We start from the raw sequence: 57671 nt of genomic DNA on the forward strand, positions 1-57671 counted from the left end.
CGCCGGCAAGACCACGGCCGTCAAGATCCTCTCCACCCTGGTCTCCCCCGGCGCCGGCTCCGGCGACATCCGCGTCGCCGGCCACGACCTGGCCACCGACCCGCAGGCGGTACGCGCGGCGATCGGCGTCACCGGGCAGTTCTCCGCCGTCGACGGGCTGATCACCGGCGAGGAGAACATGCTCCTCATGGCGGACCTGCACCACCTCTCCCACGGCGAGGGCAAGCGCCTCGCCGCCGAGCTGCTGGAGCGCTTCGACCTCACCGACGCCGCCAGGAAACCCGCCTCCACCTACTCCGGCGGTATGAAGCGCCGCCTGGACATCGCCATGACACTGGTCGGCGGACCCCGGATCATCTTCCTCGACGAGCCGACCACCGGCCTCGACCCGCGCTCCCGCCACACCATGTGGGGCATCATCCGCGAACTCGTCAACGGCGGCGTCACCGTCTTCCTCACCACGCAGTACCTGGAAGAGGCGGACGAACTCGCCGACCGCATCGCGGTCCTCCACGACGGGAAGATCGCCGCCGAGGGCACCGCCGAGGAGCTCAAGCGCCTCGTCCCCGGCGGCCACGTCCGCCTGCGCTTCACCGACCCGGCCGCCTACCGCTCCGCCGCCCTCGCCCTGCACGGAGCCACCCGCGACGACGAGTCCCTCGCCCTGCAGATCCCCCACGGCGGCAGTCAGCGCGAGCTGCGCTCCCTCCTCGACTGGCTCGACGCGGCCGGCATCGAGGCCGACGAACTGACCGTGCACACCCCCGACCTCGACGACGTGTTCTTCGCCCTGACCGGCGGCACCCGCGTCCCCGACCAGCCGAAGGAATCCGGCCGATGAGCACCCTCTCCCTCGCCGTGCGCGACTCGTCCACGATGCTGCGCCGCAACCTCCTGCACGCACGGCGCTACCCGTCCCTGACGCTGAACCTGCTGCTCACACCGGTCATGCTGCTCCTGCTCTTCGTCTACGTCTTCGGCGACGTCATGAGCGCGGGCATCGGCGGCGGCGGCGGCGCGGACCGCGCCGCGTACATCGCGTACCTCGTCCCCGGCATCCTGCTGATGACCATCGGCGGCACCGTGGTGGGAACCGCCGTGTCCGTCTCCAACGACATGACCGAGGGCATCATCGCCCGCTTCCGCACCATGGCGATCCACCGCGGCTCCGTGCTCGTCGGACACGTCGTCGGCAGCGTGCTGCAAGCGCTCACGAGCGTGGTCCTCGTCGGTGCCGTCGCCGCGGCCATCGGCTTCCGGTCCACCGACGCCACCGCCCTGGAGTGGCTCGCGGCGTTCGGACTGCTCGCCGCCTTCGCCCTGGCACTCACCTGGATCGCGGTCGGCATGGGCCTGATCAGCCCGAACGCCGAGGCCGCCAGCAACAACGCCCTGCCGATGATCCTCCTGCCCCTCCTGTCCAGCGCCTTCGTCCCGGTCGACGCCATGCCGGGCTGGTTCCAGCCGGTCGCCCAGTACCAGCCGTTCACCCCGGCCATCGAAACCCTGCGCGGCCTGCTGCTCGGCAGCGAGATCGGCGACAACGGCTGGCTCGCCCTGGCCTGGTGCCTGGCCCTCACCGCGCTCGGCTACCGCTGGTCGACGTCGAAGTTCAACGCCGACCCGAAGTAACCCCGACCCGGCCCACCCCCGAGGCGGCGCACCCCGGCCCCAGGCCGGCGTCCGCCGCCCATCGGCGTTCTCGGCCCCACTGCCCTCACGCCAGGTCGGAGAGCAGCACGTCGAGTACCGTCTCCTCCTCCACGCGGACCCCCAGCTCCACGAGGGCGTCCTTGAGAGCCGGTTCCCAGGGAGACTCGGCCGGCTGTCCGGCGAGTGGCGGCAGGCCGTCAGGACCCGCCGTCACTGCGCAGCGGTAGTCGGCTGCCGTGTAGCGCCACGGCCGCCACGGAACGCGGCGCAGCAGAGCCGAGGCGATGCGCAGGCCGCCCCAGTCGAAGTCTCCGTGGTAGTGGAGCACAGACCCGCCTTCGTGCAGGTGGCGGAGGAGGACGAGAGCGGCGGCGGACGGCTGCCCCTGGAGACACACCAGGGGCGGGCAGTGCGGGCCGTACGCATCAGCGGCCGCGGCGAGTACCGCCGGGTTCTCACACACCCGAACGGCCGGGGCGGCCGGGGCGGGCGGCCTGCGGATCAGCTGGCGCAGGGTCAGCACGGACGGCTCGCCCGCGTCGGCCATCCAGTCCAGCGCGGGCGTGCCCCTCAGGTTCAGGGTGAGAACCGTCGAGGACAACTCGTCACGCAGGAGACCCGCCGACGCCCACGCCTCCCGACGCCATGCGGCACCCGTCCCGTCGGGAAATCCCGTCAGCGCCCGGATGCCCGACAGGGTGATCGTCGCCAACGGTGTGCCGTCGTCGAGGGCGTGGGCACTGCCCAGCCGCCGGGCCGCGAAGGCGGGGAGCGACACGGGCGGGTCGACGGGAAGGGAACCGAGGGCGACGGCGGCCTGGCCGAGGAGGGCACGCGCGGCGCCGGGAGTTCCGGCGAGGCGCCGGACGAGACCGTCGCCCCGGAGCCGGGCCACCCAGGCGGCGAGCGCCGGAACCGGGTCCGCGAGGGCGTCGACCGGCGCGTACGCCTCCTGCCAGGCCCGTTCCTCCGCGGCACGAGCCGGACCGAGGATGACGACCGGCCCGGTGAGGGCCACCACCGCCGGGGCCAGGCCGCCGGGGCTGATGCCGCTGCGGCGCAGGACGGCGTCCACCTCGTCGAGCCGGACGCTCAGGGAGCGCCCGCTGCCGGGAGAGCGGCCGAGGAACCGCTCGGCCGACGCCCTCTGGGACGCAGTGGGCGCGCTGAGTGACACCGGACCCGTGAGCGGCTGTTCACGCTCCAGGCGACGGCGCGCACGGTCGACCAGCCATGACAGGCCGGGGTCTCCCAGCAGGCGGTGCAGCCTGGCGTGGTCGACGGGTTCCGCGGCAGGCGTCAGTTCCACAGCGGCTCCGGTCCGGCCGCTACCGCCGCCGCGTCCACGAGATCCGGCGGTCGCACCGGGTCCTCGCGGCGGAGCCGCCGTGTGCCGTCCCATTCCCAGCGGGTGACGAGTACGGCCGCCACCTCGTCGATCCGTGACAGCTGGGCGATGGCGATGCCGGGGACTTGGGGATAGCAGGCCCATTCCCGCTCGCTGGTCATGACGACGTCCAGGTCGAAGGCCTGGAGGAGACCCAGGCACTTGGCCCGCGAGTCGTCGTCGACGCCCGCGAACGCCTCGTCGAGGGTGACCAGGCGGGGCGCGTACGGACTGCCCGCGCTCGCGTAGTGCGAGGAGGCCGCGGCGAACAGGGGCACGGACACGGCGAGGACCCGCTCGCCGCCCGAGGCCGGGCCGGTGGCCGGGACCCAGCGGCCGTGCTGGTGCCGCTCCACCCCGAATTCGTGCCAGGACCGGTAGTCGAGCGCGGCCGTGAGGTATTCGAGCCAGCTGCCGGAGGTGTCGTCGGTCTGCTGCCGGGCGATCTGGGCCTGCAGGAACTCGCCGACGACGGCCCGGTCCTGCGCCGTCCAGGCATCGGCGGACTGGCGCAGGCGCTCCCGTGCCTGGGCGAGTCCGGAAGGGGCCTTGCGGGAGGCCCGCCAGACGAGCCGCAGTTTCATGCCCGTGGAGGTGGGGCGGTCCTCCAGCTCGGCGTTCATGTCACGCACCTGACGCTCGGCGGCCCCGATGAGCTCCTGGAGGGTGCCCGCTACCTCGGTGATCAGGTGGGTTTCGAGGATTTCCCGTTCGTGGGCGGACAGGATGCGGGTCAGCTCACCGACTTCGGCGGTGAGCGCCTCGGCGAGTTCGGGGACGGCCCGTTCGCGGCCCTGGTAGACGATGTCGACGACCATGCCGTCCTCCACCATGCGGGCGGAGGCGCTGTGACCGTGCCGGGACAGGGTGTCCTGGAGGGTCTTGAGTTCCTCGCTCAGACGGCGCTGTACGCGTTCCCAGGCACCGTCCGAGTCATCGACCGACGACAGTCCCGCTTCGATGGCACGGGCGAGCGCGATGGCGGGGGTTGCCGCCCAGGGGCCGTCGCCGGCGCCGGGCACCTGGAGGTCCGGCAGGGCGACCGTGATCAGTCCGGTGGTGGTGAACCGTTGCAGCCCCGCGATGGCTTCCGCGCGGGTCCGCGCCGCTTCCGCGAGGTTCTCCCCGAGCCGCTCGATGTGGCCTTCGGCCTTGCTCGCCTCCCGGTCGGCCTCGGCATGGCGCTGCCGGGTGGCCTTCTCGTCGGCCTCGCAGGCGCGCAGGGCTTCGGCCGTTTCGGTGAGCCGCCGCTGGAGTTCGGCTACGGCCGCGCCGACCGTGGAGCGCAGAGTGGTGTGCCGCTCGTCCGCCGCTGCCGCCTCCCGCCCGGCCTCCTCCGCCCTCAGGGCGAGTTCGGCGGTCCGCTCGCCCGCCCGTACGGTCTCGGCGCGTTCCTCCTCGACCTGGCGGGCCGCCTCCGCGCGTTCGCGCAGGGCCGGCCAGAGGGCGGCCAGGGCCACGGCGAGGGAACCGTGCGCCCGGCGTACGGCGGCCAGGCCTTCCCGGTCGGCGGGCAGGCCCAGTTCGGCCGTCGTCCCGGCGAGGTCGGCGACGGCCCGCTCCGCTCGCCCGGCCGCCTCGGTGAGGTCGGCGGCGCGTTCCTCGCGCCGCAGCCGGGTCCTGCGCACCGCCTCGGCGGCGGCGGTCACCTGGGCGTGCGCCCGGGTGAGGGCGCTCTCGTCGGGTACCGCTGCCAGCTCACCGTCGAGAGTACGGCGACGCCCGGCCACCTCCTCCGCCTCCACCAGGGCGGCTTCCAACGCCTCCTGGACCAGGGCGAGTTCCGCGCTCAGGGCCGCGATACGGGCCCGCCGGGCCGCCTCCCGGGCGCCCTCGCCGACGTATTCGGCGGCGGGCTTGGCCCAGCGGCCGGTGAGCGCACCGACCCGGAACCGCCCGTCGGTCGCCGCCCAGGTGGCGGCTCCGCTGTCCCCTCCCGCACCGATGGCGGCGAGCAGCCGCACCACCGTGTCCTCGCCCACCGCCGAAGCCCGCACGTCGCCGCCGTCCACGGCCGGGCGCAGCAGCCCGCCGAGCGAGGGCCCGGCCACCGGCCCGGTGGCCGGAGAGAGGAGTACGTCGTGACCGTCCGCGGCCAGGACCGAGCCGTCGGGCAGGATCCAGGCGTCGAGCAGCCCGGACGCTTCCAGCGCCGCCTCCAGCCCGGCGCGCTCCCGGTCCGGGAGGCCGCCGACGAAGTCCACCAGCCGCCACAGCGGGGCGCCCGGAAGCTGCTCGCGCAGGCCCGGTGTGCGGGTGGGCGGGGGCTCGGGGGCGCGTCGGCCGCCTGCCTCCAGCGCGGTCAGCTCCGCGCGGACCCGGCCGGCGCGCTCCGTCAGCTCCGATGTCCGGCGTGCTGCTCCGGCAGCCTGGTCGGCCAGCCGTACCGAGGCCGCGCTGTGGGCGCGCGCCGCGTGTACACGGGCCGGGTAGGGCCCGTCGAGGTGCCGCGTCCATTCCTGGAGCTCGTCGAGCAGGCCGGCCGGGTCGGGACAGGCCAGTTCGGTCCAGGTGCGCGCGTGTTCCCGTACGTCGTCCAGCAGGGCCCGCCCGGCGCGGGCCGCGGCCTCCTCCGCCTGGCCGAGTGCCGCTGTCGTCTGGTCCAGGTCGGTGTCCGCCTCGTCGAGCCGGACGGAAGCCCGGCGCCGTCCCTCGACCGCGTGATCGGCCTCCGCCAAGAGGCCCTCCGCATGGGCGAGCACGCGCTGGCCGCGGTCCATCGACTCCTCGGCGGCGCGCCGCAGCTCGGGCTCGGGAAGCCGGTCGTCCGCGGGCAGCTCGATCCGTGCCGCCCTGGCCGCCTCCTGCGCCTGGTGGAGGGTCTCCTCGGCCCGCCGGCCGGCAGCGTGCAGCCGGTTCTCGGCCGCGCCGAGCCGCCCGAGCGCCCGGGTGTGCAGGCCTGCGGCCTGATCCCGGTCATCGCGGGCCCTGACCAGGGCGTGGGCGGTCCGCTCGACCGCTGTCGCCGCCTGTTCCAGCTCCCGGGCGTTGCGCATCTCGGGTCCCTCGCGCAGGGCGCTGTCCTGGGCCCGCAGGCGCGCTCGGGTCTCCTCCAGAGCGGCGATCCGCTGCTCGGCCTCCGCCCGCTCCCCCTCGGCCCGGGCCTGCTGGGCCTGCGCGTCGGCGAGGTCCCGCTGGAGGTGCTCGTAGCGGGAGTGCTCACCGCGCGGCAGGCGGGCGCGCCGGCGGGTGGCGATACGGGCGTAGCGCCGGTAGTGCTCCAGGAAGGCGGAGGCGGCCCGTTCGGCGGCGGACGCCGCGGCCAGTTCCTCCTTCTCCTCGTCCAGGGAGCGGAAGGCCTCGGCCACGTCGGCGATGACCGCCTGGTCCATCGGCGGCAGGGCCTCGGTGAGGGCGCGGGAGAGCGCGGCCTCGTTGGGGCGCTTGGACAGCTGGGGCTGGCGGAGCTGGATGAGCAGGTCGACCAGGGCTCCGTAACGCTGCTCGCCCAGTGAGAAGAGGGCCTCGTCGACGGCCCTGCGGTAGGTCTTGGCCTGGTCGTACACCATGCCGTGCCCGGCGACGGCCTCCGCGAGCCGGTCCCGGGACAGAGCGGTGCCCGTGGCGTCGAGCAGGCTGAGGGACCCCTCGGCGGATGCCTCCGGTCCGTGGTCGACACGCTGACGGGTGAGCGCGTACCAGTGCCGGGCGATGCCCCGCCCGCTGACGGCCTTGAGCCCGCACAGCAGCGTGCGGAAGTGGTGCTCACCGCCGGCCTCGTCGACCCTGCCGAACTCGATCCAGGTGTAGCCGAGCCGCTCGGAGTGCGGGTGCTCGCCGCCGAGGAGGAGGTTCCACTCCATCCTCTTGCCCGGGTCGCCGTCGGGTTCCACGCGGCGGGAGCCGAGGTCCCCGTCGAGGAGGAACGGCAGGGTCAGGGCGAGCACCTTGGACTTGCCGGTGCCGTTGTTCCCGCGCAGGAGCAGGCGCCCGTCCCGGAAGTGGAATTCCTCCACGTCGTAGTGGAAGAGGTCGACGAGTCCGATGCGCAGGGGCTGCCAGCGGGAGCGCAGCGGGTCGGGGAGGCGGGTCACGGCGTGCGGGCCTTTCGCTGCGCGGGCATGCGTGCGGTGCCCGGTTCGAGGAGTACGGTCGCGCCGACCGCGTACCGGGCCAGGGCGGGACGCGGCGCCACGCCGTGGGCGGTGCGGGAGACCAGGCCGAGGGCGGCGAGCCGGGCGACGGCCTGCTCGACGAGTTCGGCTTCCATGCCCGGCTCCCGCGCGGACTTGGCCCAGAACCCGCCGTGTTCGGCGGCGAGTTCCCGGACCCGGAGCGCCAGCCGGCCGACGGCGACCGGGCCTTCCGACGCGGCCAGGTACTCGGCCAGCAGCAGCGTGACGTGGCCGTGGGTTCCCTGCTCGGGCATCCGGACATCGGTGAGGTCGTCGTCCGGGTCCACCATGGCGATGCCCTCGGCCCGTACCTCGGGGACGAGCCCGGTCAGCTCCGTGATGCGGGAGGTGAGGAAGCCCCGCTGCCGGGTGAGGTACCCGAGTTCGGCATCGCTCAGATCGTCGTAATAGAGCACCGGATCGTCCAGCAGTCTGCGCGTCAGCGAGCGCCGCATCGCGCGGAAGCGCAGTTCGTCGCTGTCCAGGGCCGTCTCCGCGACGAGTTCGGCCAGCCGGTCCTCGAGGGTCTCGGCGTGCACGGTGGAGGGGCCGCGGCGGGCCGCGAGCAGGCCCGCCAGCACCCTGCGTTCCACGTCGTAGAGAACATCGCCGGCTCCGCTGACGTAGGCCTCCTCGTCACCGGCGACGCGCCGCAGGACTCCGAGGCCGAGCAGGAGCCGTACGACGGCGGCGAGGTCGAGGCGCTCGTCGCGGCGGTCCAGGGTGAACTGGATGCCCGCCCGGGCGAGGTGGGGGTCGGCGGCGTCGAGGACGACCTGGTCGGCGAGGCGGCCGAGGGCGATCTGCCCCTCGCCGCGTTCGAGGGCGGCCAGCGCCAGGCACAGCAGTACGTAGCGGCGGCGGGTGAAGGGGGCGGCGGCGCGGCTGGCCTCACGCGCGGGGTGGGTGGGGTCGGTGAGGACGCCGGGGATCTTGCGCAGACGGGCGGCCTCGGCGTCCGTGTGGAGGGCCCAGCCGGTGTTGCGGTCGAACCATTCGCGGAGCTCGGAGGCGTGCCGCCGGACGAGGCGGAACTCGTCGGCGTACCGGCCCCGGGCGAGCAGGAGGGGCTGCTTGAGCAGGGCGCGGGCCGCCTTGCGGAGGTCGGCGGCGTGCTGTCCGTCGAGCACCTCTGCGAGCGGAGTGCTCATCGGTCGCCGTCTCCATCCGTCAGGTCGAGGATTTCGATGAGGTGGTCGGGCCCGCGGAAGACGCCCTCAGGGGTCCGTATCTCCGCGGTTCCGCCGTCGGCGAGCGCGCTGAGCCGGATCTCCATGGAGCCGTCGTTGCTGGTCGCCACGGTGTGCCGCATGCCCGGCCGCCAGGTGGCCAGCGCGTCGCCCAGCAGCTGGAGGAAGAGCCCGAAGGACACGGGATCGAGTTCGCCGAGCCCCGAGAGCCGGGTGATCCCGCCGGTGACGAGCCGGGCGCGGGCCGCCGCGGTCTCAGCAGCCTGCTTGGCGGCCACCTCCGCGAGCCTGCGGCGCTGCTCCACCCGGTCCTCGACCTTGCGGGGCTTGCCACGCCGCTCGTAACTGCCCGTACGGCGCAGCTGGGGGCTGATCCGCAACGGCTCGGCCGCCGACCAGGGCGTCGTGGCGGGTACCGGACGGGCCGTACGGGCGGCCAGGGTCTCGGCGTCGACGGTGAGGTGCCGCGCGGGATAGAGCCCGAAGGCGGTGCGCCACAGACGGTGCCGGGAGTCGTCGTCGGGGGCCTCGGCGAACCAGCGGGCGAGGGTACGGAAGTCGGCGGACCGGTCGGAGCGCCCGGCCCTGCGCTCGTTCAGCGACCGTACGACGGCCAGGAGCTGCGGAATCGCGCCGAGGGCCCGCCCGCGCAGCAGCCGGGCCTGCGACTCCCGGCCCTCGCGGCTGATGAACCACGCGGCGAGCCCGGACCACCGCCCCGCCCACCGCTCGTACGCCTCCCGCTCCGCCCGCCCCGCCTCCTCCGGCGCCGCGTCGGCGGCCTCACGCCGTGCGGCAGCCCGCAGCAGCGGCGCGATGCCGCCGCCCTCTTCCAGTTCCAGGATGATCCGGGCGATGCGCCCGCCGAGGGTGATCAGATCCTGGATGAACCTCTCCAGGTACTGGATGAGCCGGTCCTTGTAGGCGAGGAACACCTCTTCCTCCACGTCGTGGAGGTCGATGGTCCGTTGCAGGGACCCCATGAAGGCGCGGGCGTTGTCGGCGAGAGCGGTGAACCGGCTCGCCAGCGTGTCAAGCGCCAGGTGGGTCTTGGCCTGATCCGGCTGTTCCTCGGCTGCCAGCACGAGCAGGGCCCGCAGCTGGGTGACGATGTCGTGCAGGGCGACGGCCTGCAGGGCGCCGCGCCGCCCGAGCGCTTCGTCGTACACGCCGAGGGCTTCCTCGGCGGCCTCTCCGGCGCGGGTGAGCTGGTAGATGAACCGCTTCCGGTAGAAGTCCTCGACGGCGGTGACCCGCGCGGTATCGGGATCGGCGCGCAGGTTCCCCCAGCCGACGAGACTGTCCAGCGCCTTCACCACGGCGTCCAGACCGGCGGGCCGCACCTCGCCCGGCAGGGCGGCGTGCACGTCCTCGGGCCGCAGGTGCACCGCGAACCGCTCCTTGGCCGTGACGAACACCCGCATCACATGACGGTAGAGAGCCGTGTTCTGGACGGTGAGATGGGCGAACGGCCCGTACCCGTCCGGTCGAGGCTCCGGGGTGCTGGTGGTGGCAGTCATCGCCGGCCATTCTCGCGCATCAGCCGTGATCGCAGACAGTGACGAAGGCACTCGGCTGAAAACGGACGCCGGACGGCTCGGAGCGATCACCGCCATGGCCCCTGAAACCTCTGCCGGACTCCGAGAGGGCGCAGGAAGCGGCTGGACTCTGCCGCGCGGCACGCCGCCGGAACTCGAGGGAGCCGGCAGCGGACAGCGCACGTGGGGGTACACCTAGGGGACCGGATGGCCGGAGCTGGCGGATTCAGGCCAATGACCTGCCATTTTCCGGAAAGCGGCACGTTCGTTGCCGGGGGACTTCGGTACGCTCGCCCGTCCGCGTGTCAGCCGCACGGGGAAGACGTAGGGGGACGAAGAACGTGAGCACCACCACTGGACCGGCCGCCGCCGGCCATCGCATCGCCATCGTCGACGAGGACCCGCTGCGCGCCCGGCGCGAAGCGCGCGAGCTGCTCGCCGCCCTCGCCGGTGCCGATCCGCGGGCCGCCCTCGATACCCCCCGCCCTCGGCCCGAGGACGAGTCCGACAAGGGCGGATCCGTCACCGACCTGGTCGGGCTGGTCTTCAGCGGGGGCTCCCTCGTCGCGGCGAGCATCCAGGTCTGGCTGGCCCGCGTACCCCAGCGGACCATCGTCATCACCCGGGCGGACGGGGCGACGCTGAGCGTGTCCGGCAAGGAGGCCCGGGCCGACAGCGAGCTGATCGAGAGGTTCCTCGCCAACGGTGCGTCAGATACCCGTGACGAGGACGCGGACGGTGGCGAGGCGGGGCCGGGCGCGCGGTGAGCGACAACGACCGGTACGCCATGCTCATCGGCGTATCCACGTACGACAACGAGCACTACCACGACCTGCCTCCCGTCCGGGCCGACCTGCACTACATGCGGGCGGTGCTGGAGAGCACCGAGATCGGCGTGTACAACGACTGCGCGATGGTCGCCGAGCCGACACGCGCCGAAATGCTGTACGCCGTCGAGCAGTTCCTGGAAGACCGGCAGTCCAGCGAGACGGCACTGCTCTACTTCAGCGGGCACGGCACGTTCTGCGAGGCGGACGGGCAGCTGTACTTCCTGACCCGGGACGCCGACCCGGCCGACCTGCCGGGCACCGCCGTACCGGCCGATTTCCTGGAGCGGATGCTCACGTCCTGTCGCGCCGCGTCCAAGCTGGTGCTCCTGGACTGCTGCTCCAGCGGGTCCGTCGTCCAGGGGTGGACGGCCAAGGGCGGCAGGGACACGGACACCGGCGATCGGCCCGCGCCCAGTACGCTGTTGCACCCGACCGGCGTGTACTTCATCACCGCCTCCGACGCTCTCCAGGCCGCGTCCGCCAAGGCGCCGGAAGGGTCTTCCCTCGGTACCTCCCGGTTCACCGGGGAGATCGTGGAAGGCCTGCGGAGCGGGCGGGTGAAGGAGGGCGGCTGGATCACCCCGGACGACCTCTTCGAGTACCTGACCGCGCAAATGGTGATCAAGGGCGTTCCCGAAGAACAGCGTCCGACCAAGTCCACGATCCGGGCAACCCGTTCACTGCCCTTCGCCCGCTCGGTCGCCCGTCCGGTCCGTCTTCCCGACGCGCCACGCGACGCGGACCGGGCGGCCGCCCGGTCCGAGGTCTCCCCCGCCCTCCTGAAGGCGCGGCAGCTGGTCGCCCAGGACGCCGGGGAGGGCGTCGACCCGCAGCGGCTCCTGCGGTACTACGCGCACTGCCTCGGCGCCCAGGCGGCGTCCGGCATGCTGCCCGACCGCGACAACGGCCGGGGTCGCGCGTACTTCCTGCTGGGTCAGGGCCCGGAGTCCATCCAGTCCGGGCTCGGGCACTCCCTCCCCGCCCCCGGACAGCTGCCCGAGCCGAAGGGCACGGCTGCGCAGGCCGACGGGGCCGGGCTCCAGGAGTACTGGTACGGGTATCCCGCGATCACCCTTCCCGAACGGGGCGGGGACGGCCGTCGGCGGGCGGCGGTGCGGATCGCGCCGTTGCTGGTCCAGCCGATGGAGCTGACCCCGGACGAGAACGGCCGCGGCCTGCTGCGTCCGAGTGGGGTCCCGTCCCTGCACACCGGCGTGATCACCGAGCTGCTGTCCGACGACGAGGCCGGCGAGCTGCTGGCCCGCTGGCAGCCCAGCTGGCAGGAGGGCAACGGCAGCCAGATGGTCAAAGCGGTACGGGAGCTCCGGACCGAGCTCGGCGTTCCGGAGCTGGAGCCCCTCGACCTGTCCTTGCTCAGCGAACGGTCCGTGATGGACTCGCTGCGGCCCGGCGCCCACAACGCCGCCGTGCTGCTCGCGCCTTCCGGCATGGAGCGGATCGCGACCGAGGGCCTGGTCGACAACCTGCTCGAGATGTCCACGCGTCCGGGACGGATGGCGGGTACCGCGCTGGAAGCCCTCCTGACCGGTGGCGGCGACCGTGGTGACGGGACGGGGCATGAGGGGCGGGACGTGACCGTGGTTTCCCCCGGCCCGTGCAACGAGAGTCAGGAGCAGGTGGTCTCCTCGGCGATGACCCGCCGGCTCACCGTCGCGACCGGACCGCCCGGTACCGGCAAGAGCGAGGTGGTCACGGCAGTGGTCGCGACCGCCGTCGCGGCCGGGCAGTCCGTACTGGTCGCGTCCACCAACAACGAGGCCGTCGACGTGGTGGCCGAGCGCTGCGACGAGATCTCACCCGGCCTGCTCATGCGCACCGGGAACGTGGAAGCCCGGGAACGGGAGGCCGAGAAGCTGGCCGGACTGCTGGCCCAGCCGCCAGCGGCTCCGGCCCGGGGTGCCGCGACCGTGGCCGGTGAACTGCGCAACCGTCACGCGCATGCGGCTGCGCTCCGGGCGGAGGCGGCAGGTCGGATCGGCGAGGAGGCGCGCCTGCTGGAGCTGGTCCGCGAGCGGGCTCGACGGGCGGACGGACTCGCGTTGCCCGTCCGGCTGCTGGAGGGCGCCTGGTCGACGGAGGACCCAGCTGCGCTCGGCCGCTGGGAGGAGCGCGCCCGGAGGGCCGCCGGAGCCGGACGGCTGACCTTCGGCAGATGGCGCCGCGGGCGGGCGCTCGCAGCCCTGGCGGGTTCGTCAGGCGGCGGCGCCGGGGCTTCGTGGCCGGCCTGGGCCTCTCAGCGCCCTGTCCCGCCCGAGCTGCTCCTCGGCCTCGCGGAGGCCGTGGCGGTGGAACGGGCCCTGCGGGAGCTCCTACCGGCACACGTGGCCTGGGACGAAGAGGCGCTGAAGCAGGCCCGGCTGAGCAGCGCCGCGGCGGCCGCCGCGGTCTCGGGGGAGCTGGCGCAGACCGTGGGGGCCGAGGGCATGATGCGCGGCCGGTCGTTGATGAACCAGCGGCTCCAGGCGCTGCGTCGGCGCTCAGGATTCCAGAAGAGCCAGCGCAATCTGATGGCACACCTGAAGGCGTGGGCCATCAGTACGCACTCGGTGCGCCAGCTCGAACTCGCCCCGAAGCTCTTCGACCTCGTGGTGATCGACGAGGCGAGCCAGTGCTCGATCCCCTCGGTACTACCGCTGCTCTTCCGGGCGAAGCGGGCCCTGATCATCGGCGACCCCATGCAGCTCGGGCACATTCCCGGGATCAGCCCGGAGCAGGAGCGGCAGGCCAGGGTGCGGGCCGGCCTGAACGCCGCACAGTTGGAGGACCACCGGCTGGCCTACCACGTGTACGCCTCGTACCACGCGGCGGCGCAGCACGGTGAGACGGCGCTGCTGCTCGACGAGCACTACCGGTGCCATCCGCAGATCGCGGACGTGGTCAACGGTTACTGCTACGCGGGCCAGTTGCAGGTCCTCACCGACGTCCGCAGGCAGGTCCCGCCGGTCGATCCGGCGGGGGCGGCCGATCCGCCGCCGGTGCTCGGCTGGGTGGACGTGCCGTACGGCGAGTCCGCGGCCGGCAGTGGCGGCCGGTCCTGGCGCAACCATGCCGAGGCGGACCAGGTGCGGCGGACGGTGGACGAGCTGCTGGCACGGCTGCCCGAAGACGCCACGGTCGGGGTGGTCACGCCCTTCCGGGCGCAGAAGGAGGCGCTGGCCAGGGTGTGGGCCGGTGACGACCGGGTCCGGGTCGGTACGGTGCACGCCTTCCAGGGCGGTCAGCGCGACGTCATGGTCCTGAGCCCGGTGGCCACGGACAATACGCCGCCGAAGACGACGCACTGGGTGGCGAGCCAGGTCAACCTCTGGAACGTCGCGGTCACCCGGGCCAAGTCACAGCTGATCACGGTGGGGAGCCATCGCTTCTGGCAGGGGCAGGCGGGGCTGCCCTCCCTGCTCGCGGAACGCTCGTCCGTGCTGCGCGCGGGGGCCCCCGCGGACCAGGACACGGTCGCCGGCCCCCCAGCGGCGACCGGATTCCGCGAGGAACTCGCCGACCGGCTCCAGGAGTACCTGGGTAGCCGTGGCATCACCGACCTGGAACGCGCGGCAGTGGTCGGCGGACACTCGGTGGACCTGCTGTTCACGGTGGACGGGGAGAACACGGCGGTGCTCATCGACACGGGCCCCCCGCCCGGGCAGGATCCCGCCCGCCATCTGCGGCTCGTCCAGGCGCGCGGTGACTTGCTCATAGGGCTGCCGTCCGGCGGCCGGGGGGCGAAACCCGCGCCCGTGGCCCGGACGGTGCGGCTGCCGGCCTGGCGGGTGCCGGCGGGGGAAGCGATGCTGGATCCGCTCTTCGCCTGACCGCTCCCGCACGGACGGGGGCCGCCAGACCGGGTCATGTACGCAGGCAGCGGACGACGTACGACATGTGCTGGACGTTTCCCACACGGAGCCAGACCGTCGCGTTGCCCGTCCCGGACGGACCCCGCCCGTCCCGGCAGTCCCGCAGCCAGCTCTCCCCCGCGCCGGCCGCCGCTCCCCGGAAGTCCGGCAGCTCGGTGAGCTGCCGGGCTGCCGCCCGGTTGACCGTGGTGCGATCCTCGCCGCGCGCGAGGACCTTGGCGAGAACGAACGACTCCTCGGTGGTGTAGCGGAGCGTTCCCCAGGGCGGGCCGCCACGACCGGCGGACGCCTCGCGGGCGAGGGCCCGGACGGGCTGGATGCCGTAGTCGGGGTTCGGCGCGCAGGCCGTGCTCCAGCTTCTCGGCGGTCACCTCGGGGAACGCGCCGCTGAGGACGGCGGCGGTGCGCCACGCGGCCAGCGGCATCAGGGCGTCGAGGGCGCGCAGGGCCTCCTTCGCGGCCTCAGCCCGGTCGGCGAGGACGGCGCCCAGGTCGAGCAGGAGGTCCATCTCGACGGCCGGATCCGCCTGTGCCAGAAGATCGCGTACGGCGATGGCGGCGGCGCCGTCCCACTCCCTGGGCACGGCAACCCGTATGCCGAGGCCGTTCCCGCTCGTCCGGGCCTGTGCCAGGGAAGCCACCTGGTGTGAGGCAGGGCGGTCGGGGCCGGTGACCGGACGCAACGGGCCCAGTCCACCCAGTTCCGCCAACACGTTGGCCAGTGCGGTGAGTTGTGCGGCGTCGGCGAACGGCGCGTCGAGCCAGGCAGGACGGTGGCGCTGCCTCCTGCTCACGGCGTGCGCGTCACGCCGTATCTGCACGCGGAGGGCGTCCGGCGGAAGGCCCGGTCGCGGAGGCAGGTTCCAGAGTGGCGTGACGCCCGACTGCACAGCCGGGTCCAAGTGCTGGTAGGCGGCCAGGGCGTGGGGTCTGGCCGCCAGGACGGGAACGTACAGCGGTCCGGACATGGCGGCTCCCCCTTGGCTCTGCCCGTGCCCTCTTCCCTCGCCCCAGGTTCTCCTGTTTCCGGAAACCCCGGAACAGTGCGGTTCAAGCCAATTGACCGAAAACTCTTGGACTGCTGGCCGCTCGGGCAGTCCGCCCCCAAGTCGGCCGTGCCCCTGAGCTGGTGTCGCTGATCGTCAGAGCATGGGCAAGAAAGGGCGAGGTGTGAAGCCGACCACGGCCGGCCCCCGCCCACCGCGCGGCACTCTGACACCGGACACCGGACACCGAACCGGACCGGGCCAGACGTGACCGACCGGCAGAACGAGCGTCATGCCAGCGTCGACCACCTAACGGTCCCCGGACACCGCATGCCCAGCGTCGTCGCGGCCCGCGTGAGACCACAGCTCAGACGGGTGTCGCAGACAAGTCCCACGCTTGACCGGTCGGGCCGGGAAAACAGGCCGAGCGAGCGATGAACACCACAGGACCCCAGGTCAGGAGCCCTTCACGACCGGCTCCAGGATCGCGACGCACTCCACGTGGTGCGTCATCGGCAACGCGTTGAGCGGCCTGTGCGGCTGTGGCGCGCTGCTTCTGCCGACGGAGGAGTGTTCGGGCCCGGGGGCCTCGACCTGTCGCCGGAGTTCCACACCGTCCGGCGCGACGGGACCGCTGACCCGCGCGTCACGGTCCTCGGGGTACCGGCCGAAAGGGCCGCTCGTTCCTGCTGTCCGCACTGCACATCCGCACGTGGACCACCACGTCATGCGGGACACCCTGGTGTGCTGCACGGTTCTGGCGGACGGTCGGGGGCGGGGACGGGGACGGGCCGTCCGAAGCGCGCTGGCGGGGCGGCGGCACCGCCGTCCGCACGGAACGGGCGCGCCCGTGGCTTCCGCCACGGGCGCGCCCGTTCCCGCTTCTCGGGGTGTGTGCGGGTGCCCCCCTCAGGCCCCGACCGCCTGCGGGCTGCGTTCCTGGTCCGAGCCGGGCACCGGCTCGGACGGGTCCGCGCCCAGGGCGACGATGCGGTTGTCGCCGTCCACGTGGACGACCTTCGGCTGCAGCTGCCGCGCCTCGGCGTCGTCGACCTGGGCGTAGCTGATGAGGATCACCAGGTCCCCGGGGTGGACCAGGTGGGCGGCGGCCCCGTTGATCCCGATCACTCCGGAGCCGCGCTCGCCCTCGATGACGTACGTCTCCAGGCGGGCGCCGTTGGTGATGTCGACGATGTGGACCAGCTCGCCCGGCAGCAGGTCGGCCGCTTCGAGCAGGTCCGCGTCGATGGTCACCGATCCCACGTAGTGCAGGTCGGCCTGGGTCACGGTGGCGCGGTGGATCTTGGACTTGAACATGGTGCGCAGCATCGGCACTCCTGGGTTTCTTGAGCTCCCTGCCTGAATCCGGGCAGGACAAGGGCAGTTTGCTGACTCTACGGGCCGTGGCGGCTCAGTCGCCGCTGTCGCGCGTGTAGAGGGTGCCCTCGCTCCACACCCGGTCGACCCGGCCCCAGGCGATGGCCGACGCGACATCGGGGAAGAAGCCGGTCCCGTTGAGGTTCGCGCTGGTGTTGCACAGCACCGGGACACCGCTCAGGCGGTGGTAGGCGGTCAGGATGGCGCGCAGGGTGGGGTCGTCGTCCGGGCCGACGGTCTGGAGGCGGGCGGTGTCGTCCAGGTGCAGGACCGCGGGGATCCGGTCCCGCCAGTCCGGGTGCACCACATGGTCGAAGAGCATGTGGGGATCCGGGGTGCCCGGGGAGAAGATCTCCGGCGCGTGCTCTTCGAGGCAGATCGGAGCGACGGGGCGGTAGCTCTCGCGCCCCTTGACCTCGTTCAGCACGTCCTTGGTGGACTCGTGCACGGGGGCGGCGAGGATGCTGCGGCCGCCGAGGGCTCGGGGGCCGAGTTCGGCGCGGCCGTTCAGGACCACCACCGGGGACCCGGTGGAGTGGAGGATTGCGGCGAGCTCCTCGGGGCTGCACGGGCTGGTCCGCCAGCCCTCGGGCGCCTGCGGCGCGGCGGCGAGGGCCGGCCCGAGGCGGGGGTTCCACCGGATCGGCTTGATGCCCGCGTTGCTGATCATGCCGAGGGCCGCCGCTCCGATGGCCGAGCCGGAGTCGTTGGGGAAGGGCGGAACCCACACGTCCCGGAAGAGGTCCATACGGCGCAGGGCGCTGTTCCACTTGATGTTGAGGGCGCAGCCTCCCACGAAGCACAGGTTCCAGGGGCCCTCGCCCTTCCAGGACAGCACCTTGGCGGCCAGGCGCTCGACCAGCACGTCTTCGAGGAACTGGTGCACGCTGGCGAGTACGTCCGCGTCCGGCACGTCACTCGGGATGCGATCGCGGACGTCGCGGAAGAAGGCGTGCACGTAGCGCAGGGACGGCTCGGAGTTGCTGCCGAATCCGCCGACTTCGGCGCGGAAGACGGCCGTGTTCTCGTTGTCGGCTTCGAAGTGCTCGTTCATGCACGTCCGCAGCACCTCGATCACCTCCGGCCGCGGGGTGCCGAGCGCGATGTAGGCCATCAGCTTGCCGGCGACCGACAGGTCGTCGACCGTGCTCGATTCGTCGGTTCGCCGGAACGGGCCGAAATGGTGGGCGGCGGTGGCGTACGTGTGCCCGATCAGCGGGAAGAGCTCACCGCCGTTCTCGACTCCCGACGCGGGATCGACCGAGTACAGGCGCGGGAAGAGCCCGCCGTCCCAGACGAGGACGAGCGACGCCTCGCCCCGCTCCGCGAAGGGGCTGGTGCAGTAGGCGCTTGAGATGTGCCCGGCGATGTGGACGTGGCTGGTGAAGGGCAGGGGCGCGCCCGCGAGGGGGAAGGTCGCGGACAGACCGGGCTTGAAGACGTCCGGCACCGCCTCGGTCTCGCGGTAGGGCGCCAGGTCCAGTTCGACGGGGGTTCCGTGGTCGAGCAGGCTGACGTGGCCGGCCTTGGCACCGTCCCAGCCGTCGATGACCCAGTGGTCCACGTCCTCGACCCGGTAGCCGAAGTCACCCAGCAAGCGGACTACCACTGACAGATCATCGATCTGGCTGTAGCGGGCCCCATTGTCCAACTTCTCCATCTCGACGCTGAAGATCAGCTCGTCGCCGTCGACGAGCGCGACGGCTCCGTCATGGGTCAGCTTCAGTCCGCAGACGATCACTTCTGTGTTCCTCCAGTTGCGTTGCCCCGCGCACACCGGCACGGGAGAGTCGTGGTCCCTGCCCAGGGGCTGCCCCGCCTCACGCGGGGCAGCCCTCGGGCACGCCCTCCGGCGCTTACGTCCAGCTGACGACAGTGCGCTCGTCGACGAACCCCATCAGGAACGACACGTTCGTCCGGTTCCCCGTGCAGGTGTCGACTGCGTGGACGTGGCGCCCGTTGAACACGTAGACATCGCCGCTGCGGACGTCGAGGTGCACGACGTCGAACCCTTCGAGGGTCTGCGCCGGGTAGGAGAACCCGGTGTGCTCGATGTCCAGGGCCCGTCGGCTGTCGTCGTCGGGGCGGATGTTCCAGACGACCAGGCGGCCGCCCTCTCCCTGCTCGACGCACATGTTGACCGCGCAGATCTCGTGGTCGGCGGCGCGCTGGATCTCGAACCCGGCCTGCCGCGGGTCCTTGCACTGCGCCTCGTCCTCATGGGGGTCGAGAGCGAAGCTGCCCTCCTTGTCCCAGGCGCGGATCAGCGCGGCGCAGGCCTGCTCGCCCTCGTGCTCGGCGATGCGGATGTCCGCACCCTGCTCGGCGAGCTTCTCCGCCATCGCCGACCTGAACGAGTGCCAGGGCGAGTCCGGCACGTCGAGTACGTCGAGCACGGCTTCCGCCGTCTTCGCGGAATCCTCGAGGTACTCGTCGGTCGACTTGTTCCAGTGGTAGGAACCGATGCAGTACGAGGGCTCCCCGTCGCGACGCAGCAGTCCTGGACTGTTCCAGAACCGGGCCACCGACTCCTTCCGCGCGTCCTCGGGTATCACGTTGCGGAAGATCACGCCCAGCCGGCGCCCCTGGAGGACGTCCATCACCAGATCGGCGTCGAATTCACTCCGCTCCTCGAAGCGGAAGAAGTCGGAGTCCATCCGGATGCCGGTGAGTTCAAAGTTTTCCTGCATGATGAGATCGCTCTCCTTACGGTTTCTGCGTCAGGCCCGCGGCCGGCGGCGCACGGCGAAGGTGTTGCCCACGACGTAACCGTCCAGGCCGTGCCCCTCGCCGTACTCGATCAGGTCGCTGGTCCGGTTGATGAAGCCGCGGCCGGAGTAGTTGAGCGAGGTGTTGCACAGGACGCTGTATCCGGTGATGTCGCGGAAGGCCGTCAGCAGGCGCGCCATCTCGGGGTTCTGCTCCGGCGTCACCGTCTGCGCGCGCGCCGTGCCGTCGACGTGGGTGACGGCCTTCAGGGCGTCCGAATTCACCTGGCTGAAGTAGAGCATGTGGGGGTCCGGGATCGAGCCGGTGAACCAGTTCGCGGCGTCGGACTCCAGGCAGATCGGAGCGATCGGCCGGAAGCCCTCCCGCTGCTTGATCCGGTTGAGGCGGGTGGTCGTCTCCTCGGTGAACGGCGCGGCCAGGATCGACCGGTTGCCGAGTGCGCGCGGGCCCATCTCCCATCGGCCCTGGGCCCAGCCGATGATGTTGCCGGCGGCCAGGAACGCGGCCACCTCGGCGAAGTCCAGCGGCTTGGTCTCGTAGTCCTCGGGGGCGAAGGCAGCGTCCTCGACGAACTCCTCACCGGCGTAGACGTCCCAGGACACTGCCGCCGAGCCCGTGTAGTGCAGCTGGGCGTCGATGGCCGTGCCGAGTGCCGAGCCGCTGTCGTTCGGGCACGGCGGTACGAACACCTCGGGGAAGAGGCCGCACTCGCGCCAGCGGCGGTTCCACTCGCAGTTGAGTGCGCAGCCGCCCGAGATCAGCAGCGGGTACCCCTCGGTGAGCTCCGCCTTCGCGTACTGGTAGAAGCGGTCGAAGATCGCGTCCGACATCTTCAGGGCCAGGTTGCGGTACTCCTGCGAGTCCACCCCGATGTTGTGGAAGGGGCTCCAGGTCAGCTCGTCCTTCCCCAGGGTCGTGATGATCTGGTCCTGTTCCAGAAGGAAGTCGATGAGCTTCTTCTCGTCCTTGGTCAGGGAGCCGGGCTGCGCGAAGCCCGTCAGCGCCATCTGCTTGCCCGCGTCCTGGAGCCGGAGCACGCCCTTGTTCGCCGTGAACTTCGGGTCGGCCAGCGCGAACAGGTAGGCGTACTTGTTCCCCGGGTCGGACAGCACGTGGCGGAGGTGGGTGACCTCGCCGCGCTCGTCGATCAGGTAGAACGATCCGATGTTGCCTTCCCACACCAGGCAGTAGAAGGGCTGTCCGGCAGGGAAGTGCGACAGTCCGAGCGCGGTCATGATGTGCGACCGCTCGTGCGTGGAGGAGAAGATCTTCACGTCCTGACCGAAGAACTTGCCCACCTCGTCGGTGACCGATCCCGGCCCCACGCCGAAGTAGCCCGTACGGGTCTGGGGCTCGTGGGAGAACGTTCCCTTCACCCAGCCGCCCACCGCCAGCGCATCGGGGATCCGTCCGAGCTTCTCCGTCGCCCGGAGGAGGACGTCGGCCGTCAGCCGGTCGTACCGGGGGAACGAGTCCTTCTCGGCCTCCAGGGAGAAGAGGAGACGGCCGTCCTCGATGGCAGCGACCGCGCCGTCATGCCCTTCCTTGAAACCCAGAATCAGCATTTCTTTCCACCTCCGAATGAGCCCACTGCGTCAGACTTGAGCAGGGCCGTGCGATCAACTTTCCCGTTGTGCGTCACGGGGAACGAATCCAAAATGACAAACCGGTACGGAACCATGAAGTCAGGCATTTTCTCCGCCGCATAGGCGCGCAGGTCGGCCTGCGCGACTTCGGCGCCCGGCTCAGAGCGGACCGTCAGATGAGCGACCAGCCGCCGGTCTTCCGGCCTTTCGTCCGTGGCCATGACCACGGCCTTCTTCACCGCCGGATGCCTCTCCAGAACGGATTCGACCTCCGCGAAATCAACACGAATGCCGCGGATTTTCACCTGTCCGTCCACCCGGCCGATGAATTCCAGCGGCCCGTCGGCGTGCCAGCGCACGAAGTCCCCGGTGCGGTACATGCGCCCGCCCGGCGCCCCGAACGGATCGGCCACGAACCGCTCGGCGGTCATCCCGGGCCTGTTGAGGTATCCGTGGGCCAGCCCGGCCCCCGAGGCGTACAGTTCGCCGACCTCTCCGTCGGCCACGGGGCGCAGCTGTTCGTCGAGGACGTGGATGTCCTTGCCGGCCAGGTTGCGGCCGATCGGCACCGAGGCCCGTGCCGCGCTCTGCGCGGTGACCGGGTGCGTGGTCACGAAGACCATGCACTCGACGGGCCCGTATCCGTTGACGAAAGACAGCTCCGGGAACTCGCTCACCACCCGGGCGGCGTGCTCGGGCGAAAGCGCCTCACCGCCGACCAGCAGGTCCGTCAGTCCTGCCAGCGCCTCCGGATACTCGTCCATGATCACATGGAAGAGGACGGTGGGGAGGTTCATCGTGGTGATGCCGTGGTCGGCCACGAGGCGTTCCATCAGCAGGGGGTTGGGCCGTCCCGGGTGGAACACACAGGTGCCGCCGGTCAGCAGGGGGCCCCAGAGCTCCAGGGCGAAGGCGTCCCAGGAGACCGGCGCGCACTGGAGCCAGACCGTGTCGGGGCCGAACCGCGTATAGCCCTGCCCCAGGACCGTGCCGGCCACCGCCCTGTGCGGGGCGGCGACACCCTTCGGCCGCCCGGTGGATCCGGAGGTGAAGATGACGCAGGCGATGTCCTCGGCTCCGGCACCCACGGCTCCCCGCGGCAAGGGCCGGCCGGCGTCCCCAGCCATGCGGACAAAGCCCGCCGAGGTGCCCAGCCGGTCCACGTCCGCCTGGCTGTCGGCGATCACGACGGCGGGCGCCACGTCCTCGGCCATGTCCCGCAGACGGTGCACGGGGAACTCGGGGTCCAGCATCGCGTATCCCGCGCCGGCCTTCAGCGTGGCGAGGATGGCAACGACCATCTGCGCCCCGCGCTCCAGGTGGATACCCACCAGGGAACCCCGCCGCACCCCCGCGTCCACGAGGAGCTGCGCCATCCGGTCGGCTCGCGCGTCAAGTTCGCCGTAGGTCAGTTCTTCACTGCCGGAAACCACCGCCAGCGCCCCGGGGGCGGCGGCGGCCCGCTCCTCGAAGGTCTCGTGCAGGCACCGTGTCGTCATGCCCGCCCCCGTTCGGCACGGAAATCAAAACGCTTGTTGTTGCGCAATTTCGCCTTCTCAGGTCTACCGGCTACCGGCTACCGGTAATCGTTCATGAGTTTCCGCCGGCCACAGGCGTCGCTGCGGCTGCGAGATCAGCGGATCCGCTCGATCTCTCCTCCGCCGCACGCCCCAGCACCGCATATCCAATCGCCGCCACCGTGCCCACCACTCCGCAAATGACCCAGACGGCATTTACCCCGAAGTGATCGATCACCAATCCGCCGGAAATCGGAGCAGTCAGCGCGGCACCAGAGAAGGCAAGCTGGTACATCCCCTGATATCGCCCACGCATCGCCACCGGCGCGAGCTGCGCGACGAGATTCATGATCACTGGTGCGAACGTTATCTCACCCAGGGTCCAAATGGCCACTGCCAAGAAATAGAAAGGCAGCGAACTTGCGCCCACTATGACTGCGAGCCCGTATCCGCAGAGCAGCGCCGAGGCCGTGAGGACCCGCCTCGGCCTCACGGACCCGACCGCCCTGGAGAGCACCACCTGAAGAAGAACGATCATGAACCCGTTCAGGCTGATGACCATTCCGTAGTCCGCGCTCGAAAAACCCTTCATACCCATGGTGATGGGCAGGGTGGTCGCAGCCTGCTGGAAGAGCAGGGCCATGAGGAACGTCATTCCCACGATCCCCATGAAGACCCAGTCCTTGCACACGGAAGCATATCCGGCAAGAAATCGGGAATCCTGTGGGCTGTCCGGAGTCCGTTTCGCACCCGTCTCCGGGACCTTCGCGTACACGACGATCGCGCAGACGAACGTGGCCGTGGCCTCGACCACGAAGAGGGGCAGGTAGCCATGTGCGGCCACCATTCCCACGATGGCCGCGGAAGCACCGAATCCCAGGTTCTGCGCCCAATAATTCAGCGAGAACGCCTTCTGCCGGTCGGATCCCTCCACCAGATCCGCGATCGTCGCCCCGATCGCCGGCCGCGCCGCCGCACCCGACACCCCCACCACGAAGGCCATGACGGCGATCAGTGGGGCGCTGCGGGCGAACCCCAGCACGAGGGTGGACATACTGGTCGCCAGCTGGGCGACCAATATGGTGCGCGTACGTCCGACCCGGTCGGTTAGAAATCCGCCGAGAATCGAAGCGACGACCGCCCCACCGCCGTAAAGCGACCCCACCAGACCCGCGAAGCTCGCAGAATAATGTAGACCATTCGTGAGGTAGAGCGCAAGAAAGATTCCGACGAATCCGCCGAGGCTATTGACGAGCGTCGCGGTCCACAGCCACCAGAACTCCCGCGGAAGACCGGAGAAGGACTCCTTGACGGACTTCAGTGTGCCGAACCCGTCTCCTCGGCCATCGCACGCACAAGGCTGGCCGGCCTCATGTCGGTCCACGTCTCGCCTATGAATTCGAGGCACTCCTCGCGCGGTGCCGGTCCCAGCGCAATCGACCAGCCGTCCGGTACCTGGGCGAACGAAGGCCAGAGCGAGTACTGACCCTCCTCGTTGACCAGCGCGCAGTACTGCCCATCCGGGTTTTCAAAAGGATTCGTCATGATGTTCTCCTGTGTATCGGGGAATCAGAGTCCGAGCTCGGCGAGTATGCGGGAGAGCTCATCGGCGATGACGGCCGCGGGACCGGGCTTCAGCACTTCGCTGTGCCCGCAGTGCACTTCGTGAAGGACGACATCAGACGCGCAGCGCTGCCACATCTCCACCTTCGAGGCCGCGGGGAGGCTGTTCGGGTCCGCGACGGCCGCGAAGAAGTGGAGTCGGCCCCGGTACTGCCCGGGCCGGTAGGTGACGGACCGCTCGATGCTGTTGGCGCACACGTCGACCAGGCGGTTGAGCGTCTGCTCGCTCAACCCGTGCATCGGGCCGTCGGCCCTGTACACGCCGGTGACCGTCTGCGCACGGCTCAGCGCGCCGGAGGCCGGATAGGGCTCACCGGGCCGGCCCTCGCGCCACAGGACGCGCAGCGACTCCTGCTCGATGGCCTCGGCCCGCTCGGGGTCCGGCTCCCCCTCGGGTGCGATCTGCAACGCGTCGAGCAGGCCGAGCAGGCCCACCGACTCGCCCTGCTGCTTCAGCTGCACCGCCATCTCGAACGCGACCAGCCCACCGAAGGAGCGGCCCAGGAGCAGATAGGGACCGTGCGGCTGGATGTCCCGAACGCGGCGCAGATACTGCGCGGCGATGTCTTCGACGCTCTCCGCCAGCTCGTTCCCTTCGGTGAGCGCGGGGTCCTGCAGGGTGTACACGGCTCGCCCTGACAGGTTCGGCAGCAGGTTGCCGAACGACCAGCCGAGGCCCATCGCCGGGGACACGCAGAAGACGGGGGTCCGTTCGCCCTGGGCGCGCAGGGGGAGCACCGTGTCCAGGTGACCGCTGCGCTGCTCTGCCGAAGCCGGCGAGTCCTGCCGCTCCCCCGATTCGATCAGCGCCGCCAGTCCGCCCGGCGTCGGGTGCTGGAACAGTTCACGGATGCCCCAGTCCACCCCGAGCTGCGAACGGGCCTGGGACATCAGCCGGATGGCCAGCAGTGAGTGTCCACCGCGGTCGAAGAAGTCGTCATCGGTTCCGACCGATTCCAGCCCGAGTACGTCCGCGAACAGCCGGCACAGCACCTCCTCCTGCGCGTTCCGCGGCGAACGCCCAGCCCGGTCGCGTTCCCGCGCGGGAAGCGGAAGAGCCTTGCGGTCCACCTTCCCGTTCGGCGTGAGCGGGAACGCGTCGAGCCCGACGACCACCGCCGGCACCATGTATTCCGGTACCGCCTGGCCGCAGTACTTGCGCAGCAGGCGACCGTCCACCGCGTGCGACTCACTGCTGGGGGTGACGTAGGCGACGATGCGCTTGTCCCCGGGCTGGTCCTCACGTACCACCACCACCGCACGTGCGACGGAGTCGTGGCCGGTCAGCACCGCCTCGATCTCACCCAGCTCGATCCGGAAACCTCGCACCTTGACCTGGTGGTCGATCCGGCCGACGTACTCCAGCTCCCCGTCGTGGCTCCAGCGCGCCAGGTCTCCCGAGCGGTACATGCGCGAGCCGGCCGGCCCGAACGGATCCGCGACGAACCGCTGGGCCGTGGCGTGCGAACCGTTCACGTAGCCACGTGCGACACCGGCACCCGCGATGTACAGCTCGCCCACCACCCCGACCGGCACGGGCTGCAGGGAGGAATCGAGTACGTAGACCCGCGCGTTCGCGATGGGCCGGCCGATCGGCGGCACCCGTGACCCGTCGGTCACCTGGCTGACCGTCGTCCAGATGGTCGTCTCGGTCGGGCCGTAGACGTTCAGGACGGACTCGGCGATGGCGCAGAGCTGCCGGCCGAGGAGATCGGACAGCGCTTCTCCGCCCACCAGTGCCCTGACGCCCTGCTTCCAGCGGACTCCGCTGTCCACGAGGGACTGCCACCACGGCGGGGTCCCCTGGACGAAAGTGACGCGATTGCGGTCGATGAGCGACGCCACGGCCTCCGGGTCCTTCGCGTCCTCCCTGGTCGCCATCACCATCGCGGCCCCCGCGAGCAACGGCAGGTACATCTCCAGGGCCGACGTGTCGAAGGAGACGCTGGAGATCGCGAGGAACCGGTCACCGGGCCGCAGCCCGAGCTTGCGCTGCATGGCGGTGAGAGAGCTGATGAGTGACCCGTTCGGGGTCAGGACACCCTTGGGCTTCCCGGTCGACCCGGAGGTGTAGATCGCGTAGACGGGGTTCAGCCGGCAGGCGATGTGCGCGTCGTGGTCCCGTACGGGGTTGCCCGAAGGGAGTTCCGCGAGCATCGCGGCGAAGGCGGGGGTGTCGATGTCGATCCTGGCGACCCCTGTCGTCGCGTCGGGAACGAAGGAGTCACCCGTGCCTGCGCTGCCCACGACCAGCTTCGGCTGTGCGTCGCGGAGGATGAAGTCGATGCGATCCGCCGGATAGTCCGTGTCGATCGGGAGATAGGCCCCTCCCGCCTTCAGGATTCCCAGGATGGCCACCACCATCTCGACGGAGCGCGGCACTGCCATCCCCACCAGCCGCTCAGGCCCGACGCCCTGTCCGATCAGGTAGTGGGCCAGCCGGTTCGCCCGTCCGTTCAACTCCCCGTAGGTGACCTCGAGGCCCTCGAACACCACCGCGACGGCGTTCGGGGTCCGGGCGGCCTGTTCCTCGAACAGCTCCGCCAGCGACCGGTCCGGAACCTCGCACGCCGAGTCGTTCGACTCCACCAGGAGCCGCCGCCGCTCCTCGGCCGACAGGACGTCGAGCTGCCCGATGGGCAGGTCCGGATCCTCGGCCACCGCCTCGAGGAAGCGCACCAGCCGCGCCGCGATCGCCTCGGCCGACTGCCGGTCGAACAGGTCCGTCGCGTAGCTGAGCATCCCCCTCATTTCGCCCCCGGCGTCGTTGAGGGAGAAGCTGAGGTCGAACTTCTCGGCCCCGAGACGCACCGGCATCTCGGTCACCTGGACCCCGGGGAGCTCCCAGGTGGCCTGGGAGTTGTTGTCGAACGCGAGCATGACCTGGAACAGCGGGTGGCGGGCCATGGAACGCTTCGGGTTGAGCGCTTCGACGAGTTTCTCGAAGGGGAGTTCCTGGTGTGCGTACGCGGCCAGGTCGACGTCCTTGGCGCGCCACAGGAGCTCACGGAAGCTCGGATCTCCCGAGGTGTCGGTGCGCAGCACCAGCGTGTTGACGAAGAAGCCGACGAGGTCGTCGAGCGCCTCGTCCGTGCGGCCCGCGACGGCCGAGCCGATGGGGATGTCCGTCCCCGCCCCGAGCCGGGTCAGGAGACCGGCGAGGGCGGCCTGCACCACCATGAACAGGGTGGAGTGTGTTTCCCGCGCCAGATCCGTCAGCCGGCCGTGCAGCTCCGGCCCGCACCGGAAGGTCACGGCATCGCCGCGGTGGCTCGCCACCGCGGGCCGCGGACGGACCGTGGGGAGCTCCAGGACATCCGGCACACCGTCGAGCGCCCGGGTCCAGTACGCGAGTTCCCGGGAGGAGACGCTCTCCGGGTCGTCGGTGTCACCCAGCACGTCCCGCTGCCACAGCGTGTAGTCCACGTACTGCGTCGCCAGCGGGTCCCACGCCGGCGCGCGACCGGCACACCGTGCGTCGTAGGCCGCCAGGAGATCCTTCGCGAGCGGCCCCATCGACCATCCGTCGCAGGCGATGTGGTGCATCACCAGGACGAGCACGCACTCATCGGGGCGCACGACGAAGAGGGAGGCGCGGAACGGGATGTCCGTTCCCAGGTCGAAGGGTTCCTGTACCGCCCGCCCTACCCGCTCCTCCAGCTCCGTCTCGGTGACGTGGTGGACGTCGAGTCCGATCCGGTCCGGGCCGGCGTCCAGGATCTGCTGGTACGGCTCCCCCGCCACCTCGGGGAAGACGGTCCGCAGCGCCTCGTGGCGGGAGACGACATCTGCGAGGGCGTCCCGCAGTGCGACCGTGTTCAATTCGCCCGACAGCCGGAAGGCTGCCGGAAGGTTGTACGCGGAGCTCGGCCCGTCCAGTCGGTCAAGGAACCACAGGCGGCGTTGCGCGAACGACAAGGGGTGCATATCTGTTCTCACTTCCGGGGCATACGGCGCAGTGCCGGTCGAGCCTTTTCCGCCACACTCACCTTCGCCGCGATGTCGGATACCCGAGGGGCGTCGAAGATGGCGGCGAGCGCGATCTCCACGCCGAGGACCGCGCGGATCCTGCTGGCCAGTCGGGTCGCCAGGAGCGAATGGCCTCCCAGCTCGAAGAAGCCGTCATCGATCCCGACCTGCTCCAGCCCGAGGACCTCGGCGAACAGGCCGCACAGGGTCTCCTCCAGGGAAGTCCGGGCGGACCGGTGCGAGATGGTCCGACGTGCTTCCGGAGCCGGAAGCGCCGTACGGTCCAGCTTCCCGTTCGACGTCAACGGGAACTCGTCCAGTACCACGACCGCCGACGGGACCATGTACTCGGGCAGGGCATCCTGCACGCGGCGGATCAGCGCCTCGGTGTTCACTACGTCCGGCCGGGAGGCCTTCGGCGCGTTGAAGAAGCCCCCGGAGCCGGAAGCCCGCTCTGCACCGGTGGGAACCACGTCACCGAAGTCGTCGGAGCCTTCGGGGACGAAGGTCGCGTCGAAGGAATAGGGGGATTCCCGTGACCAGGAGAGGGCAGCGCGATACCCGTGGCTCCTCGCGAGACCGCAGAGCCGCGCCGGATCGACCGCCTCGGTGGCCCACACGTCCGACACGCTCTCGTTCTCCAGCGCGAGCATCACGCGGAGATCGGCCTCCAGCCTGGCGTTCGGCATCCCCGTCAGGCGGAAGGCGTCCGGCCGGCCGCGTTCGAGGCGATCGGCCGCCTCCGCAAGACCCTGCACGTCCGTTCCCCAGGCGAGCACCGGGACCTCGTGCGGAGCCGGCTCGCGGCCGCCGGCCTTGCGGAGCGCGACGTCGTAGCGGTAGAGGGAGAGTTCGTTCTTCGCGTCCAGCTCCTTGAGCATGACGCGGTGTGAGGAGAGCTCGCCGGCTCCCGCGGTGAGCGCGGCGAAGAAGTCGGGGTCGACGAGAAGCTCCTGCTCCATCTCCGCGCTGCGCTTGGCCGCCGCGGCGTGCTCGGTGCTGCCCGGGCCCGACGTGATTCCCCTCATGGAGACCGCCGCATGGAAGGTCTCGAGGAGTTTCAGGTTCCGCACGTCACCGACGAACACGGTCCCGCCCGGAGCCAGGTGCTCCACGGCCTTGAGCAGCACCTGCTCCAGGTACGCGCCACTCGGGAAGTACTGGATCACCGAGTTGATGACGATGACGTCGAAGAATCCATGGGGGATGCCGTCGAAGTCGTCCGCGGGCCGGTTGAGCAGGCGCACCCGGTCGGAAAGGCCCTCCTCTGCGGCCACACGTCGGCCCAGGGTGCCGATGACCTCGGCTGAGAGGTCCGCACCCCAGTAGGACTCGCAGTGCGGAGCCACCTTCGACAGGATGAGGCCGCTGCCGACGCCGATCTCGAACACCCGCTTCGGGCCGAGCTTCAGGATGCGTCCGACGGCCTCGTCACGCCACTGCTCCATCTGCTCGGCCGGGATCCGCAGACCGTCGTAGCTGCTCGCCCATCCGGCGAAGTCGTCCCCGGCCGCCGCGTCGCTCCCGTAGTGCTGGTCCTGGATCGCCTTCCAGTCCGCGACCCGCAGGGCGTCGGAGAGCTCGTCCGTCCCTCCTTCGCCGGTCGCCGGGGTCACGTAGGCGACGATGCGCTTGTCGCCGGGCTGGTCCTCACGCACCACCACCACCGCACGCGCGACGGAGTCGTGGCCGGTCAGCACCGCCTCGATCTCACCCGGCTCGATCCGGAAACCCCGCACCTTGACTTGGTGGTCCGCCCGGCCGACGTACTCCAGCTCACCGTCACCGTTCCAGCGCACCAGGTCACCCGTGCGGTACATGCGCGACCCCGCCGGCCCGAACGGATCCGCCACGAACCGCTCTGCCGTCGTGCCCGGCCGCCCCAGGTAGCCACGTGCCAGTCCCGGACCCGCGATGTACAGCTCACCGGCCACGCCCGGAGGGACGGGCTGGAACCCGTCGTCCAGCACGTAGAGGCGCATGTTGAGATTCGGCCGGCCGATCGGCGGGACACCGCCACTGGCCGCCAGAGGCCCCGTCATGGTGGCGCAGACCGTGGACTCCGTCGGCCCATACGCGTTGATCATGGTTCGGCCGGGTGCCCAGATCCGGATCAGTTCCTCCGAGAGCGCCTCGCCCGCAACCATCAGCGTGCGCACGCCTGACAGGCTGCCGGGCGACAGGACACTCAGTACCGCGGGCGGCAGCTCCAGGTGGGTGATGCGGTGTTCGTCGACGAGTTGCTCCAGCTCGGCGCCGGGCAGGAGCTTCTCCGCGGCCGCCATGACGAGTGCCGCGCCGGCTCCGAGCGCCATGAGCACGTCCGGGACGTGCATGTCGAAGCTCGGTGAGGCGAACTGCAGCACACGGCTGTGGGCATTCGTGGTCCGCGCCGCCTGGATGTACTGGGCGGCGAGGCTCGCGACTCCCGAATGCGTCACGACCACGCCCTTCGGGCGGCCGGTCGAGCCCGAGGTGTAGATCACGTACGCCGGATGGGCCAACGAGGCCGGAGCCGGCCGCTCAGCATCCGTGACCGCCGAGTCCGCATACAACGCGAGCTCCTCCGCGGTCTCCGGAGCGTCCAGCACCAGGCGCTCGACGCCCTCGCCGAGCGTGCGCGCATCGACACCGCCGGCCGTGAGCAGCAGCGTGGGCCGGGCGTCCTGCAGCATGTAGGCGATCCGGTCCGGCGGATACTTCGTGTCGATCGGCAGGTAGGCGCCGCCGGCCCTCATGACTGCCAGCAGGGCGACCACCATCTCCGCCGAGCGCGGCAGCGCCAGGGCCACGATGCGCTCCGGTCCCACACCCCGAGCGATGAGGAGGCGGGCCATCCGGTTCACCCGGGCGTTCAGCTCCGCATAGCTGAGCTCCAGGTCCTCGAACACCAAAGCGACGGCGTCCGGGGTCCGGGCCACCTGCGCCTCGAACAGCTCCGGGAACGTCAGCGTCGGCACCTCGGCCGCCGTGTTGTCGTTCCACTCCGACAGGACCCGCCGCCGTTCCAGCGGCGACAGCACGTCAACCCTTCCCAGCGGCAGGTCCGGATCCGCGGCCACGGCCGCCAGGAGCCGCACCAGACGGGCCGCCATCGTCTCCGCCGACGCCCTGTCGAACAGGTCGGCCGAGTATTCGAGAGTTCCGCTGAAGCCGTTGGAGTATCCGGTTCCGTCAGCTGCGTCACGTATCGAGAACGCCAGGTCGAACTTCGAGATGCCCGAGCGGACGGGCTCCTCCGCGATGGTGATGCCCGCGATGTCCCAGGCGGCCCTGGCGTTGTTCTGGAACGCCAGCATGACCTGGAACAGCGGATTGCGGTCGAGGGAGCGCTCCGGGTTGAGGGCCTCCACCAGCCGGTCGAAGGGAAGTTCCTGGTGGTTGTACGCGGCCAGGTCGGTCTCGCGGACCCGCCGGAGCAGTTCACGGAAGGTCGGATCGCCGGACGTGTCGGTGCGCAGCACCAGCGTGTTGACGAAGAAGCCGACGAGTTCGTCGAGGGCCGAATCCGTTCGCCCCGCAATGGGCGACCCGATCGGGATGTCGGTGCCCGCTCCGAGGCGCGTGAGCAGCGCCGCGATGCCCGCCTGCACGACCATGAACAGCGTGCACTCGTGTTCCTGGGCAAGCCGCACCAGGTTCCGGTGCAGTTCGCCGTCGCAGCTGAACGCCACGATCCCGCCCTGGTGACTGGATGCCGCCGGCCGGGGCCGGTCCGTCGGGAGGGCCAGGACGTCCGGGAGGGCGTCGAGCTCCCGGGCCCAGTAGGCGAGCTGCTGCGCGTACACGCTGTCCGGGTCGTCCGCCTCTCCCAGCAGGTCGCGCTGCCAGAGCGTGTAGTCCGCGTACTGTGCCGGCAGCGGCGCCCACGAGGGGACGCCGCCCTTCCGCCGAGCCTGGTAGGCCAGCGACACATCGCGTGCCAGCGGTGCCATCGACCAGCCGTCGCAGGCGATGTGGTGCATCACCAGTACGAGGACGTGCGTCTGCGGGCCGACGGCGAACAGCGAGGCCCGGATGGGGAGTTCCGCCCCCAGATCGAACGTCCGCCGCACGGACCGGCGGAGCTCTCCGCTCAGCGCGGACTCGTCCACGGAGCGCACGTCGAACTCCAGCCGCACGTCCTCCGGTGCCAGAACCCGCTGGTACGGCTCACCGCCCGCCTCCGGGTAGACGGTCCGCAGCGCCTCGTGACGGCACACCACGTCCGTGAGCGCCTCCCGCAGCACCTCTGCGTCCAGGTCGCCGGTCAGGCGGAAGGCGACGTACTCGTTGTACGTGGCGTTGGGGCCCTCCAGGTTGCCCAGGAACCACAGCCGGCGCTGGGCGAAGGACAGCGGAAGCCGGTCGGGACGCGGCTGCGACCCCAGCGCCCTGCGGGACTCGGGGGCGTCGGCGAGCGCGCCGGCCAGCTTGGCGGGGGTGGAGGCGTCGAAGAGGGTGCCGATGGTCACCTCGACGCCGAACAGCGTACGGATACGGCTGACGAGCCGCGTCGCGAGGAGTGAGTGGCCGCCGATGTCGAAGAAGCCGTCGTCGACGCCGACCCGCTCCAGCCCGAGGACCTCCGCGAAGAGGCCGCACAGGATCTCCTCCTGCGGGGTCCGGGGCGCCCGCCCGGCCGGAGCGGCCGCGTAGCGGGGCGCCGGCAGCGCCTTCTGGTCCAGCTTCCCGTTCGGCGTCAGCGGGAACGCGTCGACCGCCACCACGGCCGCGGGGACCATGACCTCCGGCAACAGCCGGCCGCAGTGGGTCCGCAGCTGCTGCTCGTCCACTCCGCCGCCGCCGGCCGCCGGAACCACGTAGGCGACGATGCGCCTGTCCCCGGGCTTGTCCTCGCGGGCCACCACGACCGCCCGGGCCACGGAGTCGTGCCCCGTGAGCACGGACTCGATCTCGCCCAGCTCGATCCGGGCACCGCGCACCTTGACCTGGTGGTCCGTCCGGCCGAGACACTCCAGCTCGCCGTCGCCGTTCCAGCGCGCCAGGTCGCCCGTGCGGTACATGCGCGACCCGGCCGGCCCGAACGGATCGGCCACGAACCGCTCGGCCGTCATACCCGGCCGCCTCAGGTATCCGCGTGCCAGTCCCGCACCCGCGATGTACAGCTCGCCGACCTCACCGGCGGGCACCGGCTGCAGCGCCTCGTCCAGGACGTGGGCCCGGGTGTCGAGGACGGGGCGCCCGATGGGCGGAGTCCCACCGGCCGTCAGGGGTCCGCTCATGGTCGAGGTGACGGTGGCCTCGGTCGGCCCGTACACGTTGATCACGGTCCGGCCCGGCGACCAGATCCGGACCAGTTCCTCGGGAAGCGCTTCGCCCCCGAGCGTCATCGTGCCCACGCCCGACAGGGTGCCGGGGGACAGAACGCCCAGGACGGCAGGCGGTACCCAGAGGTGGGTGATGCGCTGCTCGTCGACCAGGTGCTCCAGCTCAGGGCCGGGCCGGACCTTGTCGGCGGGGGCCATGACGAGCGCAGCGCCCGAGGTCAGCGCCATGAGCACCTCGTACACATGGGCGTCGAAGCTCGACGAGGCGAACTGCAGCACCCGGCTGCCGGTGCCCAGTGCCAGGGCCAGCGTGCAGTGGGCGGCGAGGGCGGCCAGCCCTGTGTGCGTCACCGCCACGCCCTTCGGGCGGCCGGTCGAGCCGGACGTGTAGATCACGTACGCGGGGTGGGCGATCGAGGCCGGCCCCGCCCGCTCGGTGTCCGTCACCGCCGCGGCCGAGTACCCGGCCAGCTCTTCCACGACCTCAGGAGCGTCCAGCACCAGGCAGTCGCCGCCCGCACCCAGCGTGCGCACATCAACACCGCCGACCGAGAGCACGAGTACGGGCTCGGCGTCCTGCAGCATGTAACCGATGCGGTCCGCAGGGTACTTGGTGTCGATCGGGAGGTACGCCGCGCCGGCCTTCATGACGGCCAGCAGAGCGATCACCATCTCCACCGAGCGCGGCACCAGCATGCCCACGATCCGCTCGGGCCCCACGCCCCGCGCGATCAGAAGACGCGCCAGACGGTTCGCGCGCGCGTTCAGCTCGGCGTACGAGACCTCCACGCCCTCGAACGCCACAGCAACGGCGTCCGGCGTCCGTCCGGCCTGTTCCTCGAACAGCTCCGGGAACGTCCGGCCGGGCACCTCGGCCGCCGTGTCGTTCCACTCCGCCAGCGCCTGCAGCCGCTCGTGCGGCGACGTGACGTCTGCCTGCCCGATCAGGCTCCTGAGGCGCTGCCAAGACTCATGTGAAGACACAGTGACACCCAATATCTGTTTGAGGAACTACCGCATGCCCTTGTCCTGGGCGCATCACGAAGAACGGCTCGGCCGGCGGGCAGAGGGCCGACGATCCCCCTTCCCGATACGGACTAGCGCGACCGCCTGCCGGCTCCCAGGCTGGGCCGGGCCGGGGGCGCCTCGTCGAGGGACTTGTACAGTTCGGCGACGGACGGCGTCTCGAAGACCTTGGCGACATCCAATTCGACACCGAGCGTGGTGCGGACGCGGCTGATCAGCCGAATCACCAGAAGCGAATGGCCGCCCAGCGCGAAGAAGCTGTCGTGAATTCCCACGTCCTCGACACCGAGAACCTGCGAAAATATCCCGCGCAGGACTTCAAGCCGTTCATCGTAGGGCGTCGTCGGCGCTTCGCCGGTGCGTGCTTCCGAGTCCGCCGCCTCCGCTCCCCGCCTCAGGGACGCCGGAATCTCCGGAATGCCGATGTCGTCAAGGCGCAGCTGCGGACTGGCAACCACCTGGTCGAGCAGAACGGTGAAGCACTCCGTGACCAGGCGCGCCACGTCAGGCGTGAACAGGTCTTCCGCATAGAGGACGGTTCCTCCGATGCCGGCCGGAGCCCCGTGCTCATCGCGCTCTTCCTTGAGCAGGAAGGCGATGTCGAACTGGGCCGCGCGCTCCTCGATCTCCTCGACGCTCACGTCAAGCCCATGGAGCCGGAAGTCCGCTTCGTCGTTGTTCTGCAGCGTCAGCATGACCTGGAACAGCGGATGCCTTCCGGGTACACGCGGGGGGTTCAGGATTTCGACGAGGCGCTCGAACGGCAGGTCCTGATGCTCATGGGCTTCGAGGTTCACCGCCCGGACCCTCTGCACGATCTCGGCGAAGCTCGGGTCTCCCGACGTATCGGTACGCAGGACGAGGGTGTTGACGAAGAAGCCGACGAGGTCATGGAGGGCCTGGTCCGTCCGGCCTGCGATCGCAGTGCCGACGGGTACGTCGTGACCGGCGCCGAGCTTCGACATGAGCGCACCCACGGCCGCCTGGAGCACCATGAACACGGTGCCGGCGTTCTCGCGGGCCACCTCGGCGAGCCCGGCATGCGTGGACCGGGCCAATTCGATCGTGACCGGGATGCCCGTGCGGCTCGCCACCGCGGGACGACTGCCCCGGGTCGGAAGCGTCAGCTCCTCGGGGATACCGTCGAGCTTGGCCTTCCAGTACTCCAACTGCCGGTAGCCGAGACTGTCGGGATCAGACTCGTCGCCGAGGACTTCGCGCTGCCAGAGCGTGTAGTCCGCATACTGAACGGGAAGTTCTTCCCAGCCGACGTCCTCACGCTTCAGTCGCGCGGCGTAGGCCGAACTCAGATCACGCCAGAGCGGAACCATGGACCACCCGTCACCGGCGATGTGGTGGAGGGTGATCAGCAGGATGTGCTCGTCGGGACCCTGCTCGAACAGCTGGGCCCGGAGCGGAATCTCGTCGGCCAGGTCAAAGGGTGCCCGATAGGCCCGCAGGAGTACGTCGGGCACCTGCGATCCCCGGACATCTTCCACCGACAGGGCCGGTATGGCCTCGGCCGGCTCAAGGATGTGCTGATGGGGTTCCCCGTCGGACTCTCGGAACACCGTGCGCAAGGACTCGTGGCGGGCGACCAGGTCCCCCAATGCCCCCTGAAGCGCTTCCCTGTCGAGTGCGCCGGTCAGCCGCAGCGCCAAAGGCGTGTTGTACACCGCCTTCACGCCCTCCAGTTCATTCAGGAACCAGAGACGCCGCTGGGCGAACGAAAGGGGTATCACGAACGAGCTCCTGATGTCGGTCTGGATCGCGCGCCGGAGTCAATCGGCACCACGTAACGCGCCGCGATTCTCGGCATGTAGCGGGAATACGGGGATATCGCGAACAGGCTCCCCGGATGGCACCGTAAGTCCGATTTGACACCGCCCCCGCCGCACCCCTCGCGGTCTGGAATAAATTCCGACAGCCGCGATCGGAGCCAATTCTTCCGAGACGGAAGGATCACCTGGCCCGAGATTCGGTGTCAAGGATGTCGATCTTGATTTGAGCTCGATCTGAGGTTTCCCTGTGCGGTACACGTAACCCCCTTGTCGATCTTGCTGGCGTGGTGCACACTGACAACGCCGCAGGCAGAGGCGGTGGGACGGGCCGCACCGGGCCGCACCGCCCCCCGTGGCGGCCCACCCGTTCGACCCAGCCCCGCCAGCTGACCGGTTCCTCGTCATATACGGCTGAGTGAACCCCGAAGAGGGAAATCGCGACCGCCTATTGACTATCGCCAGCCGCTACGCAGAGCCGGCCAAAGTGCAGCGGAAGTTTTTTCCGGCAATTCGGCGAAGGTAAACGGCGTCACCTCAACGCCGGGCCCCCACCGCACCGCCGGGTCCCGGGCTCCGGCGTGTACGCCGCCGTGAAGGCCGCGGTCACCGCCCTGTCCCACACCACCGCCCTGGACCGCGTCCTGGACGGCATCCGTATCAACTTGATGAGCGCCGGCACCGCTGTCGCGGCAGCCGGCGACCCCTGAGAGACCCGGGTCACAGACCCGACATGGCACCGGCTGCCCGGCCTTGGGCAGCCAGGCGGATCAGAAGAGGAGAAACACGATGGGCGCAGAGAAGGTGACGGTCATCGAGACCTGGAAGCTCAAGGACGAGTTCACCGGGCGCGCGCTGGAACTGATGCAGGTCATGGACGACATCGTCGGCCCGGGCGCGCACGACGACCCGGGCTGGTGCGAGCACGGCCGCTTCTACCAGCTCCAGGAGCGCGAGGCGGAGATCTGGATGATGTACACCTGGCGCAGCCGTGCCGAGCACGAGGTGTTCATCAAGGAAGAGGAGAAGCTGCTCGGCGACTTCTACGAGCAGTACTGCGACGGGCCCCGCGGCATCGTCTACTTCACGGAGCTCCCGGTCGACGTCGAAGCCACCGATCCGCACGCCCACGCGGGCGGCATACATGCCTGAGACCACGGGTGACTGGGCGCCGGCCGACTTCGAACGTCATGGTCGGGAGTTGCTCGCGACACTCCGTCAGCACTTCGAGCTCATCCGGGACGTGCCGGTGGCCCGCCCCTACGAGGCGGCGGAACTGATGAGCCGTCTGGACACGGCCCTGCCGGAGCGGGGAGAGGAATTCCCGCGCATCCTCACGGATACGTGGGAGAACGTCGTTCCGGACCTCGTCCACTGGAACCACCCCGCCTTCCACGGCTACTTCTCCACCTGCGCGAGCTTTCCCGGAATGCTCGCCGAGACGATGACGGCCGCCCTCAACGTCAACTCGATGTTGTGGAAGACCAGTCCGTCGGCCTCCGCCCTGGAGCAGGTGGTACTGCGCTGGCTCGCCGAGCTGGCCGGTTATCCGGGCGACGCGGACGGTCTGCTGGTCAGTGGCGCCTCGCTGGCAACGCTCTACGCACTCGGAGCGGCCCGGGATGCAGCCCTCGACCATGACGTCCGGGAGGAGGGGATGAGCGGGTTGCACGCCAAGGTGGCCCGGATCTACACCTCCGACCAGGCACACAGCTCCGTGGAAAAGGCTGCGATCACCCTCGGAATCGGACTGCGGAACGTGGTGAAAATCCCGTCCGACGACCAGTACCGGATGCGTCCCGACCTGCTGGAGAGCGCCATCGCCCGCGACGTGGCGGCCGGCTTCGTACCGGTCGCCGTCGTCGCCACGGTCGGTACCACCTCCGTGGCATCGGCGGACCCGCTGGAGCCGATCAGCGAGATCTGCCGGAGGCTCGGAGTCTGGCTGCACGTCGACGCCGCCTACGGCGGTCTGTTCGCCTTCGCTTCCCGTATGGGCGGCGCGGCGGAGGATGTGTCGGTCGGCGACTCGTTGGTCGTGAACCCGCAGAAGACGCTGTTCGTCCCGCTGGACTCGACCGCGCTCTACTGCAGGCGCCCCGGTGCGCTGGCCAATACGTACCGGCTCGTCCCGGAGTACCTGACGTCGGTCCACACGGGCGGCACGTTCGACTTCATGGACCTGTCGCCCCAGCTTGGCCGGGGCTTCCGGGCCCTGAAGCTCTGGTGGGTGCTGCGGTCGTTCGGCCGCTCAGGGCTGCGGTCCAGACTGGACCACGCCATGGAGCTGGCGGACCGCCTGCGCGGGCTGGCCGCCGCCGACCCGGACTGGCAGTGCCCGGCCCCGTCGCCCTATCCGCTGGTCTGCCTGCGGTACGCGCCGCAGGGCGGAGTGGGTCCGGGCGCCGGGCTCAACGACCTGAACGCCCGCATCGTCAAGGAACTCAACGACTCCGGCGAAGCCTTCGTGTCCCACTCGGTGATCCGCGACGGCTACGTCATCAGAGTCTCCCTCGCCAACATCCACACCACGGGGGAAGACATCGAGCGTTTGTGGACCGTCCTGAACCGCACCGCGGAGAAGTGCCGATGATCCGGCACATCGTGCTCTTCCGGCTGAAGCCCGGCTTCGACTGGGAGAGCCCCGAGGTCCGCGAGGCGGAGGCGCTCCAGCAACGGATGGCCGACGAGATCGAAGAGCTGCGCGAGTGGCACTGCGGCCGCAACGTCTCCGACCGGCCCGTCGCCTACGACTACGCGGTCATCGGACTGCTGGACGACGAGGAGGCCGTGGCCCGTTACCTCGCTCATCCCTTCCACCACGAGACGGCGGGCAGCTGGACCCCGATCAGCGATCGGGTGATCGCCGACATCGAGGAAGCCCCGACCCCACGGGCAACTGCCGCCTCCCCGCACCACCCTGAAGGAGAATGACGTGTCCGCACCCACCGAGGTCTTCGCGCTGACCGAGGAGGAGCGCGAACTCCTGCCGTCCGACGACGACGTCGCGTTCTACGCCGAGCACGGCTGGTACCTGTCGAAGAAGCTGTTCACCGACGAGGAAACGGCTCTGCTGCGCTCGGCCAGCAAGGAGTTCTACGCGGGACGGCGTGACCGTGTGTTGCCGAAGCGCCCGGCGCGGCTGGCGTACTGGACCCCTGAGAAGGGCGACGTCCAGCGCCACAACGACTACATCCACTACGAGAGCGCCGCGATCGCCCACGTACTGCGCAAGCCCCTCCTGGGAGCGGTGGCGGCGCGGCTGGCACAGGCGGATCAGATCCGGGTGTTCCAGTCGACCCTCATCCTCAAGCCGCCACGGCCCGAGGAGCCCAGCAACGTCGTGCCCTGGCACTTCGACCGGGACTACTGGGCGACGTCGACCTCGGAGCGGATGCTCACGGCTTTCATCCCCTTCCACACCTGCGACGTGCAGATGGGCACCATCACCATGGTCGACGGCAGCCACCGCTGGAAGGAGCTGAGCCGTGACGCCGTCACAGCCCGGCACTTCGTGCAGCTTGGGCGCGATGCCGAGTCGGTCCTCGAACGTACCGCCGAGGCGAACGGTGCGGAGGTCGTCAAGGTGCCGGTGGAGATCCCGGAAGGGCACGTGAGCTTCCACCACTGCCGCACCTATCACGGCAGCTCGGCCAACCGGTCGGCCGAGCCGCGCCGCGCCATCTCGCTGCACCTCCAGGACGGTGCCAACGCGTACCGGGAGTTCCCGCTCGCGGACGGCCGCCTGGCCACCTACAACCACGACGAGCTCGTGCGCAGGACGCCGGACGGGACCCCGGACTACAGCGACCCCCAGTTCTGCCCGGTCGTCTGGGACGGACCCGTGCCTCCGGCCGCGTAGCACCACCCGGTCCCGAGCGGGACAGCCGGCCGGCACCGGGGCGCGCCCGCGCACCCCGGTGCTCAGGGCCGACCCGGCATCGCGCCAACAGATCACTAGCACAGGAAGCACCGGACTGAGCCGTATGACCATTGCAGCAGACTCCGCACGCGACGCACAGCCGCAGCCCGCCGCCGAGCTCCCCGTCGGTGACCTCCGGCTCGATTACGTCGAGATGTACGTCGAGGACCTCGACCGCGAGGCCGCCGAGTGGACCACGCGGTTCGGCTTCGCTGTCGTGGGTACCGCCGGCGGTGCCGAGGAGGGCTTCCGCAGTCTCGCCCTGCGCCAGGGAAGGATCGTCCTCGTGCTCACCGAAGGCACCGACGACGCGCACGAGGCCTCCCTCTACACCGTTCTGCACGGCTCTGGCGTGGCCCGTATCGCCCTGCACACCTCCGATGTCGCGGCCGCCTTCGCGTACGCGGTGGACCGCGGTGCCAAGCCGCTGCGCGAGCCGGTCCGGCTGCCCGGGCCGGGCGTGGTGGCCACCGCCACCCTCTCCGGTTTCGGAGACGTGCTGCACGTTCTGATCGAGCGGGAGGGCCCCGGCGGTCTGCCGCTGGGCTTCCGGCCGGTCTCGTCCGGCTCCAGCGCTCGAAGGCCCGCCTCCGCGGACTCCGGCCTCGAGGAGATCGACCACTTCGCCGTGTGCGTGGGCGTCGGGGAGCTGGACGAGGTCGTCCGGTGCTACCGGGAGGCGCTGGGCTTCAGGGAGATATTCGAAGAGCGCATCGCCGTGGGCTCGCAGGCCATGCTGTCGAAGGTGGTGCAGAGCCGGGAGGGTGACATCACGTTCACGATCATCCAGCCGGATCCGGATGCCGACCCCGGCCAGATCGACGACTTCCTGAAGAACCACGGCGGTGCGGGTGTCCAGCACATCGCGTTCTCCAGCGCCGATGCCGTCGGTTCGGTGCGCGCTCTGGCCCGCGACGGTGTGGAGTTCCTGAAGACCCCGGGGACGTACTACCAGCTTCTCGCCCAGCGTATGGAGCTGCACCGGCACAGCCTGGAGGCGCTGCGCCGGTGGAACCTCCTCGTCGACGAGGACCACGGCGGGCAGCTCTTCCAGATCTTCACCCGCTCGACGCACCCGCGGCGCACCCTCTTCTTCGAGGTGATCGAACGGCTGGGTGCCGAGACGTTCGGATCCTCCAACATCAAGGCCCTTTACGAGGCCGTCGAGTTGGAGCGGCTGCAGCAGAACGCCTCCGCTCGATGACGCCCGGCACCGGCGCCTTCACGCCCGGCGACTTCCTCGCTCTGGCCGACTTCGAACGGGCGGCGGACGCCGTGCTGCCGACGGCCGTACGGGACTTCGTGGCGGGCGGCAGCGGAGCCGAGTCCACTCTCGCGGACAACCGGGCGGCGTTCGACCGGCTGCGGATCACACCCAGGGTACTGCGCGACGTATCGGACTGCAGCTGTGCGACCACCCTGCTGGGCAGCCGGGCTGCCATGCCGGTGGCAACCGCACCGGTCGGCTACCAGAAGTTGCTGCACCCCGAGGGTGAGCTCGCCGCGGCGCGCGCCGCGGCGGAGGCCGGCATCCCCTTCACCGTCGGCACGTTGAGCAGCTACACGGTTGAGGAAGTCGCGGCCATCGGGGCGACGACCTGGTTCCAGCTCTACTGGCTGCGTGACCGCGAGCAGTCGTTCGACTTGGTGCGCCGCGCCGAGGACGCCGGGTGCCGCGCTGTGATGCTGACCGTCGACGTGCCGTGGATGGGCCGGCGCCTGCGCGACCAGCGCAATGGCTTCGCCCTGCCGGACGACGTCGTGGCCGCGCATTTCCAGGTGGGGGCGGAATCGGCCGCGCACCGGGCGGCCTCGGGCGAATCCGCGGTGGCCCGGCACACCGCCGCGGCCTTCGCCCCGTCCCTCAGCTGGGCTGACCTGGAGGCGCTTCGGCGCCGCACCCGGCTGCCGCTGCTGGTCAAGGGCGTACTCGATCCCTCGGACGCGGCCCGGGCGGTCGAATCGGGTGTGGACGGCATCGTCGTTTCCAACCACGGCGGCCGGCAGCTCGACGGGGCCGTGGCGAGCATCGACGCGCTGCCGGAGGTGTGCGCGGCGGTGAACGGGCGTTGCGAGGTGCTCCTCGACAGCGGTGTCCGCAGCGGGGTCGACGTGCTCAAGGCCCTCGCGCTCGGAGCGAGCGGCGTCCTGCTCGGCCGTCCGCTGCTCTGGGGACTCGCGACGGGCGGCGCCGAAGGAGTGCGCAGGGTCCTCGACCTGCTCGCGGCCGAGGTGCGGGATGCCCTCGGGCTTGCGGGGTGCTCCTGCCCCGAGGCCGCGGGCACCCTGCGGGTGCGGCGGGACGCGATGGCCGCGGACCGTACCGGAACGGCCCGCGCCCGCACGACGTACATGGACAGGAACAGTCACGAAGAGGTGGTCTTGCGGTGACCCAGCGGTATCCGGCGGCTCTGTTGCACACGGCGGAGCTGCACGCGTCCCTTGAGGACAAGACGCTCGGCTCGATGAACTTCCTCAACGAGATCGCCCAGCGGTTCCCCGAGGCGATCTCGTTCGCTCCGGGACGTCCCTTCGAGGGCTTCTTCGACACCGAACTCGTACACGACTACCTCCGGCGCTTCGAGCAGTACCTGAGGGAGGAAAAGGGGTACGACGAGGCGCAGGTGCGCCGGACCCTGTTCCAGTACGGGCGGACCAAGGGCGTCATCCACGAGCTGATCGCCCGCCACCTGGAAGTGGACGAGGGGATCACCGTGGATCCGGAGTCCGTTGTGGTCACCGTCGGCTGCCAGGAGGCGATGTTCCTGGTGCTTCGTGCCCTGCGCGCGGATGAGCGGGACGTGGTCCTCGCGGTGTCGCCGAGCTACGTGGGACTCAGCGGGGCGGCCCGGCTGGTGGACATGCCCGTGCTCGAAGTGGCCGGCGGGCCGAACGGCGTGGACCTCGACAGCCTTGAGCGCGGGGTGCGCGAGGCACGTGCGCGCGGTCTGCGTCCCCGCGCCTGCTACCTGGTCGCCGACTTCGCCAATCCCTCGGGCATCAGCCTCGATCCGGAGACCCGGCACGCACTGCTCGATCTCGCGGAGCGGCTCGACCTGCTGCTGCTGGAGGACAACCCGTACGGCTACTTCGACGCGGACGGCGTGCGGCTGCCCACGATGAAGTCGCTCGACACCCGGGGCAGGGTCGTCTACCTGGGATCGTTCGCGAAGACCGGTCTGCCGGGCGCCCGGATCGGATACGCGGTGGCCGACCAGCGAGTCCTCGGCGCCGACGGCCGGGAGGGGCTCTTGGCCGACGAACTGTCGAAGATCAAGAGCATGCTCACGGTGAACACCTCGCCCATCGCCCAGGCAGTCATCGCGGGCAAGCTCCTGGTCCACGGCCTGGATCTGTACAGCGCCAACGAGCGCGAGATCGCCCTGTACCGTGACAACCTGCGGCGCCTGCTGGCGGGCCTGGAGCGGCACTTCCCGTCCGACGGCGGTTCAGGGGTTACCTGGAACGTACCGCGCGGCGGGTTCTTCATCGTGCTGACGGTGCCCTTCCCGGCGGACGACGCGCTGCTCGAGGTCTCCGCGCGCGACTACGGCGTGCTGTGGACCCCGATGAGCTACTTCGGATCCGATCCGCAGACCGCTTGCCAGCTCCGTCTTTCCTTCAGCCAGGTCGACGGGGCACAGATCGATGAAGGGCTCGAACGCCTCGCCGCTCTCCTCTCCGCCCGACGGCAGGGCTGACCGAAACGGCCGGCGAGCTGTGGCCTGGCGGGGTAGCGACTGAGCCGACCGGGGCCTTGTCCATTCGATCAATTCGGGGGGATCCATGTTGCGTAGTGCCGCTGTCGTCGGAACGGGTCTGATCGGCACTTCGATCGCTCTGGCGCTTTCCGCCAAAGGCGTCGTCGTCTATCTCATCGACCAAGAACCCATGGCCGCCCTGACCGCCGCGGCTGTTGGAGCCGGGCGTGCCGAGGAACCACCGGAAGCGGTCGACCTGGCCATTCTCGCGGTACCGCCGGCGAAACTGCCCACCACGCTCGCGCAGGCACAGAAGCGCGGGCTGGCCCGAGCCTATACAGACGTCGCCAGCGTCAAGGCGCACCTCATGGCGGATGTCGTCGACCAGGGCTGCGACCTCACGTCATTCGCGGGAGGTCACCCCATGGCCGGCGGGGAACGCTCCGGTCCGCTCGCCGCGCGCGCCAACCTGTTCGAGGGGCGGGTCTGGATCATCTCCCCCCATCCCGCGACTTCGGAGCAGGCCCGACAGGCCGTCGAAAGTCTGATCGAGATGTGCGGCGCGCATCCGCTCGTCATGAGGCCAGACGAGCACGACGCGGCAGTCGCCCTGGTGTCCCATGCCCCGCACATGGTCGCCAGCCTCATGGCCGCGCGCCTGGAGCATGCCGCGGAGTCGCAGATCAGACTGGCAGGACAGGGAGTGCGCGACGTCACCCGCATCGCGGCGGGCGACCCCCGGCTGTGGCTCGAAGTCCTGTCCGCCAACGCCGGCACCGTGGCGGACACCCTCACCGAGCTGGCCTGCGACCTGGACGGAGTGATAGCCGCGCTGAGACAACTGGAAACCGGTGCCGAGGGGAAGTCCGACGGGGGTGCCGAGGCTCTGCTCGACGTGCTGAACCGAGGCGTCGCGGGCCGCGAGAGGCTGCCGAACAAGCACGGTGCGCCGAAGGCGGATTACGTGACCGTCACGGTACCGGTGGGCGACCAGCCAGGGGAGCTGGCCCGTCTGTTCGCCGACATCGGAGCGACCGGGGTGAACGTCGAAGACGTCTTCATAGACCACGATCCAGGAAAGACGACCGGGGTGGTGGAATTGGTGGTCACACCTGAGGCCGCTGACGCCCTTTCACGGAACCTGGAGGACCGTGACAGGATCGCGATCGGGCTTCTTGAGGGGGCATCCCAGTTCTCGCACGCGATCGATCAGCCATGAGGACCGGCACCGCTGCTATCCGGTGGACTGGGCGGCACAGGAGCGAGCCCGCTCCGACCGGTGGCGGATGGCCGGGCCCGGACGCAGCACATACATGTTGTTGATCGACGATCAAGAGATCGACGTCTCACCACCTACCGTGCGCGAGCTCGTCAGGCCCCTCCCCCGAGGCCCACTGAGTCCTTCTCGTAACGTCTCGTGCCGGTTCGTGATCTTCGCTCATGCGGTGCGGTCGTGTTCGAGGTGGAGGAGGACGAGGGCGGCCCGGGCAGCGGTGGGGTCGAGGCTGGCCCTGCACAGGGCCTTGAAGGTGACCTTCAGCTAACAGGTGTGCGGCGCCGACGGGGATACTGGCCCCAAGTGCCACCGCCCGGCAGGTGGACCGGTGGGTGGTCATATGTCCCGGATGCGCTGTCTCCACCACGCCGCCGCAGCCCATGCGCTCACCGATGCGGCCCCAGGATTGGGCAGGGTGCGGTGCAGGAACTCCGCATCGAGGCGTGCGACGACGCTGTGCAGCCGCCTGTGCGCTGTGGGCGACAGCAGACGGAGTGCGTCTTCGAGGGTGTCCCGAGCCTCCACCGGGTCACAGCAGCAGGCTTCGAAGGGGAGATACAGGTAACGGCCGGGGCGCCGCAGAAACCTCTCGTACCGGTGCAGAGCCTCAGCAACAGCACCGGGCCCCAGATGCTGGGCCTCGATCCGGTGGATGGCCGCCTGGGTTTGGCGGGGAATGCCTGGTATCTGACGAATGGGGCGAGTCGTGGTGCGGGCTGGCCATCGCTGAGCGCGGACAGCGCCGGGCGGCTTACGCGCCATCAGCCTTTCGGATAAGCGTCATGGCGGTCAACCTATCAGGACCCACGAGCGGGGCGCGCAGGGTCTCCTGGTCGGCCCGGCGCAGGGATGCACGTGCTCACTGGAGGCCACGGACGACACCGTGTGCAGGTGGTCGCGGGTGGTGACCCGACGGGCAGTGGTGCGTGAAGCCCCTGGTAGGAACGGGTCTGCGGAGATCAGGTTCCGGCCGGGAGGCTTCACGTGTCGTCCAGTATCGCCTACACCGCCATCCTCGATGTCCGCAGGGGGACCGCCGAGCATCGCGCGATGCTGCTGCGCGACCACCGCAGGCGACTCGGCACCCGCAAAGGGCACCCGCGCCCTGGGCGTCTTCAAGCAGGCCGTGCTGGTACTGCGCTGGTTCGTTGACGGCACCCGGCTCGTCCAACTCGCCCGGAACAACGGCATTGCGACCCCCACCGCCTACCGCTACCTGCACGAGGGACTGACCGTACTCGCCGACCAGGCACCCGACCTGTCCACCGCACTGGAACGCGCGGCGGCGGCCGGATACACCCACCTCAACCTGGACGGCACGGTGATCCGCACCGACCGCGTGGCCGCCGCCGGCCAATGGCGCGGACCTGTGGTGGTCCGGGAAACACGGCCACCACGGCGGGAACGTACAGGTCATCGCGGCCCCGGACGGCTGGCCGCTGTGGGTGTCGCCGGTCCGCCCGGGCCGCGAGCACGACACCACCTGCGCCCGCGCCCACGGCCTGGTCGACGCCCTCAACCGGCTCGCCGCCACCTTGGGCATCCCCACCCTGACCGACCTCGGCTACGAGAACATCGGCGACGGGTTCCGCCACCCGGTCAAGAAACCCCGGGGCGGCGAACTCGCCGAGCCGGACCGGACGTTCCACGCGGTAATCCGCAGCGTGCACGGCACGGCAGAGCGTGCGAACGCCCTGCTGAAGGTCACCTTCAAGGCCCTGCGCAGGGTCAGCCTCGACCCTGCCGCCATCACCCGCATGGCCCGGGCCGCCCTCGTCCTCCTCCACCTCGAACACGACCGCACCGCCTGAGCGAAGATCACGAACCGTCACGAGACGTTACCGAGCAGGTCACGACAGCTTCTCGCAGCCGGGAGTAGTGGAGACGCTCCAAGATCGGCAAGTGATCATTGTTCCTGATGGGGCTACCGCGCGTGGGGAAGCAGTCGCAGACTGACCGGGCGTGGTTGGCCAGGGCTGGTCGCCGCGTCTGCATCTCGGCCGACCCTAAGGACTGTGTTCGTGAGCGAGCGCGTGCTCATCCCCCGCAACCGGGGCTTCCTCTTCCTCGACTCCCACCCGGCGGGCTGCCGGCAGCTGGTGGCCGACATGTGGCAGGCATGCCCCGCGCCGGCGGCCGGCGTGCTGGAGGGTGACGGGCCGGTCGCGCTCATCATCGGGTCCTCCGCCGGATACGGACTCGCCGCCACGCTCGCCGGACTCAAGCGCGCCGGCATCCGCGGAATCGCCGTCTCCTTCGAGAAGGCACCCACCGAACGGCGTACCGCCACGGCCGGCTGGTACCGCACCGCCGCCACCGCCGAGATCGCCCGCACCGCCGGCCGGGACCTGGTCTTCCTCAACGGCGACGCGTTCTCGGACACCATGAAGGAGCAGGTCGCCGACCTCATCGAGGAGCGCTTCGGCGGCCGGCTGGACTTCCTGGTCTACTCCGTGGCCGCGCCGCGGCGTACCGATCCCGTGACCGGCACCACCTACGCCTCCGTCCTCAAGCCGATCGGGCAGGCGAGCCGCACCAAGACCCTGGTCTTCGACGACCAGGGCGCTCCCGAGGTCCGCGAAGTCGAGACCGGTCCGGCCGAGGGAGACGACATCGAGCAGACCGTGGCCGTGATGGGCGGCGCGGACTGGGAACGCTGGATCGACCACCTGGCCGGCCGGGGCCTGCTCGCCGACGGATTCGCCACCGCCGCCCTGTCGTACATCGGCTCCCCGCTGACGGCGGCGATCTACCGGCAGGGCACCATCGGTGCCGCCAAGGCCCACCTGGAGGCCACCGCCCGCACCCTGAACGAGCGCCTCGGCAAGACGGTGGACGGGCGGGCGGTGACCTCCGTCAACGGCGCCGCCGTCACCCAGTCCTCCACCGCCATCCCCGGCATCGCCCTCTACACCGGCCTGCTGCGCGGCGTGCTCGGCGAGGACCTGGTCCCGCCGATCCGCCAGCTCGCCTCCCTGTGGGACCAGTTCACGGGCGCCACCCCGCTCGCACAGGACGACGAAGGCCGGATCCGCCTGGACACCTGGGAGTTCGGCGACGGCGTCCAGGACGCCGTCGCCGAACGCTGGGAGGCCGCCACGACCGACACCATCGCGGGCCTCGCCGACCTCGGCTGGTTCCGCGCCGAGGTCCAGCGCCTGTACGGGTTCTCCGTCCCCGGCGTCGACTACAGCGCGCCGGTGGCCACGGACGTCCCCTGGCCCGACCACACGCCCTGACCCGTCCCCGGGAACGCGAAGGAACACCCGCTGATCCTCGCCGCTTCGGTTGCGGTGATGAGACGTCGCTGATCCCGGCGCGGTGGTCGTGCTCTCCAGGTCCTTCGCGTCAGGGCGGGCAACGTTGGTGGCAAACCGTCGAGGCGGTGAAAGGCCGTGGCCATTTCGTGCCTCCAGGGCTGGTAGCTGGTATTCGCGAGCGCAGGCGTCGGTCGGCGCGGGTGAGACGGGCGGCGAGGAGTCCGGGGCAACGTGCTGCAGCGGGAAACCAAGGGCCTGGTCGCGCGGATGGAGGACACCAGGTCGCGATCCATCCCGCGGCGATGGCCGCCGGGACCTCGCTCGGCTGGCTCCGGCTTCCCCGTCGTGTTTTTCGCGGGTCCCGCAAGAGGGCCGCTGCCCTCCGGGCCCGGCATGACTTTTGCCCCCTGTCGAACGGATGACCTGGAGGTGGTGTCACCGGGCCCGAGGGGCGTCGTCGGAGACGCTGACGAGAGGTCCGACCACCGCCTTGCCGGGCGCAATGCCCGACCGTTCGGGACCGCAGGGCTGCATCACACGGATGTGCGAGAACGGCCCCGACGCCCAGCAGCACCGCAACGAACGAGTGGGGGCACGTCGGTCGTCACCGAAGGCGTGGGCGTGCTCGGCTACGCCGACGACGCCATCGCGGGCGCCGCGGTCCTGCGCTCGGTCACCCGCCACACCGGACCCGGCGCCCTCACCCGCCACTGGCCCGGCGCCGAGGACGGACTGGCCGCTGGCCACCTCACCGCCCTGCCCGCCACCCCGCCCCTCTGCCCTAAGACCGTGTCCTATGTGGTGAGGCGGACGAGTCGCTTGTAGCAGCAGATGGCGGCTGCCAGCCCGAGAAAGGCCAGGTAGTTACCGGATTGGCGCTCGTAGCGCCGGTTGAGCCGGCGGTAGCCAGTCAGCCAGGACATGGTCCGCTCGATCACCCATCTGCGGCGTCCCAGGCGTTCGCTGGACTCGATGCCCTTGCGGGCGATGCGGACGCCGATGCGCTTGCCGCGGAGCCATCTCCGCAGGTGAGGGATGTCGTAGGCCTTGTCGGCGTGCAGCCGTTGAGGTTTGAAATGACGGCCGCGGTGGGGGTCGTGTCTCGTTTGGTGACCCATGATCATGGGCTTGAGAGCTTCGCTGTCGTGGACGTTGGCCGCGGAGACGCCGACGAGGAGGGGCAGTCCGTTCGCATCCGACAGGATGTGCATCTTAAAACCCGGCTTGCCTCGGTCCACGGGGCTCGGACCTGTGTGTTCGCCCCCTTTTTGGCTCGAACGTGGGCGGAGTCGAGCACCGCGCGGGAGAGGTCGAGGAGGCCGGCGTCGTCGAGGCGGTGCAGGATCTCCTCGTGCAGCCGGCCCCAGACACCGGCTCTCGACCAGATCAGGAACCGGCGGTGGGCCGTCGACTTCGATATCCCGAAACACGGCGGCAGCGACCGCCAGGCGCATCCGCTGACCAGGACGTAGATGATGGCCGCGAACAGGGTCTCATCGGGCGTGTCCTGCGTTCCGCCGCCCTGTGGCCGGACCCTCGACGGTGGGATCAGCGGCTCCGCGATCTCCCACAGCCCGTCCGGCACGATCCAACTCCCGCCCCATGTCGAGGTCAACGACGCCTCACCACATAGGACACGGTCTAAGAGGCCATCTCAATTGGCTCGGCAGCCTATGGAGCATGGCAGGGATCGTTGAACGGCTGGTGCCGGATGAGTTGTGGGAGCTGTTCCAGCGGGTGCTTCCGGAGGCTCCTTCGCGGCCGCAGGGTGGTGGCCGGCGTCGGCATGGTGACCGTGAGGTGCTGGCTGCGATCGTGTTCGTGGCGACCTCCGGGTGCACGTGGCAGCAGCTGCCCGCCGCGTCATTCGGACCGTCCGGGGCCTCGGCCCACCGCCGGTTCGCCGAGTGGTCGAAGGCTGGGGTCTGGGCCAAGCTGCACCGCCTGGTCCTCGACGAGCTCGGCTCCCGGGGCGAGCTGGACTGGTCGCGCTGCGCGATCGATTCGTCAACATGCGGGCAATGAAAAGGGGGACCTGACAGGTCCGAATCCTGTCGACCGGGGCAAGTACGGGTCGAAGAACGCCGAGGCGTACCGCGTCAGGCACTTCGAGGCGCAGGAAGCGACATGGCGCCACGCCACCCGACTGACGGAGTACGTGAACGCTGCACGCACCCGCGTCGAGGCCATGCCCCCAGGCCAGACCCGGACCGAAGCCGAAGCCTGGATCGACTGGGCAGCAGCCCGCGTCGAGCGCCTCGACCCACTGAACACACCGCCCCGGCTGCCCGACATTCCCGAGCCGCGCACCGACGACCTGAAGCCCTTCCTCGGGCACTGGAGCCCCTACGGCCCCACCTACTGACGCCCGATCCGCCACACGTCCGGCCCGCCGAAGTACGGCAGCAGCGCGCCTGCCACCGCAACCAGCGGCGGGCCCCGTAACCCGGCGGAATCTTCTTCAAGCTCCCGTGAAACCAGCCCACGGGAGCGCGCCTCCCAGCCGGCGTGACCTGCACGATCAGCCACGTGACGTCCCGTCAGAACGAGCGTCATTTCAGCGTCAAGATATCGCCCTTAACGCCCACACCGCACATAATGCGCACGGGAGAAACCGCAGGTCAGGAGCCCTTTTCGGCAGGCTCCAGGATCGCGACGCACTCGACATGATGGGTCATCGGGAAGAGGTCGAAGACGCGCAGCGTGCGGACCTTGTAGCCCGCTTCGCGGAAGTAGCCCAGGTCGCGGGCCAGGGCTGCCGGGTCGCAGGCCACGTAGGCGATGCGGCGGGCCGAGAGGCTCGCGATGTGGCGGACCGTCTGCTTGCCCGCGCCCGCGCGGGGCGGGTCCAGGACGACCAGGTCGCATTCGGTGATGCCGGTCTTGGGGAGGGCCGTGTCGACCTTGCCCTGTTCGATGCGGACCCGGGGGAAGTCCGCCAGGTTGTGGCGGGCGTCCTCCACCGCGCGCTTGCCCGACTCGATGCCGAGGACGGCCCCGGTCTCGCCGAGGCGCTCCGCCAGCGCGCCCGCGAAGATGCCGACGCCGCAGTAGAGGTCGAGGGCCATCTCGCCCTTGCGCGGCATCAGGCCCTGCATGACGGCCTTGATCAGGGTGTCGGCGGCCTGGGGGTGGACCTGCCAGAAGCCGCCCATGCCGACGCGGTACGTGCGGCCGTCCGCGCGTTCGCGGACGAAGGGGCGGCCGTGGACGCGGTGCACCCCGCCGTCCTTCTCCTCCACCCGCAGGACGGAGACCGGCTTGTCCAGCTCGACGAGCGGGAGGCGGCCGCCGGGGCGGGGGGTGAGGACGACCTGGCGGTCGTTCGAGCCGGAGGCGGCGATGGCCTCGACGGTGGCCATCTGGGGCCAGTCCTGCTTCTCGATGCCGAGTTCCGAGACGCCCGGGGCGGCGATCATGCAGTGGTCGACCGGCTCGATGTCGTGCGAGCGGTGCTTGCGCAGGCCGGCCCGGCCGGTCTCGTCGATCGCGTACTGGACGCGGGTGCGCCACTGCGGCACCTGGCCGGCCGGCAGCTTGTCGCCCTCGGCGGGCATGACGGTGCCGTCCCAGCCGGCCTCCTCGGGGGTGAGCCCGGCGAGCCGCTTCAGCTGCTCGGCGACGACCTCGCCCTTGAGGCGGCGCTGGGCGCCCGGCTTGGCGTGCTGCCAGTCGCAGCCGCCGCACTTGCCGGGGCCGGCGTAGGGGCAGGGGGCCTCGACCCGGTCCTTGGAGGCGGTCAGGACCGTGACCGCGTCGGCGCGCAGGAAGCGGGAGTCCGCCTCGCCCTCCGTCACGCGGGCGACGACCTTCTCGCCGGGCAGGGTGTGGCGGACGAACAGGACGCGGCCGTCCGCCGTACGGGCGATGCAGTGGCCGCCGTGCGCGACGGGGCCGACCTCGACCTCGTACTCCTCCCCGACCAGTGACTGCTTCTCGTTCTGCTCGGTCATGGTGAGGAGGCTCCAAGGAAGTGGATCGAAGAAAAGAAACGGCCGGAGGACCGACCCACCAGTTTACGTGGATCTCCTCCGGCCGTTCGCCACCGGCTTCGTGCCCGCTCGGACGCCGCCGCTCGGACGCCGCACCCCCGCCGGCGCCCCCCGCCGGCGCTACTTCGCCGATTCCTTCGGACGCTGCCTCGGGGTGTCGACGGGACCCCGGCGCACCGCGCCCGGGGCGTTCCACTCCTGGCGCTTCTTCGCCCGCCGCTTGGCGAGCTCCGAGGACTCCAGCTGGTAGGGCACCGAGGTGACCATCACGCCGGGCGTGAACAGCAGCCGGCCCTTGAGGCGCAGGGCGCTCTGGTTGTGCAGCAGGTGCTCGTACCAGCGCCCGACGACGTACTCGGGGATGTAGACGCTGACCGCGTCGCGCGGGTTCTCGCTGCGCAGCCCCTTGACGTACTCGACCACCGGCCGGGTGATCTCGCGGTAGGGGGAGTCGAGGATCTTCAGCGGGACGTTGATCCCGCGCCGTTCCCACTCGGTCCGCAGGGCCTTGGTCTCGGTCGGGTCGACGCTGATGCTGAGCGCCTCCAGGGTGTCCGAGCGGGTCAGCTTGGCGAAGGCCAGCGCGCGCAGGGTGGGCTTGTGGACCTTGGAGACCAGGACGATCGAGTGGACCCTGGAGGGCCGCACGCTGTCGTCGCTGGGGCCGTCGTCGGCGGCGATCTCGGCGGCGACCCGGTCGTAGTGCTTCCGGATCGCGGTCATGGTGCCGTAGAAGATCAGCATGCCCAGCAGGGCGACCCAGGCCCCGTGGGTGAACTTGGTGGCGAGGACGACGACCAGCACCATGCCGGTGAAGAAGGCGCCGAAGGTGTTGATCGCCCGCGAGCGGATCATCCGGCGGCGGGCGGCCTGGTCGCGCTCGCTCCTCAGGTGGCGGTTCCAGTGCCGGACCATGCCGATCTGGCTCAGCGTGAAGGAGACGAACACGCCGACGATGTAGAGCTGGATCAGCTTGGTGGAGTCGGCGTCATAGATCCACACCAGCAGTATGGCGGCGCCGGCGAGCAGCACGATGCCGTTGGAGAAGGCGAGCCGGTCGCCGCGGGTGTGCAGCTGGCGCGGCAGGTAGCGGTCCTGGGCGAGGATCGAGCCGAGCAGCGGGAAGCCGTTGTAGGCGGTGTTCGCGGCCAGGAACAGGACCAGCGCGGTGGCCGCGGCGAGCAGGATGAAGAGGAAGCTGCCGCTGCCGAAGACGGCTTCGGCGACCTGGGAGATCACCGGGTGCTGGACGAATCCGTCGCCGACCGGTACGCCGTTCTCCAGCAGGTTCGTCGCGGGGGCCTCGGCCATCTTCACGTCGGTGGCCATAGCCAGGCCGATGATCCCGCAGAACATGGTGACGGCGAGGGCGCCCATGAGGGCGAGCGTGGAGGCGGCGTTCTTGCTCTTGGGCTTGCGGAAGGCGGGTACGCCGTTGCTGATCGCCTCGACACCGGTCAGCGCGGCACAGCCCGAGGAGAAGGCCCTCAGCAGCAGGAAGACCAGCGCGAAGCCGGCGAGCCCCTGGTGCTCGGCCTTGATCTCGAGTCCGGCGGTCGGGGCCTGCATCGTGTCGCCCTGCACGAGGCCGCGCCAGGCACCCCAGGCGATCATCACGAACACGGCGCCGACGAACACGTACGTCGGGATGGCGAAGAGCTTCCCGGATTCCTTCACGCCGCGCAGATTCATCAGCGTGAGCAGCAGAATCATGACGATCGCGGAGAGCACCTTGTGCTCGATGACGAAATCGACGGCGGAGCCGAGATTCTCCACACCGGAGGAAATGGATACGGCGACGGTGAGGACGTAGTCGACGAGCAGGGCGCTCGCCACGGTGAGGCCCGCCGCAGGTCCGAGGTTGGTGTTGGCCACCTCGTAGTCGCCGCCGCCGCTGGGGTAGGCGTGGACGTTCTGCCGGTAGGAAGCGACCACCGTGAACATCAGCACGACGACCGCGACCGCGATCCACGGGCTGAAGTGGTACGCCGACACACCCGCGATGGACAAGACCAGCAGTACCTCGCCCGGGGCATATGCCACCGAGGAGAGGGGGTCGGATGCGAACACGGGGAGGGCGATCCGCTTGGGGAGGAGCGTCTCCCCGAGGCGGTCGCTGCGCAGCGCCCGGCCGATCAGGATCCGTTTGGGCACGTCGGTCAGTTTGGACACGCAGAGGATCGTAAGCGTTCGAAATGTGGCTGACGAACCCCCTGCCCCCGATCCGCACCAATGCGCCGCCAATGAAGCACCTGTCGGACCCCAAAGGGGCACACTGGTGACCGCCCGTGTGTAGCTTGGGCCATGGTCTGAGACCCTGATTAGCCAGAGCATGCAATGAGGCTGGAAACCAGCGAGCCGCTGTCAGCCGGAAGGACGGCCGTGCACATCGTCATTATGGGCTGCGGAAGAGTGGGCTCCGCCCTCGCGCAGACCCTGGAACAGCAGGGGCATACGGTCGCCGTGGTCGACCAGGACCCCACCGCATTCCGCCGGCTCGGGGCCTCCTTCGGCGGCCGCCGCGTCACCGGTGTCGGCTTCGACCAGGACACGCTCCGCGAGGCCGGGATCGAGGAGGCGGGCGCCTTCGCCGCCGTCAGCAGTGGTGACAATTCCAACATCATCGCGGCGCGCGTGGCCCGGGAGATGTTCGGTGTGGAGAACGTCGCCGCGCGCATCTACGACCCCAAGCGCGCCGAGGTGTACCAGCGTCTCGGCATCCCCACCGTCGCGACCGTACGGTGGACCGCCGACCAGATGCTGCGCCGGCTGCTCCCCTCGGGCGCGGAGCCGCTGTGGCGCGACCCGAGCGGTGGCGTGCAGCTCGCGGAGGTGCACACCTCCCCGGCGTGGATCGGGCACAAGGTCAGCAAGCTGCAGGACGAGACCGGCGTCCGCGTGGCGTTCCTCACCCGCCTGGGCGAGGCCACGCTGCCGACCTCGCAGACGGTCCTCCAGGAGGGCGACCTCGTCCACGTGATGATGCGCACGGACGAGATCGACAAGGTCGAGGCGGCCTTCGCCGAAGGCCCCGAGGAGGCACACGCATGAGGGTCGCCATCGCCGGAGCCGGGGCCGTGGGCCGCTCCATCGCGGGAGAGCTGCTGGAGAACGGCCACGAGGTGCTCCTCGTGGACAAGGCGCCGACCGCCATCTCGGTGGAGCGGGTGCCGCAGGCGGAGTGGCTGCTCGCCGACGCCTGCGAGATCACCTCACTCGACGAGGCCGCCCTACAGCGCTGCAACGTGGTCATCGCCGCGACGGGCGACGACAAGGTCAACCTGGTCGTGTCCCTGCTCGCGAAGACCGAGTACGGGGTCCCGCGCGTGGTGGCCCGCGTGAACAACCCGAAGAACGAGTGGCTCTTCAACGAGTCCTGGGGCGTCGACGTCGCGGTCTCCACGCCGCGTCTGATGTCGGCCCTGGTCGAGGAGGCCGTCAGCGTCGGCGACCTGGTGCGGCTGCTGCGCTTCAGCCACGGCGACGCGAACCTCGTGGAGCTGACCCTGCCGGCCGACTCCTCGGTCGCGGGCACCCAGATCAGCGAGATCACCTGGCCCGAGGACACCTCGCTGGTCACCATCATCCGCGGCAACCGCGTGCTCACCCCGCACGGCGAGGAGACCCTGGAGCCGGGCGACGAGCTCCTCTTCGTGGCCGCCCAGGCCCGCGAGGAGCAGCTGGAGGACCTCCTCCAGGCCCGGCACTGAGCGCGTAGGACCCTCGGCCGCGCGAACCCGCCGGCCGAGGACCGGCCGGCGTAGGCCCGAGGACCGGCCGGCGTAGGCCCGAGGACCGGCCGGCGGACGGCAGAGGGGCGGGGTGACCGGATGGCCCGGCCGCCCCGCCCCTCCCGCGTTCCGCGGCTCCCGCGTTCCGCGGCTCAGCCCCGCTTCTCGCGCGCGGCCAGCTCCTCCGCCTCGTACTCGGCGATCACGTCGATCGGCGGCGGCGCCTTCGCCAGGAAGACCCAGGTGAAGTACACGGCCAGCACCATCGGCGGGAGCTTCAGCGCGATCAGCACCCAGCCCAGCTGCGTCTCGTCGCCCCACCAGTACAGCGGGAAGAGGATCGCGTACTTCGCCAGGAAGATGAGCCCCCAGGCCAGGCTGGCCTTGGTGTACGCCTTCTTGCGCCCGGGGTTGCGGGTGCGCCAGGAGAGGTTCTCCTTGAAGACCGGCCCCAGCATCACCCCCAGCAGCGGGAAGCCCACCAGCGCCGAGACCGTGAACGCCAGGCCCAGGCCGACCCCGTAGATCATGCCGGGCAGGTAGAAGCCCTTGGCGCTGCCGGTGAAGAGGGCGAAGGCCACGCCGACGCCCACCCCGAAGACCCCGCTGAAGGCGTGCTTGACGGTGTCCTTGCGCAGCAGCCGGACGACGACCAGCAGCACCGCGACGACGCCCGCCGCGATGGCGGACATCTTCACGTCCTTGTTGATCGTGTAGATCATCACGAAGAGCAGGCCGGGGAGCATCGTCTCCACGGTGCCGCGGATGCCGCCGAAGGCGTCGAAGAGGGCGGCCTGGGTGACCGCCTTCTGGTCGTCCGCGGGCACGGCGCCCGGGTCCGGCGTGGTCGGTTTGTCGAGTGACGTCACCGGTCAGTGCTCCTGTCCGAGCGGTCGGAGTTCGTACTTCGGGTTGAAGAGCACCCGGCGGCCGTGGCTCATCGAGATCCGGCCCGAGGCGATCATGCGCCGGCCGGGCTCGATTCCCACGATCGAGCGACGCCCGAGCCAGACCACGTCCAGCGCCGCCGAGCCGTCGAACAGTTCGGCCTCCAGGGCGGGCACGCCCGCGCGCGGGCGGAGGGTGACCGTGCGCAGCGTGCCGGTCACCTTGACTATCTGGCGGTCGTGGCAGTCGCAGATCCGCGTGCACCCCGCGGCTTCTGCGTCCTCCTGCAGTTCCGCCGAATGCAGCTCCTCCTGGGAGGTGGAGAGCCGCTCTATCATCCGGCGGAACCGGCCCGCCGGCCTGGCCGGTTTCGCGGGCTTCTCGGGACGCGGTTCAGCACTCATACGGGAAGCCTACCGGCGCCCCCGCCGCGTCTCGAAGCCCCGCTATTGCTCGA

The 57671-nt window shown here is 70.4% G+C and carries 36 protein-coding genes and 6 pseudogenes (2 of these 42 running past the window's edge); 20 read left to right on the forward strand and 22 right to left on the reverse strand.

Features of this window, described 5'->3' with window-relative positions:
* Window positions 1–841, forward strand: partial view of an ATP-binding cassette domain-containing protein gene (locus ACZ514_RS13825; protein WP_469124780.1) — the 3' portion only. Its footprint begins 152 nt before the window's first position; the window shows 841 of its 993 coding nt (coding positions 153–993); its start codon lies beyond the left edge, outside the window; the stop codon is at window positions 839–841.
* Window positions 838–1632, forward strand: a complete 795-nt coding sequence (locus tag ACZ514_RS13830; RefSeq protein ID WP_469124781.1) for an ABC transporter permease — start codon at window positions 838–840, stop codon at window positions 1630–1632. The genes ACZ514_RS13825 and ACZ514_RS13830 overlap by 4 nt, the downstream gene beginning before the upstream one ends.
* Window positions 1633–1717: 85 nt before the next feature.
* On the opposite strand, the gene ACZ514_RS13835 is transcribed toward ACZ514_RS13830, so the two are convergent.
* The 4 genes from ACZ514_RS13835 to ACZ514_RS13850 are packed head-to-tail and all read right to left on the reverse strand — an operon-like array spanning window position 1718 to window position 9865.
* Window positions 1718–2962 (reverse strand): TIGR02679 family protein, encoded by a 1245-nt coding sequence (locus ACZ514_RS13835; protein ID WP_469124782.1) that lies wholly within the window; start codon window positions 2960–2962, stop codon window positions 1718–1720.
* The gene (locus tag ACZ514_RS13840) at window positions 2953–7074 is read right to left on the reverse strand and encodes a TIGR02680 family protein (RefSeq protein ID WP_469124783.1); all 4122 of its coding nucleotides are present in this window, start codon (window positions 7072–7074) and stop codon (window positions 2953–2955) included. Before ACZ514_RS13840 ends, ACZ514_RS13835 begins: the two co-directional genes overlap by 10 nt.
* On the reverse strand, window positions 7071–8306 hold the full coding sequence (locus tag ACZ514_RS13845; protein ID WP_469124784.1) for a TIGR02678 family protein: 1236 nt from the start codon (window positions 8304–8306) through the stop codon (window positions 7071–7073). Before ACZ514_RS13845 ends, ACZ514_RS13840 begins: the two co-directional genes overlap by 4 nt.
* Window positions 8303–9865 (reverse strand): TIGR02677 family protein, encoded by a 1563-nt coding sequence (locus tag ACZ514_RS13850; RefSeq protein WP_468170956.1) that lies wholly within the window; start codon window positions 9863–9865, stop codon window positions 8303–8305. The genes ACZ514_RS13845 and ACZ514_RS13850 overlap by 4 nt, the downstream gene beginning before the upstream one ends.
* 359 nt (window positions 9866–10224) lie before the next feature.
* On the opposite strand from ACZ514_RS13850, the gene ACZ514_RS13855 reads away from it, so the two are divergent.
* Window positions 10225–10650 carry an effector-associated constant component EACC1 gene (locus ACZ514_RS13855; RefSeq protein ID WP_469124785.1) on the forward strand — a complete coding sequence of 142 codons (426 nt, stop codon included), beginning with the start codon at window positions 10225–10227 and terminating at the stop codon, window positions 10648–10650.
* Window positions 10647–14540: a caspase, EACC1-associated type gene (locus tag ACZ514_RS13860; protein ID WP_469124786.1), complete on the forward strand. Its 3894-nt coding sequence runs from the start codon at window positions 10647–10649 to the stop codon at window positions 14538–14540. The genes ACZ514_RS13855 and ACZ514_RS13860 overlap by 4 nt, the downstream gene beginning before the upstream one ends.
* A gap of 34 nt (window positions 14541–14574) precedes the next feature.
* Here ACZ514_RS13860 and ACZ514_RS13865 read toward each other — a convergent pair.
* The 11 genes and pseudogenes from ACZ514_RS13865 to ACZ514_RS13915 all read right to left on the reverse strand — a co-directional run bounded on the left by ACZ514_RS13865 (window position 14575) and on the right by ACZ514_RS13915 (window position 36408).
* Window positions 14575–15550 (reverse strand): annotated as a pseudogene (locus ACZ514_RS13865) (beta family protein).
* A gap of 927 nt (window positions 15551–16477) precedes the next feature.
* Window positions 16478–16897 carry an aspartate 1-decarboxylase gene (panD, locus tag ACZ514_RS13870; protein ID WP_468697058.1) on the reverse strand — a complete coding sequence of 140 codons (420 nt, stop codon included), beginning with the start codon at window positions 16895–16897 and terminating at the stop codon, window positions 16478–16480.
* 82 nt (window positions 16898–16979) lie between these two features.
* Window positions 16980–18686, reverse strand: coding sequence for a carbamoyltransferase N-terminal domain-containing protein (locus tag ACZ514_RS13875; RefSeq protein WP_469124787.1), 1707 nt, complete (start codon window positions 18684–18686; stop codon window positions 16980–16982).
* 115 nt (window positions 18687–18801) lie between these two features.
* Entirely contained in the window at window positions 18802–19635 is an 834-nt protein-coding gene (locus ACZ514_RS13880) for a 2OG-Fe(II)-dependent halogenase WelO5 family protein (protein WP_468697053.1), read from the reverse strand.
* 30 nt (window positions 19636–19665) lie between these two features.
* The gene (locus tag ACZ514_RS13885; protein WP_468697049.1) at window positions 19666–21240 is read right to left on the reverse strand and encodes a carbamoyltransferase C-terminal domain-containing protein; all 1575 of its coding nucleotides are present in this window, start codon (window positions 21238–21240) and stop codon (window positions 19666–19668) included.
* Window positions 21234–22760 (reverse strand): amino acid adenylation domain-containing protein, encoded by a 1527-nt coding sequence (locus tag ACZ514_RS13890; RefSeq protein ID WP_469124788.1) that lies wholly within the window; start codon window positions 22758–22760, stop codon window positions 21234–21236. The genes ACZ514_RS13885 and ACZ514_RS13890 overlap by 7 nt, the downstream gene beginning before the upstream one ends.
* A gap of 91 nt (window positions 22761–22851) precedes the next feature.
* Entirely contained in the window at window positions 22852–24162 is a 1311-nt protein-coding gene (locus ACZ514_RS13895) for an MDR family MFS transporter (RefSeq protein WP_469124789.1), read from the reverse strand.
* Window positions 24096–24323 carry an MbtH family protein gene (locus ACZ514_RS13900; RefSeq protein ID WP_468697043.1) on the reverse strand — a complete coding sequence of 76 codons (228 nt, stop codon included), beginning with the start codon at window positions 24321–24323 and terminating at the stop codon, window positions 24096–24098. The genes ACZ514_RS13895 and ACZ514_RS13900 overlap by 67 nt, the downstream gene beginning before the upstream one ends.
* A 24-nt stretch (window positions 24324–24347) precedes the next feature.
* Window positions 24348–28328, reverse strand: coding sequence for a non-ribosomal peptide synthetase (locus tag ACZ514_RS13905; RefSeq protein ID WP_469124790.1), 3981 nt, complete (start codon window positions 28326–28328; stop codon window positions 24348–24350).
* Between the two features lie 8 nt (window positions 28329–28336).
* Window positions 28337–34624: pseudogene (locus ACZ514_RS13910) on the reverse strand (amino acid adenylation domain-containing protein); the annotation flags it as partial.
* Between the two features lie 113 nt (window positions 34625–34737).
* Window positions 34738–36408, reverse strand: a complete 1671-nt coding sequence (locus ACZ514_RS13915; RefSeq protein WP_469124791.1) for a condensation domain-containing protein — start codon at window positions 36406–36408, stop codon at window positions 34738–34740.
* 608 nt (window positions 36409–37016) lie between these two features.
* Here ACZ514_RS13915 and ACZ514_RS13920 point away from each other — a divergent pair.
* The 9 genes and pseudogenes from ACZ514_RS13920 to ACZ514_RS13960 all read left to right on the forward strand — a co-directional run.
* A pseudogene (locus tag ACZ514_RS13920) lies at window positions 37017–37154 on the forward strand (short-chain dehydrogenase); the annotation flags it as partial.
* A gap of 79 nt (window positions 37155–37233) precedes the next feature.
* Complete coding sequence (locus ACZ514_RS13925; RefSeq protein ID WP_468697032.1) at window positions 37234–37596, forward strand: hypothetical protein; 363 nt, start codon at window positions 37234–37236, stop codon at window positions 37594–37596.
* Between the two features lie 49 nt (window positions 37597–37645).
* A complete protein-coding gene (locus ACZ514_RS13930) occupies window positions 37646–39037 on the forward strand; it encodes a pyridoxal phosphate-dependent decarboxylase family protein (protein WP_469124792.1) in 1392 nt (463 codons plus the stop codon).
* The gene (locus ACZ514_RS13935; protein ID WP_468697028.1) at window positions 39034–39378 is read left to right on the forward strand and encodes a Dabb family protein; all 345 of its coding nucleotides are present in this window, start codon (window positions 39034–39036) and stop codon (window positions 39376–39378) included. The genes ACZ514_RS13930 and ACZ514_RS13935 overlap by 4 nt, the downstream gene beginning before the upstream one ends.
* A 1-nt stretch (window position 39379) precedes the next feature.
* On the forward strand, window positions 39380–40306 hold the full coding sequence (locus ACZ514_RS13940; protein ID WP_469124793.1) for a phytanoyl-CoA dioxygenase family protein: 927 nt from the start codon (window positions 39380–39382) through the stop codon (window positions 40304–40306).
* Window positions 40307–40430: 124 nt separating this feature from the next.
* Window positions 40431–41570, forward strand: coding sequence for a 4-hydroxyphenylpyruvate dioxygenase (gene hppD, locus ACZ514_RS13945; RefSeq protein WP_468697024.1), 1140 nt, complete (start codon window positions 40431–40433; stop codon window positions 41568–41570).
* Window positions 41567–42757 (forward strand): alpha-hydroxy acid oxidase, encoded by a 1191-nt coding sequence (locus ACZ514_RS13950; protein WP_468697022.1) that lies wholly within the window; start codon window positions 41567–41569, stop codon window positions 42755–42757. Before hppD ends, ACZ514_RS13950 begins: the two co-directional genes overlap by 4 nt.
* Window positions 42758–42831: 74 nt before the next feature.
* Window positions 42832–44067, forward strand: a complete 1236-nt coding sequence (locus tag ACZ514_RS13955) for an aminotransferase-like domain-containing protein (RefSeq protein ID WP_468697436.1) — start codon at window positions 42832–42834, stop codon at window positions 44065–44067.
* An 88-nt stretch (window positions 44068–44155) separates the two neighbouring features.
* On the forward strand, window positions 44156–45286 hold the full coding sequence (locus ACZ514_RS13960) for a prephenate dehydrogenase (protein ID WP_469124850.1): 1131 nt from the start codon (window positions 44156–44158) through the stop codon (window positions 45284–45286).
* 219 nt (window positions 45287–45505) lie between these two features.
* Here ACZ514_RS13960 and ACZ514_RS13965 read toward each other — a convergent pair.
* A pseudogene (locus tag ACZ514_RS13965) lies at window positions 45506–45607 on the reverse strand (IS5/IS1182 family transposase); the annotation flags it as partial.
* 786 nt (window positions 45608–46393) lie between these two features.
* On the opposite strand from ACZ514_RS13965, the pseudogene ACZ514_RS13970 reads away from it, so the two are divergent.
* From ACZ514_RS13970 to ACZ514_RS13980, 3 genes and pseudogenes are all read left to right on the forward strand, one after another.
* Window positions 46394–47154 (forward strand): annotated as a pseudogene (locus ACZ514_RS13970) (HARBI1 family protein).
* Window positions 47155–47364: 210 nt separating this feature from the next.
* Entirely contained in the window at window positions 47365–48582 is a 1218-nt protein-coding gene (gene fabV, locus ACZ514_RS13975; protein WP_469124794.1) for an enoyl-[acyl-carrier-protein] reductase FabV, read from the forward strand.
* Window positions 48583–49224: 642 nt separating this feature from the next.
* A complete protein-coding gene (locus ACZ514_RS13980; protein WP_469124795.1) occupies window positions 49225–49428 on the forward strand; it encodes a YkvA family protein in 204 nt (67 codons plus the stop codon).
* Here the strand turns inward: ACZ514_RS13980 and ACZ514_RS13985 are convergent.
* A protein-coding gene (locus tag ACZ514_RS13985; protein ID WP_469124796.1) for an IS5 family transposase occupies window positions 49398–50218 on the reverse strand; the annotation gives its coding sequence in 2 pieces (ribosomal slippage) (window positions 49398–49873 and window positions 49873–50218; 822 coding nt in all). The genes ACZ514_RS13980 and ACZ514_RS13985 overlap by 31 nt on opposite strands.
* A 65-nt stretch (window positions 50219–50283) precedes the next feature.
* Here ACZ514_RS13985 and ACZ514_RS13990 point away from each other — a divergent pair.
* Window positions 50284–50683 (forward strand): annotated as a pseudogene (locus tag ACZ514_RS13990) (transposase); the annotation flags it as partial.
* Window positions 50684–50761: 78 nt separating this feature from the next.
* Window positions 50762–50968, forward strand: a complete 207-nt coding sequence (locus ACZ514_RS13995) for a hypothetical protein (protein WP_468697432.1) — start codon at window positions 50762–50764, stop codon at window positions 50966–50968.
* A 256-nt stretch (window positions 50969–51224) separates the two neighbouring features.
* On the opposite strand, the gene ACZ514_RS14000 is transcribed toward ACZ514_RS13995, so the two are convergent.
* On the reverse strand, window positions 51225–52556 hold the full coding sequence (locus tag ACZ514_RS14000; RefSeq protein WP_469124797.1) for a class I SAM-dependent RNA methyltransferase: 1332 nt from the start codon (window positions 52554–52556) through the stop codon (window positions 51225–51227).
* Between the two features lie 159 nt (window positions 52557–52715).
* The gene (locus tag ACZ514_RS14005) at window positions 52716–54767 is read right to left on the reverse strand and encodes an APC family permease (protein ID WP_468170893.1); all 2052 of its coding nucleotides are present in this window, start codon (window positions 54765–54767) and stop codon (window positions 52716–52718) included.
* 210 nt (window positions 54768–54977) lie between these two features.
* Here ACZ514_RS14005 and ACZ514_RS14010 point away from each other — a divergent pair, with 210 nt between their 5' ends.
* Entirely contained in the window at window positions 54978–55646 is a 669-nt protein-coding gene (locus tag ACZ514_RS14010) for a potassium channel family protein (protein WP_468170890.1), read from the forward strand.
* Window positions 55643–56305, forward strand: a complete 663-nt coding sequence (locus tag ACZ514_RS14015; RefSeq protein WP_030859497.1) for a potassium channel family protein — start codon at window positions 55643–55645, stop codon at window positions 56303–56305. Before ACZ514_RS14010 ends, ACZ514_RS14015 begins: the two co-directional genes overlap by 4 nt.
* 173 nt (window positions 56306–56478) lie before the next feature.
* On the opposite strand, the gene ACZ514_RS14020 is transcribed toward ACZ514_RS14015, so the two are convergent.
* The 3 genes in view from ACZ514_RS14020 to ACZ514_RS14030 are tightly spaced (at most 42 nt apart) and all read right to left on the reverse strand, a layout consistent with a single transcriptional unit that may run on beyond the window.
* Window positions 56479–57195 (reverse strand): DUF3159 domain-containing protein, encoded by a 717-nt coding sequence (locus ACZ514_RS14020; protein ID WP_468697014.1) that lies wholly within the window; start codon window positions 57193–57195, stop codon window positions 56479–56481.
* A 3-nt stretch (window positions 57196–57198) separates the two neighbouring features.
* On the reverse strand, window positions 57199–57618 hold the full coding sequence (locus tag ACZ514_RS14025) for an OB-fold nucleic acid binding domain-containing protein (protein WP_125816976.1): 420 nt from the start codon (window positions 57616–57618) through the stop codon (window positions 57199–57201).
* A 42-nt stretch (window positions 57619–57660) separates the two neighbouring features.
* On the reverse strand, window positions 57661–57671 hold the final stretch of the coding sequence (locus tag ACZ514_RS14030; protein ID WP_468170884.1) for a response regulator. 676 nt of this gene lie beyond the right edge of the window; the window shows 11 of its 687 coding nt (coding positions 677–687); the start codon falls outside the window, past its right edge; it ends in the stop codon at window positions 57661–57663.

Source organism: Streptomyces sp. NPDC034086, assembly GCF_055575515.1.

Bases quoted from the DNA above. Each gene is read 5' to 3' on its own strand.
- ACZ514_RS13830 (WP_469124781.1), top strand. From the start codon at position 838: ATGAGCACCCTCTCCCTCGCCGTGCGCGACTCGTCCACGATGCTGCGC.
- ACZ514_RS13845 (WP_469124784.1), bottom strand. From the start codon at position 8,306: ATGAGCACTCCGCTCGCAGAGGTGCTCGACGGACAGCACGCCGCCGAC.
- ACZ514_RS13850 (WP_468170956.1), bottom strand. From the start codon at position 9,865: ATGACTGCCACCACCAGCACCCCGGAGCCTCGACCGGACGGGTACGGG.
- panD (WP_468697058.1), bottom strand. From the start codon at position 16,897: ATGCTGCGCACCATGTTCAAGTCCAAGATCCACCGCGCCACCGTGACC.
- ACZ514_RS13880 (WP_468697053.1), bottom strand. From the start codon at position 19,635: ATGCAGGAAAACTTTGAACTCACCGGCATCCGGATGGACTCCGACTTC.
- ACZ514_RS13885 (WP_468697049.1), bottom strand. From the start codon at position 21,240: ATGCTGATTCTGGGTTTCAAGGAAGGGCATGACGGCGCGGTCGCTGCC.
- ACZ514_RS13890 (WP_469124788.1), bottom strand. From the start codon at position 22,760: ATGACGACACGGTGCCTGCACGAGACCTTCGAGGAGCGGGCCGCCGCC.
- ACZ514_RS13900 (WP_468697043.1), bottom strand. From the start codon at position 24,323: ATGACGAATCCTTTTGAAAACCCGGATGGGCAGTACTGCGCGCTGGTC.
- ACZ514_RS13905 (WP_469124790.1), bottom strand. From the start codon at position 28,328: ATGCACCCCTTGTCGTTCGCGCAACGCCGCCTGTGGTTCCTTGACCGA.
- ACZ514_RS13925 (WP_468697032.1), top strand. From the start codon at position 37,234: ATGGGCGCAGAGAAGGTGACGGTCATCGAGACCTGGAAGCTCAAGGAC.
- ACZ514_RS13935 (WP_468697028.1), top strand. From the start codon at position 39,034: ATGATCCGGCACATCGTGCTCTTCCGGCTGAAGCCCGGCTTCGACTGG.
- hppD (WP_468697024.1), top strand. From the start codon at position 40,431: ATGACCATTGCAGCAGACTCCGCACGCGACGCACAGCCGCAGCCCGCC.
- ACZ514_RS13950 (WP_468697022.1), top strand. From the start codon at position 41,567: ATGACGCCCGGCACCGGCGCCTTCACGCCCGGCGACTTCCTCGCTCTG.
- ACZ514_RS13955 (WP_468697436.1), top strand. From the start codon at position 42,832: ATGAACTTCCTCAACGAGATCGCCCAGCGGTTCCCCGAGGCGATCTCG.
- ACZ514_RS14000 (WP_469124797.1), bottom strand. From the start codon at position 52,556: ATGACCGAGCAGAACGAGAAGCAGTCACTGGTCGGGGAGGAGTACGAG.
- ACZ514_RS14015 (WP_030859497.1), top strand. From the start codon at position 55,643: ATGAGGGTCGCCATCGCCGGAGCCGGGGCCGTGGGCCGCTCCATCGCG.
- ACZ514_RS14025 (WP_125816976.1), bottom strand. From the start codon at position 57,618: ATGAGTGCTGAACCGCGTCCCGAGAAGCCCGCGAAACCGGCCAGGCCG.